Source organism: Mycobacterium sp. E3339 (assembly GCF_001666915.1).
GTDB lineage: Bacteria > Actinomycetota > Actinomycetes > Mycobacteriales > Mycobacteriaceae > Mycobacterium.
Map to the genome: position 1 here is coordinate 1 of NZ_LZIZ01000251.1, position 54,634 is coordinate 54,634.

Below are 54,634 nucleotides of genomic sequence, written 5' to 3' on the forward strand. Positions count from 1 at the left end.
TCATCGGTTGGCCGCGCGATCAACGCGATCACCTCATCGACTGGGGCGGCGCCACTTTCGATGTCCTCGGTCCGCTGAATTGGCAGGCGATCAAATCGACGCCTCGCGCGTTGCAAATGCTGCGGTTCGCGCGCCGCGTGGTGCGCCAGCGGGCCGTTCTCGAGGGCAGCATGGCACACGAGCTTCTGATCGCCGCCGACGAAGGCAAGCTGCCGCACCGCGAGTGTTCGCCGCTGATGGTCGACTACCTCGCGCCGTCGATCGACACCACGATGAGCGCCATCTCCAACGCGTTGCATTTGTTCGCGTGCCACCCCGAGCAATGGCGACTCCTGAAAGAGGACCCGGCCCTGATGACCAACGCCGTCAACGAGGTGGTCCGGTATGAACCCCCGCTGCGTGCATTCGCGCGCTGGGTGCCAAGGCAAACCGAAATAGCCGGCACCCCAATACTATCCGGTGCCCGAGTCCTCGTGATATACGCCTCAGCCAACCGCGACGAACGCGAGTGGGAGGAACCCGACCTCTTCGACATCCGCCGTGACGCCAGCCGTCAAATCGGATTCGGACAGGGTGCGCATGCCTGTGCCGGCCAGGGCCTGGCGCGTTTGGAAACGGCGGCCATGCTGCGCGCGCTGCTTGAACGCGTCGACCGCATCGAGGTCACCGGTGCACCAAAATGGGCTATTAACAACATCATCCGCCGTCACGAAGCGCTGCCGCTAAAGCTGGTTGCCGCATGAGACTCTTACCCTTGGCCGCCGAGCCGTTCACCCCTTCGGCCGACCGCGACATGCTCCCGTCGGAGCGCCGCGAATTCGTCCGCACGCACCGGACGTGTGTCTTCGGGTACCGCCGCCGCCATGACGGCCCGGCCATGTCGATCGTGTATTACGTCCCGACCGATGACGACGAGCTGCTGGTGTCCACCATGGCCGGCCGCGCGAAGGCGAACGCCGTGGCGCGGGACCCGAAAGTGAGCATTTGCGTGCTGGACGAGCGCTGGCCGTTCTCCTTCTTGCAGGTGTATGCCGACGCCGTCATCGATCGAGACCCTGACCTCGTTGTCGACGTCATGATGGCCGTCGGCTGGCGGATGTCCGGGCAGCTGGCAGGCGCGGACGCACGGCCCTTCGTCAGGGAAATGGCCGAGCGCGAAGACAGGCTGGTGATCCGCTGCCGTCCCTACGCGACGTTCGCCACGCCGCCGCGTCATCTATATGCGAACGAGGAAGCGACCGAGCTGACGCACTGGGGATCATCGTCGCTCCCGTGGGACGCCCCGGATCCCGTTGCGCGATAGGTAAATCAGGCCCCGTATACGGGAACCGGCGGCCGGGCCTTGGCGAGCAGGTCCGCGACGACGGGCCCCAATTCGGCGGGATCCCACCGCGCACCCTTGTCGATCTGCGGCCCGTGGGCCCAGCCCTCGGCGACCCGGATCTTGCCGCCCTCGACCTCGAACACCTTGCCGGTGACGTCCCGCGACTCGGCGCTGCCCAGCCAGACCACCAGCGGCGAGACGTTCTCCGGCGCCATGGCGTCGAAATCCTGGTCCTGCGTGGCCATCATCTCGGCGAAGACGGTCTCGGTCATGCGGGTCCGGGCCGACGGCGCGATGGCGTTGACCGTGACGCCGTAGCGGCCCATCTCCGCCGCACCGACGAGCGTCATCGCCGCGATGCCGGCCTTGGCCGCGCTGTAGTTGCCCTGCCCGACGCTGCCCTGCAGGCCGGCACCCGAACTGGTGTTGATGATCCGCGCGTCGACCGTCTTGCCCTCCTTGGACAGCCCGCGCCAGTACGACGCCGCGTGCCGCATCGTGGCGAAGTGGCCCTTGAGGTGCACGGCGATGACGGCGTCGAACTCCTCCTCGCTGGTGTTGGCCATCATCCTGTCGCGCACGATGCCGGCGTTGTTCACCAGAACGTCCAGCCCGCCGAAGGTGTCGACGGCGGTCTGGATCAGGCCGGCCGCTTCGTCCCAGTCGGCGACGTTGGATCCATTGGCTACGGCTTCCCCACCGGCCGCGGTGATTTCGTCGACCACGCCCTGCGCCGCGCTGCCGCCGCCCGCCGGGGAGCCATCCAGTCCCACGCCGATGTCGTTGACCACCACGCGCGCTCCCTCGGCCGCGAAGGCCAGCGCATGCGCGCGCCCGATACCGCCGCCCGCCCCGGTGACGATGACGACGCGGCCGTCAACCACTCCCATTGTTCGTGTCTCCTCTACTTGATCGCGTTGGCATTCGTGGTGGCCAGGTAGTGCGGCGGTTCGCCGCCACCGTGCACCTCCAGCGAGGCGCCGCTGATGTAGGAGGCCGTGTCCGACGCCAGAAATGCTGCGGCCCAACCGATGTCCTCGGGCTGGGCCAGCCGGCCCAGCGGCACGTTCTTGGAGATCGCGGCGATGGACTCGGCGTCGCCGTAAAACAGTTCGGATTGCTCGGTTTCCACCATGCCCACCACGCAGGCGTTCACCCGCACCTTCGGCCCCCACTCCACCGCAAGCGTCTGCGTGAGGCTTTCGAGTCCGGCCTTGGCCGCGCCGTAGGCGCCGGTGCCCGGTGACGGCCGTCGACCGGACAGACTGCAGATGTTGACGATCGACCCGCCGCGTTCCTGGCCTTGCATGTGGGCGTTGGCATGCTGCGAAACCGACAGCGCGCCAATCAGGTTCAACTCGATGATCTTGCGGTTGAACTTCGCGCTGGACTCCGCGGTCAGCACGTACGGCGAACCGCCGGCGTTGTTGACCACGACGTCGAGCCGGCCATGCGTGTCGACGATGGAATCGATCAGCGCCTTGACGGCGTCGTCGTCACGGACGTCGCAGGAGTGGAACTCATAGGGCAGGCCCTCGACGGCCCGCCGCGCGCAGGTGATGACGGTGGCGCCCTGCCCGGCGAAAACCGAGCTGATGCCGGCGCCCACCCCGCGAACCCCGCCGGTGACCAGAACCACCCGCCCGGCCAGCCCCAAGTTGATGGCGTCGGGTGCTTCGGCGCGAGTCACTGTGCTAGCGTACCAAGCAAGTGCTTGCTTAGGTAGTTACCCCACAAGGAAGTGGCACCTTGCCCATCACATCCGAAACCACCGAACCGGGCATCGTCGCGGTCACCGTCGACTTTCCCCCGGTCAACGCCATCCCGTCGCGCGGCTGGTTTGAACTGGCCGACGTCATCACGGCCGCCGGCCAGGATCCGCAGACGCATGTCGTGATCCTGCGGGCGGAGGGCCGCGGCTTCAACGCCGGGGTCGACATCAAGGAGATGCAGCGCACCGAGGGATTCACCGCGCTGATCGACGCCAACCGCGGCTGCTTCGCCGCCTTCCGCGCGGTCTACGAGTGCGCGGTGCCGGTCGTCGCCGCGGTGAACGGATTCTGCGTCGGCGGCGGCATCGGCCTGGTCGGCAACTCCGACGTCATCGTGGCCTCCGAGGACGCCACCTTCGCGTTGCCCGAGGTGGAACGCGGCGCGCTCGGGGCGGCCACCCACCTGTCGCGGCTGGTGCCCCAGCACCTGATGCGGCGGCTGTTCTTCACCGCCGCGACCGTCGACGCCGCCACCCTGCACCATTTCGGCTCGGTGCACGAGGTGGTGCCGCGCGACGAGCTGGACGAGGCCGCGCTACGGGTCGCCCGCGACATCGCCGCCAAGGACACCCGCGTCATCCGGGCCGCCAAGGAGGCGCTCAACCTGATCGACGTGCAGCGGGTCAACTCGAGTTACCGCATGGAACAAGGCTTTACGTTCGAGCTAAACCTGGCCGGGGTGGCCGACGAGCACCGCGACGCGTTCGCCGGGACGGCTAAGGGCAAGAAAGCATGAGCGACAAGAGAACCACGTTGGACGACGCCGTCGCGCAATTGCGCAGCGGCATGACGATCGGCATCGGCGGCTGGGGCTCGCGCCGCAAGCCGATGGCGTTCGTGCGGGCGATGCTGCGCACGGACCTGAAGGACCTGACCGTGGTCACCTATGGCGGGCCCGACCTCGGGCTGCTCTGCTCGGCGGGCAAGGTCAAGCGCGTCTACTACGGCTTCGTCTCGCTGGACTCCCCGCCCTTCTACGACCCCTGGTTCGCCAAGGCCCGCACGAGCGGCGCCATCGAGGCCCGCGAAATGGACGAGGGCATGTTGCGCTGCGGCCTGCAGGCCGCCGCCCAACGCCTGCCGTTCCTGCCGATTCGGGCCGGGCTGGGCAGCTCGGTCCCCGACTTCTGGGAGGGTGAGCTGAAGACGGTGGCCAGTCCGTACCCCGCGCCCGAGGGCGGCCACGAGACGCTGATCGCCATGCCGGCGTTGCGCCTGGATGCCGCCTTCGCGCACCTGAATCTCGGTGACTGCCAAGGCAATGCGGCCTACACCGGGATCGATCCCTACTTCGACGACCTGTTCCTGATGGCCGCCGAAAAGCGCTTCCTGTCGGTAGAGCGCGTCGTCTCCACCGAGGAGCTGGTCAAGGCCGTTCCCCCGCAGGCGCTGCTGGTGAACCGGATGATGGTCGACTCGGTGGTTGAGGCGCCGGGTGGGGCCCACTTCACCACCGCCGCACCGGATTACGGCCGTGACGAGAAATTCCAGCGGCACTATGCCGAGGCCGCCTCGACCGATGAAGGCTGGCAGCAGTTCGTCCAGACCTACCTGTCGGGTGACGAGGACGACTACCAGGCGGCGGTTCGCGCGTTCGCAGAGGAGGCGGCCAAGTGAGCAGCACCCGCGCCGAGGTGTGCGCAGTCGCCTGTGCCGACCTGTTCGAAGGAGCCGGCGAAATCATGGTCAGCCCCATGACAAACATGGCCTCGGTCGGCGCGCGGCTGGCGCGGTTGACGTGTTCCCCCGACATTCTGCTCACCGACGGCGAGGCGCAGCTGCTGGCCGACACCCCGGCTTTGGGCAAGACCGGGCCCGTCGAGGGCTGGATGCCGTTCGGCCGGGTGTTCGAGACGCTGGCCTGGGGCCGGCGGCACGTGGTGATGGGCGCGAATCAGGTTGACCGCTTTGGCAATCAGAACATTTCGGCGTTCGGCCCGCTGCAGCACCCGACCCGGCAGATGTTCGGCCTGCGCGGCGCGCCCGGCAACGCGATCAACCACGCGACCAGTTACTGGGTGGGCAACCACTCCAAGCGGGTGTTCTGCGAGGCCGTCGACGTGGTCTGCGGCATCGGCTGGGACAAGGTGGACCCCGACAACCCGGCTTTCCGCTTCGCCAACACCTACCGGGTGGTGTCCAACCTCGGGGTGTTCGACTTCGGCGGCCCGGACCGGACGATGCGCGCGCTGACACTGCACCCCGGGGTGTCGCCGGACGACGTCCGCGAGGCCACCTCGTTCGAGGTGCACGGCCTCGACGAGGCCGGCGAGACCAGGCTCCCGACCGATGAGGAGCTGCGGCTGATCCGCGAGGTGATCGACCCGAAGTCCCTGCGCGACAGGGAGATCCGTTAATGAAGCTGCGCACGCCGCTGACCGAGCTGGTCGGTGTCGAGCACCCCGTCGTCCAGACCGGGATGGGCTGGGTGGCCGGTGCCCGGCTGGTGGCCGCAACGGCCAACGCCGGCGGCCTGGGCATCCTGGCGTCGGCCACCATGACCCTGGACGAGTTGGCGACGGCCATCGGCAAGGTCAAGGCCGCCACCGACAAGCCGTTCGGGGTGAACATCCGCGCCGACGCCGCCGACGCCGGCGACCGCGTCGATTTGATGATCCGCGAGGGCGTGAAGGTGGCGTCGTTCGCCCTGGCGCCCAAGCAGGAGCTCATCGCCCGGCTGAAAGAGGCCGGCGCGGTGGTGATCCCGTCGATCGGCGCCGCCAAGCACGCCAAAAAGGTGGCCGCCTGGGGCGCCGACGCCATGATCGTGCAGGGCGGCGAGGGTGGCGGGCACACCGGGCCCGTGGCCACGACGCTGCTGCTGCCGTCGGTGCTGGACGCCGTGGCGGGCACCGGGATTCCGGTGATCGCGGCGGGCGGCTTCTTCGACGGGCGCGGGCTGGCGGCCGCCTTGAGCTACGGCGCCGCCGGCGTGGCGATGGGCACGCGCTTCCTGCTGACCTCCGACTCGACCGTGCCCGACGCGGTCAAGCGGCGCTACCTGGATGCCGCGCTGGACGGCACGGTGGTCACCACACGCGTCGACGGCATGCCGCACCGGGTGCTGCGCACCGGCCTGGTCGAGAGGCTGGAAAGCGGTTCGCCGGTAAGGGGTCTCACCGCGGCTGTGCGCAATGCCGCGAAGTTCAAGCACATGTCGCAGATGACCTGGGCCTCGATGGTCCGCGACGGCCTGGCCATGCGGCACGGCAAGGAGCTGACCTGGTCCCAGGTGGTGATGGCGGCCAACACCCCGATGCTGCTGAAGGCCGGGCTGGTCGAGGGAAACACCGAGGCCGGGGTGCTGGCCTCCGGGCAGGTGGCCGGGATCCTCGAGGACCTGCCGTCGTGCGCCGAGCTGATCGAGTCGATCGTGCGGGACGCGATCACGCACCTGCGGGCGGCGTCGGCACTGGTCGAAGGCGACGACTAAAGACCCTGGCTTGCGTTGCGACCCCGGGTCCATCGTGGGGTCATGAGTGCGCTGACACCCGAGGCGTGGCCCAAGCCATTACTGGGCGCGGTCCGTGTTTCCAACAGATACCTGCTCAACCCGCTGATGTTGCGCCTGGCCGGCCGCAAACACTGGTACGCATCGGCCATCCACCACACCGGGCGACGGTCGGGCAAGCAGTACACCACCCCGATCGTCGCGGACCGGATTGACGATGGGTTCGTCGTACCGCTGCCCTACGGCACCCGGGTCGACTGGTTGCAGAACGTCCTTGCGGCCGGAGGCGCAAGCATTTCCTCGGACGGCGAGAGCTACCAGGTGACGCGGCCCGAGGTCCTCGACGCGGCGGCCGCCATGCCCATGCTGTCGGCCGAGCGCCGACGCACGTTCGCCCGCGTCGGCATCCAGCACTACCTCAAAGTCCGGGACGCCGCACCGCCGAGTTGAGCGCGTCGTGAGTCTCGGCCACCGCGAGACTGAAACCACGCACACGTTCTACGGCGTGTCGTGTGCGAGGTTTCAGTGTCGCGCCTTAAGGGGAAGCCGCGCGCCGAAACACGAGACGGCGCAGGGACTTACAGTCGCTCGACGATGGTGACGTTCGCCGTGCCACCCCCCTCGCACATCGTCTGCAGGCCGTAGCGACCGCCGACGCGCTCGAGTTCGTTGAGCATGGTGGCGAACAACTTGGCGCCGGTGGCGCCCAGCGGATGCCCGAGCGCGATCGCGCCGCCGTTGGGGTTGACCTTCTCGGGGTCGGCCTTGATCTCCTTGAGCCAGGCCAGCACCACCGGCGCGAACGCCTCGTTGATCTCGACGGTGTCGATGTCGTCGATCGACAGCCCCGTCTTCTCCAGCGCGTAGCGGGTGGCCGGGATCGGGCCGGTCAGCATGAACACCGGGTCGGCCGCGCGGGCGCTGATGTGGTGGATGCGGGCCCGCGGCGTGAGCTTGTGGTCCTTGACGGCCTGCTCCGAGGCCAGCAGCACCGCGCTCGCCCCGTCGGAGATCTGGCTCGCCATCGCGGCCGTCAGCTTGCCGCCCTCGACCAGCGTCTTGAGGCCGGCCATCTTTTCCAGCGACGACTCCCTGGGACCCTCGTCCACCCGGAACGGCCCGGATTCCGTTTCCACGGTGATGATTTCGTTGTCGAAGTGACCGCTGCGGATCGCGGCGAACGCGCGCTCGTGGCTGGCCAGCGCGAACCGCTCCATCTCCTCGCGCGACAGGTTCCACTTTTCGGCGATCAGCTCCGAGCCGCGGAACTGCGAGATCTCCTGGTCGCCGTAGCGGTGCAGCCACTGCTTGGACTCGTTGGTCGGCGAGGTGAAACCGAATTGCTCGCCCACGGTCATGGCCGAGGAGATCGGGATCTGGCTCATGTTCTGCACCCCGCCGGCCACGATGAGGTCGGCCGTGCCGGCCATGATCGCCTGTGCGCCAAAGGAAATCGCCTGCTGGCTGGAACCGCACTGGCGGTCGACGGTGACGCCGGGCACCTCTTCGGGGTAACCCGCGGCCAGCCACGAAAGCCGCGCGATGTTGCCGGCCTGGGCACCGATGGCGTCGACGCAGCCGGCGATCACGTCGTCGACGGCGGCGGGATCGACGTCGACCCGGTCGAGCAGGCCGCGCCACGCATAAGCGCCCAGGTCGACGGGATGTACCCCGGCGAGCGATCCACCGCGCTTGCCGACCGCGGTGCGCACAGCGTCGATGACGTACGCCTCAGGCATTTTCGACTCCTTCTTTGGTGATTCCACCGAGAACGATGGCGAGGTATTGCTGGCCCACCTGCTGAGCGGTGAGGGGCCCTCCGGGTTGATACCAGCGCACCGACACCCAAGTGGTGTCACGAATGAAACGGTAGACGAGGTCGACGTTGAGGTCGGGCCGGAAGTACCCCTCGTCGATGCCCTGGTTGATGACCTCGACCCACATCTTGCGTTGCTGCCGGTTCATGTCCTCGATGTAGGAGAACCGGGGCTGCGCCAACAACCGTTGGGCTTCGTCCTGATAGATCACGACCTGGGCGTGCCGATGCTCGATCGCCTCGAACGACGCCATGAACAGCCCCTTGAGCCGCTCCAGCGGGTTGGCCTCGCTGTCGACGATCTCGCGGTAGCGGGCGAACAACCAGTCCAGGAAGCTGCGCAGCACCTCGTCGACCATCTCCTCCTTGGAGGAGAAGTGGTGATACAGGCTGCCGGACAGAATCCCGGCGCTGTCCGCGATGTCGCGCACGGTGGTGGCGCGCAGGCCGCGCTCGGCGAACATGGTCGCGGCGAGTTCCAACAACTCGTCGCGTCGGCTGTTCGCCTGACCGGCCACTCGGTCCACCCGGCCACCATATCAACCAAGCGCTTGCTTGGCCAGCGAGCCGGTCAGGGATGCTGGCTGGACACCGAGATGACCTCGCCGGTGAGGTAGCTGGAGTAGTCACTGGCCAGGAACGCGATGGTGGCCGCGATCTCCCAGGGCTCGGCGGCGCGGCCGAACGCTTCGCCCGCGGAGAGCCGGTCAAGCAGGTCGGCCGAGGTGGTCTTGTCGAGGAACTTGTGCCGCGCGATGCTCGGGGACACGGCGTTGATGCGCACCCCGTACTCGACGGCTTCGATTGCGCTGCAACGGGTCAACGCCATCACCCCGGCCTTGGCGGCCGCATAGTGCGCCTGGGAGTGCTGCGCCCGCCAGCCCAGAACGCTCGCGTTGTTGACGATCACCCCGCCGTGGTCCGCTTCGCGGAAGTATCCCAGCGCCGCCCGGGTCGCCCGGAACACCGAGGACAGCGTCACGTTCAGCACGCGGTCCCACTCGTCGTCGGTCATGTCCACCACCGGCGTCTGACCGCCCAGACCGGCGTTGTTCACCAACACGTCGAGCCGGCCCATCCGCGCGGTGGTCGAGGCGATCAGCGCCTCCACCTGCGCGGTGGAGGTCACGTCGCACAGCACGCTTTCGACCCGCCCCAACCCCAGCGCGGACAGCTCGTCGGCGGTCTCCCCCAGCCGTCGCTCGTGGTGATCGGACACCACCACATCGGCGCCCTCGGCCAGGGCCCGCCTCGCGGTCGCCGAACCGATGCCGGTGCCCGCCGCCGCCGTCACGACGACCACCTTGCCTTGCAAAAGCCCGTGCCCGGCAACCTCTTTCGGAGCTTCGGACAGGCTCATCCCTTTACCTCCCGCGGCAGGCCGAGCACCCGCTCGGCGATGATGTTGCGCTGGATCTCGTTGGATCCGCCGTAGATGGTGTCCGCGCGGGTGAACAGGAACAGCCGCTGCCATTCGTCGAACTCGCCATCGGACAGGGTCAGCCCCGGCTTGCCGATCACGTCCATCGCCAGCTCGCCCAGGGCGCGATGCCAGTTGGCCCACAACAGCTTCGACACGTTATCTTTCCCGGCGGCCTGGCCGCCTCCTTCAACGTCCATGGTGGCCAGCGCGTACGAACGCATGGCCCGCAGCCCGGTCCATGCCCGGGTCAGCCGCTCCCGGATGAACGGGTCGTCGGCGGCCCCGTTGCGCTGCGCGAGCTCGGCGAGGTTGGAAAGCTCACGGGCGTAGCGGATTTGCTGACCCAGGGTCGAGACTCCGCGCTCGAAGGTCAGCGTGCCCATCGCGACGCGCCAGCCGTCGCCGGGTTCGCCGACCACCAGTGCGGCCTCGGTGCGGGCGTCGTCGAAGAAGACCTCGTTGAATTCCGAGTCGCCGGTCAGCTGGATGATGGGGCGGATCTGCACGCCCGGCTGGTCCAGCGGCACCAGCAGATACGACAGCCCGGCGTGCCGCTTGGAGCCCTTCTCGGTGCGCGCGACCACGAAGCACCACTGCGCCCAGTGCGCCAGCGACGTCCACACCTTCTGGCCGTTGATCACCCACTCGTCGCCGTCGAGTTCGGCGGTGGTCGCCACGTTGGCCAGGTCGCTGCCGGCGCCGGGCTCCGAATACCCCTGGCACCACAGCTCGGTGACGTCGAGGATCTTGGGCAGGAAACGCTGCTGCTGCTCGGGCGTCCCGAAGGCGATCAGCGTCGGGCCCAGCAGCTCCTCGCCGAAGTGGTTGACCTTGTCGGGCGCGTCGGCCTTGGCGTACTCCTCGTAGAAGGCCACCCGGTGCGCGGTCGACAGCCCGCGACCGCCGTGCTCGACCGGCCAGCCCAGGCAGGTCAGTCCGGCCTTGGCGAGATGCTGGTTCCAGGCCCGGCGCTCTTCGAAGGCCTCGTGCTCGCGCCCCGGCCCGCCGAGCCCCTTGAGGGCCGCGAATTCGCCGACCAGATTGTCGGCGAGCCAACCGCGGACCTCCGCCCGGAACTCCTCGACGTCCTGCATGCCCTGTAGGCTAACCTACCAAGCACTTGCTTTGTTAGGAGCATCCCGATGACTGGCGACCGGCGCACCGTGCCCGCGGCGCTGGATCGTTTCGTGCACCAGTCGCCCGACCAGCCCGCGTTGGTCACCGACGAGCGTTCGTTCACCGCCGCCGAGCTGCGCGACGAAGTTCACCGCGCGGCCGCCGCGCTGATCGCGCTGGGCGTGCAGCGGGGCGACCGCGTCGCCATCTGGTCGCCGAACACCTGGCACTGGGTGATCGCGTGCCTGGCGATCCACCACGCCGGCGCCGCGATGGTGCCCCTGAACACCCGCTATACCGCCGAAGAGGCGGGCGACATCCTGGCCCGCACCGGCGCGCCCGTGCTGTTCGCGATGGGCAAGTTCCTGGGCAACGACCGCGTCGCCGACCTGGATCGCATGGGCCCTGGTGCCCTGCCCGCCCTGCGGCACGTCGTCCGAATCCCGGTCGATGACGATGACGGTAGCTGGGACGAGTTCATCGCCAACGGGACCGACACGGCACCGGTCGCCGCCCGCGCCGCCGCCGTGACGCCCGACGACGTCAGCGACATCCTGTTCACCTCGGGCACAACCGGTCGCAGCAAAGGCGTGCTGTGCGCGCACCGGCAGTCGTTGTCGGCCTCGGCGTCGTGGGCCGCGAACGGCAAGATCACCAGCGACGACCGTTACCTGTGCATCAACCCGTTCTTCCACAACTTCGGCTACAAGGCCGGCATCCTGGCCTGCCTGCAGACCGGCGCGACCCTGATCCCGCACCTGACCTTCGATCCCCTGCGCGCGCTGCAGGCGATCGAGCAACACCGCATCACCGTATTGCCCGGGCCGCCAACGATTTACCAGACGCTGCTGGATCACCCGGCGCGCGGGGACTACGACCTGAGCTCGCTGCGGTTCGCGGTGACCGGGGCGGCCACCGTGCCGGTCGTGTTGGTGGAACGCATGCAATCCGAGCTCGACATCGACATCGTGCTGACCGCCTACGGGCTCACTGAGGCCAACGGGATGGGCACCATGTGCCGCGCCGAGGACGACGCGGTCACCGTCGCGACCACCTGCGGGCGCCCCTTCGCCGACTTCGAATTGCGCATCGACGCAAGCACTCCCGGCGAGGCCGGCGAGGTGTTGCTGCGCGGTCCGAACGTGATGCTGGGTTACCTCGACGACCCGGACGCGACGGCCGCGGCGATCGACGCCGACGGCTGGCTGCACACCGGCGACATCGGCGCCGTCGACGCGGCCGGCAACCTGCGCATCACCGACCGCCTCAAGGACATGTACATCTGCGGCGGATTCAACGTGTACCCCGCCGAGGTCGAGCAGGTGCTGGCCCGCATGGACGGGGTGGCCGACGCGGCGGTGATCGGCGTCCCCGACGAACGGCTCGGCGAGGTGGGCCGGGCGTTCGTGGTGCCGCGACCGGGCGCCGAGCTCGACGAGCAATCCGTGATCGCTTACACCCGTGAACATCTGGCGAACTTCAAGGCACCGCGGTCGGTGCGGTTCGTCGACGCGTTGCCGCGCAATCCGGGCGGCAAGGTGGTCAAACCACAACTGCGGGAGCTGGCCTGATGGATCTGGACCTAGACGAAGAGACCCTCGCCTTCCAGGCCGAGGTGCGAGAGTTCTTGTCGGCCAACGCCGATGCGATCCCGGCGCAGTCCTACGACAATGCCGAAGGTTTCGCGCAGCACCGGCATTGGGACCGCGTGCTGTACGACGCCGGGCTGTCGGTGATCACCTGGCCGAAGAAGTACGGGGGCCGCGACGCGCCGCTGCTGCACTGGGTGGTGTTCGAGGAGGAGTACTTCCGCGCCGGCGCGCCGGGCCGGGCCAGCGCCAACGGCACTTCGATGCTGGCGCCGACGCTGTTCGCGCACGGCACCTCCGAGCAGCTCGACCGCATCCTGCCGAAAATGGCCAGCGGAGAACAGATCTGGGCGCAAGCGTGGTCCGAGCCGGAATCCGGCAGCGACCTGGCCTCGCTGCGATCCACCGCGACCAAGACCGACGGCGGCTGGCTGCTCAACGGGCAGAAGATCTGGAGCTCGCGCGCGCCGTTCGCCGAAATGGGTTTCGGGCTGTTCCGGTCGGACCCGGAAGCCGAGCGGCACCACGGCCTGACGTACTTCATGTTCGATCTCAAGGCCGGCGGCGTCACCGTGCGCCCCATCGTCCAACTGGGCGGCGACACCGGCTTCGGGGAGATCTTCCTCGACGACGTCTTCGTTCCCGACGAGGACGTGATCGGCACCCCGAACGAGGGCTGGCGCGCGGCCATGAGCACGTCGAGCAACGAGCGCGGCATGTCGCTGCGCAGTCCGGCCCGCTTCCTGGCCACCGCCGAACGGCTGGTGCGGCTGTGGAAGGAAAACGGGTCGCCGCCGGCGTTCGCCGACCGGGTCGCGGACGGCTGGATCAAGGCGCAGGCCTACCGGCTGCAGACCTTCGGCACGGTGACCAGGCTGGCCGCCGGCGGTGAGTTGGGCGCCGAATCGTCGGTGACCAAGGTGTTCTGGTCCGACCTCGACGTGGACCTGCACCAGACCGCGCTCGACATCCTCGCCGCCGACGGCGAGCTCGCGGGCGGCTGGACCGATGGTCTGCTCTTCGCGCTGGGCGGGCCGATCTACGCCGGCACCAACGAGATTCAGCGCAACATCATCTCCGAACGGCTGTTGGGCCTTCCCCGGGAGAAGCGGTAATGGACTTCGCACTAGACGAACAGCAGCGGGACTTCGCGGCCAGCATCGACGCCGCGCTCGGCGCGGCCGACCTTCCCGGCGCCGTCCGGGCGTGGTCCGCGGGCGACACCGCACCCGGCCGCAAGGTGTGGGGGCAGCTGGCCGACCTCGGCGTCACCGCGCTGGCGGTCCCGGAGAAGTTCGACGGCATCGAGGCGCACCCGGTCGACCTGGTGGTGGCGCTGGAACGCCTCGGACGCTGGTGTGTTCCCGGCCCGGTGGCCGAATCCGTTGCCGTGGCACCGGTTTTGCTCGCCGACGATGAGCGCTGCGCCGCCCTGGCCTCCGGCGAGCTGATCGCCACCGTCGCACTGCCGCCGCACGCCCCGCGCGCGGTCGACGCCGACACCGCCGGGCTGGTGCTGGTGGCCGCCGACGACGGCGTCAGCCAAGCGGAAGTCGGTGAGAGGCACGAGTCGGTGGATCCGAGCCGGCCGCTCTACGACGTGACCCCCACCGGACCAACCTGGCGCGCGGACCTGCAGCGCGCCTACGAGTTCGGGGCGCTGGCCACCGCGGCGCAGCTGGTCGGCGCGGCCGAGGCGCTGCTGCGGGACACCGTCGACTACGCCAAGCAGCGGTCGCAGTTCGGCCGGGTGATCGGTTCGTATCAGGCGATCAAGCACAAGCTCGCCGACGTGCACATCGCTATCGAGCTGGCCCGCCCGCTGCTGTACGGCGCGGCCCTGGCGCTGGCCGATCGCCCGAGCGACAGCGCGCGGGATGTCAGCGCCGCCAAGGCGGCCGCGTCCGAGGCGGGCCTGCTGGCGGCGCGGTCGGCGCTGCAGACCCACGGGGCGATCGGGTACACCCAGGAACACGACCTGTCGCTGTGGCTGCTGCGGGTGCAAGCATTGCGTTCGGCCTGGGGTACCCCCGAGGCGCATCGGCGGCGGGTGCTGGAGGCGCTGTGCTCATGACCGAAGAACGGGAGATGCTGCGGGATACCGTCGCGGCCCTGGTGGCCAAGCACGCGAGCCCGGCGGCGGTGCGCGCGGCGATCGAGTCCGAGCGCGGCTACGACGAGTCGCTGTGGCAGCTGCTGTGCGAGCAGGTGGGCGCCGCCGCGCTGGTCGTCCCCGAGGAGCTGGGCGGGGCCGGCGGCGAATTGGCCGACGCCGCAACGGTTTTACAAGAGCTAGGGCGGGGCCTGGTCCCCTCCCCGCTGCTCGGAACCACCCTGGCGGAGCTGGCCCTGCTGGCCGCCGCCGAGCCCGACGCCGAGACGCTCGCAGCGCTCGCGGAGGGCGCCTTGATCGGCGCGCTGGTCTTCGACGCCGACTACGTGGTCAACGGCGACACCGCCGACGTCGTCGTCGCCGCCACCGACGGCCAGCTCGCACGCTGGACGCGCTTCAGCGCTCAACCCGTCGTGACCATGGACCCGACCCGGCGGCTCGCCGCGGTCGCGCCCGAGGAGACCGAGACGATCGGCGCCGACCCCGGCATGGCCGACGCCGCGGCCATCCTGCTGGCCGCCGAGCAGATCGGCGCGGCCGAACGCTGCCTGGAACTGACGGTCGAATACGCCAAGAACAGAGTGCAATTCGGCCGGCCCATCGGCAGCTTCCAGGCACTCAAACACCGAATGGCCGACCTGTACGTGGCGATCGCCGCCGCGAAGGCCGTCGTGGCCGAGGCCTGCGACGAGCCCACCCCGACCAACGCGGCCACCGCACGGCTGGCGGCCACCGAGGCGCTGTGCGCCGCGGCCGCCGAGGGCATTCAACTGCACGGCGGGATCGCGATCACCTGGGAACACGACATGCATCTGTATTTCAAGCGCGCCCACGGCAGCGCGCACCTGCTCAGCCCGCCGCGAGAGCTGCTTGGCCGCCTGGAATCCGAGGTGCTCGAGACGCCGTGAACGACCATGTCGCGCTGCGTGGCGCCATCCCGCCGTTCCATGTGATGGACGTGTGGCTGGCGGCCGCCGAGCGCCAGCGCAGCCACGGCGACCTGGTGAACCTGTCCGCCGGCCAGCCCAGCGTCGGGGCGCCCGAGCCGGTGCGCGCCGCCGCGGCCGCCGCCCTGCACCACAACGAGCTGGGTTACACCGTGACCCTCGGCACCCCCGAGCTGCGCGCGGCGATCGCGGCCGATTACCAGCGCCAAGGGCTGCGCGTCGAACTCGACGACGTGGTGATCACCACTGGCTCCTCGGGCGGGTTCCTGCTCGCGTTCCTGGCGTGCTTCGACGCCGGCGACCGGGTGGCGCTGGCCAGTCCCGGATATCCGTGCTACCGAAACATATTGTCCGCGTTGGGATGTGAGGTGGTTGAGCTGCCGTGCGGGCCGGACACCCGCTTCCAGCCCACCGTGCAGATGCTCGCCGAACTCGACCCGCCGCCCCACGGCGTGATCGTCGCCAGCCCGGCCAACCCCACCGGAACCGTGATCGCTCCGGCCGAATTGGCGGCGATCGCGTCGTGGTGCGAGACCTCCGGGGTCCGGCTGATCAGCGACGAGGTCTACCACGGCCTGGTGTACGAGGGGGCGCCGCGGACCAGCTGCGCCTGGCAGACGTCACGAGAAGCCGTGGTGGTCAACAGCTTTTCGAAGTATTACGCGATGACGGGCTGGCGGCTGGGCTGGATGCTGGTGCCGCCCGTGCTGCTGCGGGCGGTGGACCGCTTGACCGGCAACTTCACCATCTGTCCACCGGTGCTCTCGCAGCTCGCCGGGGTTGCGGCCTTTACCCCGGAGGCGACCGCCGAAGCCGAGGGCAACCTGCACCACTACGCCACCAACCGCACGCTGCTGCTGGACGGCCTGCGCGGCATCGGCATCGACCGGCTGGCCCCCACCGACGGCGCGTTCTACGTCTACGCGGACGTGTCGCAGCACACCAACGACTCGATGGCGTTCTGTTCAAAGCTGTTGAACGACACCGGCGTTGCGATCGCACCCGGAATCGACTTCGACACCACGCACGGCAATTCGTTCGTCCGGCTGTCGTTCGCCGGACCGACGGGCGACATCGAAGAGGCCCTGCGACGGATCGGCGCCTGGCTCTAGGCGTCCAGGACCTTGTCCAGGCGCGCCTCGAGCGCGCCGCGGTCGCCGACGTCGGACACGTCGATGCCGAACCGGTCTCTGAGCGTGTCGACCACCGCCGCCGCGTCGTCGAGGCGGATCTTCTCGCTGGCGTCGGCGCGGTGGATGGACAGGTTCCGCCCGGCCAGGTTCAGCCGGGCGTCGTCGGTGACGCACGCGGCCATCAGCCCGGTCACGAAGTGCGACGACGGGTGCGTCGAAACGAACCAGCTGCCCACCACCAAGTCGATGTCCGGTGCGGTCCGGGTGCCGAATTCGTAGAGGGGTTGCCACTCGCCGCGCACCTGCGCCTGCAGGATCAGGCCGTCGCCGCGGTCGTCGAGCCGGTACGGCTCGTGCGTCGTCTGCTGCACGGTGCCGGTCTCGATGCGCAGGGGCGACGTCGGGGTCTGCCCGCCGAAGCCCACATCGACGAGGTAGGAACCGTGCGAGCCGGGAAACGTCACCGCCAGCACGGTGTGCGTCTGCGGCGGCGAGGGGGCGTCGGGCGGGCGCATCCACACCACCCGGCCGGCCAGGCGGCGCACCCGAAAGCCGAGATCGGCCAGCACGTAGCCCATCAAGCCGTTGTTCTCGTAGCAATAGCCCCCGCGGCGCCGACGAACGAGCTTGCCGGCGAGCGCCTCCGGGCTCAGGTCGTCGACCGGCACGCCCATCACCGGATCGAGGTTCTCGAAGGGAATCGCCCTGGTGTGGGCGCTCACCAACGCGCGCAGGACCTCGAGGTTGGGCGCCGTCGCGCCGCCATAGCCGATCCGATCGAAGTACTCGCCCAGGTTCAGCGTCATGACGCCATTCTGCTGCCAAGGCCATCGGCAGGCGTGCGCCGGCCGGTAGCGGGTATGCGTCGCAATAGTTCGGTTCCCGACGCGAAGGAGGATCCCGTGGCCGACGTCGACCTCTACCTCGACCCCGTCTGTCCTTTCTCCTGGGTGACGGCGCGCTGGCTGCTCGACGCCGCGCCATCGACGCACACCCGGGTCACCCTGCGGCAAATGAACCTGGCCATCCTCAACGAGGGCGAGGAAACCGACGAGAAACACCAGCGGATGATGGAGCGGTCGACGCGGCTGGGCAGGTTGTTCGCCGCGGCCGTCGGCGAGCGCGGACCCGACGCGTTCGCCGGCCTGTATGACTCCATCGGCCGCCGCATCCATGTGCGACAGGAAGACTTGACCGCGGCCACGATCCGCGCAGCCCTGGCCGAAAACGGCCTCGGGGAACGCCTTGCCGAAGCGCTCGACGACAGCGGCTACGACCAACCGGTCAAGCAGGCGCACCAAGCCAGCCAGGACGCGCTGGGCGAAGAGGCCGGCAGCCCGATCATCGCGGTCGACGGCCGGGCGTTCTCCGGACCGGTGCTGACCCGAACACCGAAGGCGCAGGACGGGGTTCGGTTGCTGGAGGCCGTGCTGACGATGGCCGGCGCTCCCGAATTCGCCGCGCTGCAACGGCCGTATCAGGGTCCGCCGACCATCGACGCCTGAGCGCGGCCGCCTACTCGGATCCCGACCGGGCGAACGAAGGTTGCCGGAAAAGCACATCCGTGAGGTTCTGGGCGCTACTCTTGACCTCGCCAATCACACACTTCGCGGAGGGTTGAGCGCCAGCAAATGCCTGAAGAGCCACGGCCCGACAGTGTCGCACCGGTACCGGCTGGCATCGCCGCGGAGCTGGCGGCCGCCGGGTTCGAAGACGCGCGACAGGTAGCTCGGGGCGGGGCGGGCGTCATCTACTGCTGCTACGAGACCGCCCTCGGGCGAAACGTCGCGGTGAAGGTGCTGCCGTCGCACATCGACGATGACAGCCGCGAACGCTTCCTGCGCGAGGGCTACGCGATGGGCGGGCTGTCCGGGCATCCGAACATCGTCAACATCCTGCGGGTGGGCGTCACCGGGAGCGGCAAGCCGTACATCGTGATGCCCTACCACTCGGCGGATTCGCTGGCGGTCCGGCTGCGCCGGGAGGGGCCGGTGCCCTGGCCCGAAGCCTTGCACATCGGCGTAAAGCTTTGCGGCGCACTGGAAACCGCGCACCGGACCGGGACCTTGCACCGCGACATCAAGCCCGCGAACATACTCGTCAACGATTACGGCGAGCCGCAATTGAGTGACTTCGGTATCGCCCACATCGAAGGCGGGTACGAGACGGCGACCGGATTCTTCTCCGGCACCATCGACTTCACCGCGCCCGAGGTGATGACGGGCAATCCCGCCACGGTGGCCTCCGACATGTACTCGCTGGGCGCCACGCTCTACGCCCTCATCGCGGGCAATGCCGCGCACGAGCGCAAGAAGGGCGAGGACCTGATCGCGCAATACCTGCGGATCAGTACCGCCGGGATCCCGGATATGCGTCCCGACGGCATCCCGGACGCGGTGTGCTCGGCGATCGAGAAGGCGATGTCGATCGACCCGGCCGAGCGGCCCGCCTCGGCCGAGGAGTTCGGCCGCGAGTTGCAGGCCGCCCAGCGCCGCAACGGTCTGAAACCCGACGCGATGGCCATCACGGGGCGCGCCTCTGCCGTGGCGACCGAGGTACCGCACGCCGCCCCGGTCCCGCCCGGGCCGCACAGCGAGGTGGCGCGCCCAACGGGCCTCAACACGTCGAGCATGCCGCCCCCACCGCGGTTGCCGACCGGGCACGACGACCCGACGTCGGCGATCAGCGCCCAGATCGACCAGCAACACGCGCGGGAGACCGCGCCATTTCCGCATGCCGGGCCCGCCGAGGTGCCGGACGCGGCCAGCCTGCTGCGCGCCGCACAAGCGTCGTCGACGCAGCCCACGGCGCGGCCTCCGCAAGCCGCCGCGCCGCCGGGCCGGGGCGGCGCCCAGGGCCCGCCGCAGGGTCCCCGGGCCCGGGCGGCCGCATGGTTCGCCGAGCCGGGCAAGAAGCGGAACCGCATCGCGTTGGTGGCCGGTGCCCTCGCCGCGGTCCTGCTGTTGGTCATCGGCGGCGTCTTCTTCGCGCTTTCGCCCGACAACAAGCGCGGTTCGAAGGGCGGGTCCGGGCAGCCGACGGCGCAGCCCCCCATGCAGTGGAAGCCGATCACGAACGCGCGCATCTCCCGCGACGCCGCGGCCACCACGCAGGCCGACGGGACCATCTGGATCTTCGGCGGAATCCGCAGCGACGGCGCCCACACCGGACTGCAGGAGGGCTACGACCCCGTCATCGACAGCTGGAAGGGCGGCGACGATCTACCGGTCGCCGTCTCCCACGCGATGGCGGTCACCTGGCAGGGAAACCCCGTCGTGCTCGGTGGCTGGAAATCCGAAGGTGGCAAAAACGTTGCCACCGACCAGGTTTGGCGCGTCGTCAACAGTCGCTGGGTGGAGCTTCCGCACCTGCTGCAGCCCCGGGCCGCCGCGGCGGCCGCCGTGGTGGGCGACCGCCTTATCGTCACCGGCGGCGTCGACGCCGGCGGCGCGCTGCTGAACACCACCGAGGTGTTCGACGGCAACACCTGGACCCTCGGCGCGCCCATTCCGACCCCGCGCCAGCTGCTGGGCGCGGCGTCGGACGGCAAGCTGGTGTACGCGGTGGGCGGCACCAACGGCAGCGCGGACCTGGCGGCGGTCGAGGCCTACGATCCGGCCGCGAAGACCTGGACGCCGCTGCCCGCGCTGAGCCAGCCGCGCAGCGACCTCGGCGTGGCGATCGTCGACGGGCGGCTGGTCGCGGTCGGGGGCATGTCCGCGGGCCAACCGCTCAAGAGCGTCGCCGCGTTCGACCTGATGACGAAGGTCTGGTCCGCCCTGCCCGACATGGCGACCCCACGGCACGGCATGGCCGTCGACGCGGTGGAGAAGTCCGTGTACGCGATCGGCGGGTCGACCGCGCCCGGCGACGGCCAGCTCACCTCGTCGGCCGAAGCGCTGAAGCTGCCGGCCCGCCGGATCCAGCCGGCGTCGCAGTGGCGCTCGCTCCCGGACGCACCGACCCCCCGGCTGATGATGGCGTGGGCCGTCCAGGGCGACAAGATCTGGGTTCTGGGCGGCCTGCGCAACGGGGTCGCGCTGCAGACCGTCGAGAGCTACGACCCGCACACCGGCGTTTGGCAGACCGGTCCGCCGTTGCCCATCCCGCTGCATCACGCCGCGGCGGCGACCTACCGCGACGAAGTGGTGGTGCTCGGCGGTGCGAGCGATCAACTTGCCGACGCGTCGGACAAGGTGTTCGCGCTGCGTGGTGGGAATTGGGTTGAGCTGCCGCATCTCACGCACGCCCGTGCGGCGCCGGCCGCGGCCGTGGTGGGTGACAAGCTCGTCGTGGTGGGCGGGCAGAACGCCAAGCAGCTCGTTCCGCAGACCGAGGTCTTCGACGGCAATTCGTGGACCGACGCAGCCGACATGCCCACCCCGCGCGAGCATCTGGCCGCGGTGTCGGACGGGACCTACGTGTACGCGATCGGCGGTCGGTTCCTTTCCGCCGACAAGAACTCCGCCGCGAACGAACGCTTCGACCCGCAATCGGGCGCCTGGACCAAGCTGGTCGGCATGCCCACGCCGCGCGGGTCCTACGGGGCGACCTACATCGACGGCCGCATCGTGGTGGTCGGCGGCGAGGAACCGACGATGGTGCTGAACGTGGTCGAGATGTACGACATCGCCGACGCGAAGTGGAGCACGTTGGCGCCGATGCCCACCGCGCGCCACGCCGAAGTGGTGGCGACGGTCGGCAACACCGTCTACTGCATCGGCGGTGCGAACCGGCCGACCCACGAGGGCCCGATCGCGACGGTCGAGGCGCTGGACTTCATGTAGCGACCGAGCAGCGCTCGACGAGATAATTCGAAGGGTCTTGCGGCTCGGATCACCCGCGACGATTCGTTTCACCGGCAAGAGCACGAGCGCGCCGGTAGGCGCTGAGGAACAGCACGGTCAAGCCCAGCTGCACCACGAGGATCGGCGCCATGTAGCCCGCCCGTACCAGGCCACTGCCGATCGCATAAGCACCCGCGGCGCCGAGGCCCGCAAGCACCGGGAACACGGTGAGCAGCAGCACCCCCCGCCGGTCGACGGGTGCGCGGCTCGCCCATACGAGGAGCGCGGCCCACCCGGCCATCAAGGCCGCACTTAATGCGGCGGCGTAGCGGTAGTCGGGGGCCGGGGCGAACCCGTGCAGACCCAGCATCGCGGCGGCCAGGCCCGGCACCAGCAGCGGCACCACCATCGCGGCGTCCACCACGGCGCCGGCCAGGTACGCGAGACGCAACTTGCCCTGGCTTTCCGTCATCGGTCCCACCTATCTGCCTTCGATCAGGCGATCTCATGATTTCGACGACCGCCGCGATGGGGAAGGGACCAAGGTCGCCGGCCGACCCCCGGTCAATCCGGTGCGTTGTTTTACTTACGCCGGATAGGGGGATCCCACTATGAGTCAGCGCCGCGCGCCAGGCGAAACCGATCTGATGGGAGCCCACAATGAATAGCCACACGATCTGGATCGTGGTCGCCGTCATCGCGGCAGTTCTGGTGATCGCCCTGCTGCTGCTGGCAGTCAACAAGACGAGAAGCCGGCAGCGGCAACGCCAGGCGGAGGAGATTCGGGAGCAGGCCAAGCTGGAGACCGCCAAGGTCGAACGGCGCGAGGCCCTCGCCCAGGAAACCGCCGCTAAGGCCCGCGCCGCCCAGGCCGAGGCGGAGGCCAAAGCGGCCGAAGCCGCGCGGCTGCAGGAGCGGGCCGCCAACCACCAGAGCGAGGTCGCGGCTTCGCGCGAACAACTCGAGGAGCAGCTCAAGCGCGCCGACGAACTGCACCCACGAGCCGCCGAAAAGCCGGCGGGCGAGCACGACGATGCCGATGTGGCGCGTTCAGCGGAGTCGCACGATCCCACGACGGAGGGCGAGGGCGTCCGGCACGAGACCTCCCGCGGGACGCGCTAGAGCCAGGTGTCCTGGGTGGTGGCGGTGAGGAACGCTTCCAGGTCGTCGCGCCACTGCGCCGGGGTGGTCTTGTCCGGTTCGATCCCGGTGTACTCGCCGCGATAGAACAGCAGCGGTCGCGGCTTGATCTTCGGTGCCTCCGACAACGATTGGACCGCGCCGAACACCACGAAGTGGTCGCCGCCGTCGTGGACGGACGCGACCGTGCAGTCGATGTAGGCCAGCGATCCGTCGATGATCGGCGAGCCGAGTTCGGAGGCGTGCCAGTCGATTCCGGCGAACTTATCGGGTTCCTTCGATCCGAATCGCGCGGACACGTGCTTCTGCTTCTCGGTCAGCACGTTGACGCAGAACCGGCCGCTGGCCTCGATGGCCTGCCAGGACCGCGAGACCTTGGTCGGGCAGAACAACACCAACGGCGGGTCCAGCGAAAGCGCCGCGAAGGACTGGCAGGCGAAGCCGATCGGGACCTCATCGTGCACGGTGGTGATGATCGTGATGCCGGTGCAGAACTGGCCCAGCACCTGTCGAAAGGCGCGCGGATCGATCGGCGCGGCAGTCATCAGCCCTTGAAGCCGACGCTGAAGTCGTGGCCCCACAGGCTGATCGCGGTGCTCTCCCGAGCGATCCAGTCGTCGTCTTCGACTTGCCTTCCCTCGCAACCGAATTCGACGTCGAATCCACTCGGTGTCTTCATGTAGAAGGACAGCATCAGGTCGTTGACGTGGCGGCCCAGGGTCGCCGACATCGGCACCTTCTTGCGCAGCGCCCGGTCCAGGCACAGCCCGACATCATCGGCATTCTCGACCTCGACCATCAGGTGGACGATCCCGCTGGGGGTCTGTCCGGGCATGAAGGCCAGGCTGTGGTGGCGCGGGTTGCAGCCCAGGAACCGCAGCCAGGCCGGCGGTCCGTCGGCGGGACGGCCGACCACCTGGGGCGGCAGCCGCATCGAGTCGCGCAGCTTGAAGCCCAGCACGTCCCGGTAGAAGTGCAGGGTCTCTTCGTCGTCGCGGGTGGTCAGCACCACGTGTCCCAGGCCCTGTTCCTCCGTGACGAACTTGTGCCCGTACGGGCTCACCACCCGACGGTGTTCGAGGGCCGCGCCGTGGAAGACCTCCAGGCAGTTGCCGGACGGGTCGGAGAAACGGATCATCTCGTCGACCCGTCGATCCGCCAGTTCGGCCGCGGTGGCTTCCTTGTAAGGCGTGCCCTCGACGTCGAGGCGGTTCCGGATCTCTTGCAGGCCAGCGGCATTCGCGCATTCCCAGCCGGCTTCGATGAGCCGGTCCTGCTCGCCCGGAACGATCACCAGCCGGGCCGGGAAATCGTCCATCCGCAGATACAGGGCGCCTTCGGTGCTGCCCTTACCCTCGACCATGCCGAGCACCTTGAGGCCGTACTCGCGCCAGGCCGCCATGTCGGTGGCCTCGATGCGCAGGTAGCCCAGCGACCGGATGCTCATCACGCACCTCCCAGGAAATCAACGGTCAACTTGTTGAACTCGTCGAACTTCTCCACCTGCGCCCAGTGTCCACATTGCCCGAAAACGTGAAGCTGCGCACGCGGGATGGTCTTCAGCGCGACCAGCGCGCCGTCCAGCGGGTTGACCCGGTCCTCGCGACCCCAGATCAGCAACACGGGCTGGCGCAGCCGGTGCACCTCGCGCCACATCATGCCCAGCTCGAAATCGGCCCCCGCGAACGACATTCCCATCGCCCGGGTCGCGGTCAGGGATTCCGGCGTGCTGGCCAGCGCGAACCGCTCGTCGATCAGCTCGGGCGTGATCAGCTTCTGGTCGTAGACCATGACCCGCAGGAACGCCTCGAGGTTCTCCCGAGTGGGTTCGACGGAGAACTTTCCCAGCCGCTTGACGCCCTCGGTGGGGTCGGGGGCGAACAGGTTGATGCTCAGCCCGCCGGGACCCATCAACACCAGCCGGCCGGCCCGGTCGGGGTAGTCCAGGGCGAACCGGACCGCGGTGCCGCCGCCCAACGAATTGCCCACCAGCGGAACGCGTCCCAGCCCCAGCTGATCGAACAGACCCTTGAGCGCCCGCGCGGCGTAGTGGTTGAACTGCCCGTGCTCGGCGCGCTTGTCGGAAAGCCCGTAGCCGGGCTGGTCGACGGCCAACACGTGAAATCGTTGCGCCAGCACGGGAATGTTGCGCGAGAAGTTCGTCCAGCTGGCCGCGCCCGGACCGCCACCGTGCAGCAGCACCACGGTCTGGTCGTTGCCGACCCCGGCCTCGTGGTAGTGCAGCTTCAGCGGTCCGTCGACGTCGACCTCCGCGAACCGCGAGGTGGACTCGAAAGTCAGCTCTTCGGTCGCGGTCATACCATTGTGTCGCCGGGCGGCAACCCAAATTCGTTGTTTCCGAAGATCTGGTAGGCCCGCTCGGGGTCGTTGGCCGCGTGCACCCGGCCGGCGTGCGCATCGCGCCAAAAACGTTGCACCGGTTGGTCGTTGCCCAACGCGGTGGCGCCGGAGGCCTCGAACAGCCGGTCGATGGAAGCGATCGCGCGGCCGGTGGCGCGCACCTGGTCGCGGCGGGCGCGGGCGCGCAGCTCGAACGGGATCTCCTTGCCGGCACTCAACAACGCGTACTCGTCGGCGACGTTGCCGCTCAGCTGGCGCCACGCGGCGTCGATGTCGCTGGCCGCCTCGGCGATGCGCACCTTGGCGAACGGGTCGTCCTTGGCCTTCTCCCCGGCGAACGCCGCGCGCACCCGCTTGCCCTGGTGCTCCACGTGCGCGTCGTACGCGCCGTAGGCCATGCCGACGATCGGGGCGGAGATGGTGGTGGGGTGCATTGTGCCCCAAGGCATCTTGTAGACCGGCGCGGTGTTGGTCTCGTACCCGCCGGCGGTGCCGTCGTTCATCGCCTTGTAGGACAGGAAGCGGTGCCGGGGCACGAAAACGTCCTTGACGACCACGGTGTTACTACCGGTGCCGCGCAGGCCGACGACGTGCCACACGTCGTCGATGCGGTATTCGCTGCGCGGGATCAGGAAGCTGCCGAAGTCGACCGGGCGGCCGTCCTTGATCACCGGACCGCCGAGGAAGGCCCACGTGGCGTGGTCACATCCCGAAGACCAGTTCCAGGAACCGTTGACCAGATACCCGCCGTCGGTCACCACGCCCGCGCCCATGGGCGCGTACGACGACGACACCCGCACGTTCGGGTCGTCGCCCCAGACCTCTTCCTGGGCCTGCTGGTCGAACAACGCCAGGTGCCAGTTGTGCACCCCGATGATGGAGCTGACCCAGCCGGTGGAACCGCACGCGCTGGCCAGCCGCCGCACCGCCTCGTAGAACAGGGTCGGATCGCATTGCAATCCACCCCACTGTTCGGGCTGCAGCAGGGTGAAGAAGCCGATGTCCTGCAGGTCCTGAACGGTCTCGTCGGGCAGCCGGCGCAAATCCTCCGTCGCCTGTGCGCGCTCGCGAATCCGCGGCAGCAGGTCATCGATACCGGCTAAAACCGACTGCGCGTCGCGCTGTTGAATGGACGTCACTAGGTTTGCCTCCTGGGCCAAACTTAATCAGTGGACTTACACCAGAGACTAGAACACGTTCCGATTTGTGTCGAGCAGGGTATTCCTGCGGCTGGTAGCGATAGGAATCGGCTTTTCTGTAACATGTTCTAGTTGTGACGAGAGGGAGGATGGGTCGTGGCCGAGGCCAATCTCGACGAGCCGCTCGGTGACCACGTCCTGGAGCTGCAGATCGCCGAGGTAGTCGCGGAAACCGACGACGCGCGATCCCTGGTGTTCGCGGTGCCCGACGAGCCGGGCGACCCAGAGATCCCGCCCGAGCGGCTGCGCTACGCGCCCGGCCAATTCCTGACGCTGCGCGTTCCCAGCGAACGCACCGGCTCGGTGGCCCGCTGCTACTCGCTGTGCAGCTCGCCGTTCACGGACGACGCGCTGACGGTCACGGTCAAGCGGACCGCGGACGGATACGCGTCGAACTGGCTGTGTGAGCACGCGCGGGCGGGCATGCGGATCCACGTGCTGGCGCCGTCGGGCAACTTCGTGCCCAAGACGCTCGACGACGACTTCCTGCTGATGGCCGCGGGCAGCGGGATCACCCCGATCATGTCGATCGCCAAGTCGGCGCTCGCCGAGGGCAGCGGCCAGGTGACGCTGCTGTACGCCAACCGCGACGACCGCTCGGTGATCTTCGCCGAAGCGCTGCGCGAGCTGTCGGCCAAGTATCCCGACCGGCTGACGGTGGTGCACTGGCTGGAATCGCTGCAGGGGATGCCGAGCGTGCCCGCGCTGGCGAAGCTCGCCGCCCCCTTCACCGATCGGCCCGTGTACATCTGCGGGCCCGGCCCCTTCATGGATGCGGCCCGCGAAGCGCTGGACTCGCTGAAAGTGCCTGCGCCGCAAGTGCATATCGAGGTGTTCAAGTCTCTGGACTCCGACCCGTTCGCGGCGGTCAAGGTCGACGACACCGCCGCGGGCGACCAGCCGCCGGCCACCGCGGTGGTGGAGCTGGACGGCGAAACCCACACGGTGTCGTGGCCGCGTCACGCCAAGTTGCTCGACGTGTTGCTCGCGAAAGGTTTGGATGCGCCGTTCTCGTGCCGCGAGGGCCACTGCGGCGCGTGCGCCTGCACCCTGAAGGGCGGCAAGGTGAGCATGGAGGTCAATGACGTGCTCGAGCAGCAAGACCTCGACGACGGCCTCATCCTGGCCTGTCAATCTCACCCGGAATCTGATTCGGTAGAAGTCACCTACGACGAGTAGTCGCGGGGTTAGGTTCACCCTTAGGGTTGGCGAACCGAGAGGGGAGCGGCATGAAGCGGCTGATCACCGGGTTTGCGGTGGCCACAACGGCCTTGGCGTTGCTGCCCGGACCGGCCGCCGGCGCGGCCAGCAACACCGCCACCACGTTGTTCCCGCTGGACGGACCCAACCAGCTGGAGACGCGCACCGTCCTCAATTGCTTCAAGGCCGACGGGCACTGTGACTTCACCGCCGGGGCCGACATGCTGACGCCCGACGGGGTGACCGGCTTCCCGCACGAGCTTTGGGCCCGGCAGACCACCGAGATCCGGTCGTCGAACCGGCTGGCCTATCTCGACGCGCACGCCACCGGTCAGTACGAGCGGGTGATGAAGTCGATGGGATCCGACGAGATCACCACGGTCTACTTCGGCGAGGGGCCGCCGGACAAGTACCAGACGACCGGGCGCATCGACTCCACCGATTGGCAGACGGGTCAGCCCAAGACGGACAACAACGTCATCGTCTGCACACACATCCAGGTGGTCTACCCCGGGGTCAACATCACCTCGCCCAGCACCTGCGCGGTCACGACGTTCTCGTAAGCCCCTGTGGCGCGCCGAGATTGCACCCGGGGTTGTGATTCCGCGAAATCCACGACCGTGGCAGCAATCTCGACGCAGATCCCGTCAGCGCGGCAGCCCGAGCAGCCGCTCGGCGGCCACGGTGAGCAGGATCTGCTCGGTGCCGCCGGCGATGGTGAGGCAGCGGGTGTTCAGGAAGTCGTACACCGCGTGGTTGCGGACCAGCCCGCCGCCCTCGGCGACGTCCATCATGAACTCGGCCAGCGCCTGCCGGTAGCGCACCCCGATGAGCTTGCGGACGCTGGACTGCGCCCCCGGGTCCTGCCCGCCCACCGCGAGCTGGGCGATCCGCTGGTCCAGCAGCGCGCCGGTTTGGGCGATCACGATCAACCGGCCGAGCCGGTCCTGCTGCGCGGCGTCGAGGTCGAGCTTCTGAAGCACCTTGAGCAGCTCCTCCATCGGGTTGCCCAGCGCAGTGCCGGTGGCCATCGCGACCCGCTCGTTGGCCAGCGTGGTGCGCGCCAGCCGCCAACCGTCGTTGACGTGCCCGACCACCAGCTCGTCGGGAACGAACACGTTGTCCAGGAAGACCTCGTTGAACAGCGAGTCACCGGTGATCTCGCGCAGCGGGCGGATCTCGATGCCCGGCGAGCGCATGTCAACCAGGAAGTAGGTGATGCCCTTGTGCTTCGGCGCGTCGGGGTCGGTCCGCGCCAGGCACACGCCCCACCGCGCTTTGTGCGCGGCCGACGTCCACACCTTTTGCCCGGTGAGCAGCCAGCCGCCCTCACCGCGCACGGCTTTTGTGCGCAGCGACGCCAGGTCCGACCCGGCTCCCGGCTCGGAAAACAGCTGGCACCAGAGGAATTCGCCGCGCAGCGTGCCCGGGACGAAGCGCTCGATCTGTTCGGGCGTGCCGTGTTCGAGGATCGTCGGCGCCGCCCACCAGCCGATCACCAGGTCCGGACGGGCCACGCCGGCGGCCGCGAGCTCCTGATCGATCAGCAGCTGTTCGGCCGGTGACGCGCCCCGCCCGTGCGGCGCCGGCCAGTGCGGCGCCTGCAACCCCGCCTCGGCGAGCGCCGCCTGCCGCTTCTCGGCGGGCAGCGCGGCGATCTCGGCGACGGCCGCGGCGATCTCCGCGCGCTGGCCCTCGACCTCGGTGAGGTCGATCCCCAGGCGCCGCCGCACCCCGCCCTGGGTCAGTTCGGTGACCCGGCGCAACCAGCGTTCGGCGCCGCCCAGGAACCGGCCGATGGCGTGCGCCCGGCGCAGGTACAGGTGGGCGTCGTGTTCCCAGGTGCAGCCGATGCCGCCGAGGACCTGGATGCAGTCCTTTACGTTGGCCTTCACTGCGGCGATGCCGGCGCTGGCCGCCAACGCGGCCGCGATCGAAAACTGGTCGGCGTCGCTGTCGGCGGCGGCACGCGCGGCGTCGGCGGCGGCCACCTCGGCCTGCTCGGCGCGGCACAGCATCTCCGCGCAGAGGTGCTTGACGGCCTGGAAGCTGCCGATCGGCTTGCCGAACTGCTCACGGACCTTCGCGTAGTCGACGGCGGTGTCCAGCGACCACCGGGTCACCCCGGCCGCCTCGGCCGCGAGCACGGTCGCCGTCAATTCCTCGACGCGCCGGCGCGACGCCGTGATCACGGTGGCCGGCGCGGACGTCAGCACCACCCGGGCCAACGGTCGGGAGAAGTCGGTGGCCTCCAGGGCCTCGACCTGCACGCCGTCGCTGTCGGTGTCCACCAGCAGCCAGTCGTCGCCGGCCGGGAGCAACAGGACGCCGCCGTCGGCGGCGCCCAGGACCAACGGCAGGACCCCCGACGCCCGCGAGGTCTCGCCGTCGAACTGGGCGTCACCCTCGAGCGCCAGCCCGGCGAAGCGCTCGCCCGCCGCCAACTGCGCCAACAGATCGGGGTCGGTGACGACGAGCGTCGCCAGCGCGGTGGTGGCGACCGGCCCGGGAACCAGCGCCTTGGCCGCCTCCTCGACCATCGCGCACAGGTCCTCGACGCTGCCGCCCGCGCCACCATGCTCCTCGGGGATTGCCACGCCGAAGATGCCCAGCTCGGCCAGGCCTGCGAACACCGGGCGCCACGCGTCGGCATCGCCCTGCTCGACCTCGCGGATCGCCGTGGTCCCGCCGGGGCCCGACGCCGAATTGCGGGCCCAGTCGCGCACCAGGGCGCGCGCGGCGAACTGCTCGTCTGTGACGGTCGCTACCACCGTTGGGACCTCCGCGTCCTTCGCGTCGACGTGACGTGGGGCCTACGACCCCTAGCTCTCGATTCTCCTGCGTGCATCGGGTCGCTGCGCAACCCTCCTCTTCGCAGACTAGAACGTGTTCTAATAGTGCCAGCGATCGACCGTCAAGTCGAACGCCATCACAGCAGCACACGCCGCTGTCCCGGCGGTACGGAGGTGGGAAATTCACACTCAGCATGCGTATCGTTTGCAAGCGAGCCGCCAGGAACAGGAGCAACCCGTCACATGCCAGCCAGTGCCAACTCGAGCCGCGCTTCCGACTCGCAGCCGCGCGAGGTGATGAACGTGGCGGTATTGGCAGAGTCCGAACTGGGCTCGGAGGCCCAGCGGGAACGCCGCAAGCGGATCCTGGACGCCACCATGGCCATCGCGTCGAAGGGCGGCTACGAGGCGGTGCAGATGCGCGCCGTCGCCGATCGCGCCGACGTGGCGGTGGGCACGCTGTACCGCTACTTCCCGTCCAAGGTGCACCTGCTGGTGTCGGCGCTGGGCCGGGAATTCAGCCGCATCGACGCCAAGACCGACCGCTCCTCGATGACCGGGGGCACGCCGTTCCAGCGGCTGAACTTCATGGTCGGCAAGCTCAACCGGGCGATGCAGCGCAACCCCCTGCTCACCGAGGCCATGACGCGCGCCTACGTTTTCGCCGACGCCTCCGCGGCCAGCGAGGTCGACCAGGTCGAGAAGCTCATCGATTCGATGTTCGCCCGCGCGATGGCCGACGGCGAACCGACCGAGGACCAGTACCACATCGCCCGGGTCATCTCCGACGTCTGGCTGTCCAACCTGCTCGCCTGGCTCACCCGGCGCGCCTCGGCGACCGACGTCAGCAAGCGACTGGATCTGGCGGTGCGGCTGTTGATCGGGGACACCGAAAGCAGCTAGCTGGCGATTGTCACGCGGGCGGCCCCGCCGTGCGGCCCCGGATGAGCTCGGTGCCCAACACCTCGACGACCGGCAGGCCCGACCGCGGCGGACGCAACAACAACTCGCCCGCCCGGCGGCCCTTCTGCAGGCTCGGCTGCGCCACCGTGGTCAACCCGCGGCCGATCGCGTCCGGTACGCCGTCGAAACCGGTCACGGTCATCTGCCCCGGCACGTAAATGCCATGTGCGCGTAGGTAATCCATGGCCGACAGAGCCAGGATGTCCGCCGTGCACATCAGCGCGGTGATCCGCGGATTGGCCTCCAGCGCGGCCTTGGCGGCGGTGCCGCCGGAGTCCGGCTCGTGCTCGTAGCTCTCCACCACGGTCAGCGCGTCGGGGTCGATGCCGGCGGCCGTCATCGCCTCCCACACGCCGACGATGCGTTCGCGCTGCACGTCGAAGGCCGGCGATCGCAACCGGTCGGCGTCCACCAGTCCCTGCCGGCGGTCGCGGCCCAGCCGCATGGTCAGCAGCCCGATCTCGCGATGCCCCAGCCCCAGCACGTACTCCGCCAGCCCACGCATCGCCGCCCGGTCGTCGATGGCGACCCGGGACACACCGGCGAGCCCCTTCGGTTGGTCGACGACCACCACCGGCAACCGGCGCTGCAAGACGACCTGGAGGTACGGGTCCTCTTCGCAGACCGAATACACCACGAAGCCGTCCACCCCGGCGCCGAGCACCGCGCCCGTCCCGTCTTCGATGCTGCGGCCGGGGCCGACGGCCACCAACAGCAGGCCCTGCCCCAGCTCCTCGCAGGACTGCGCGACCCCGGCGACGAAATCCCGCGCCGCCGGGTCGCTGAAGAAGTAGGTCAGCGGCTCGGCCATCACCAGCCCGACCGCGCCGGCCTTGCGGGTGCGCAACGACCGCGCCACCGGGTCGGGACCCGGGTAACCCAACCGCTTGGCCGTCGCGAGCACCCGTTCACGGAGATCGGCGGAGAGCTGATCCGGCCGGTTGAAGGCGTTCGAGATCGTGGTGCGTGAAACCTTCAGTTCGTCCGCCAACGACGCCAGCGTCGCACGCCGGCGCGATGCGGGACTCACAGTCGGTGACGCTACAGCGAATCCGCATGCGCGCGTGCGCGGCGTACACCAGTCACTTTGTAATGGAAACGATTTTCATTAGTATTGTGGGTCGGCCGACCGGCCGGCGAGAGGACATCGAACGTGCGCATGGCGCTGAGGCGGGGGCGGATCGCGATGGCCGGGCTGCGTTGGCTGCCCGCCGCGCTGGCCTTGCTGGCCGCCGTCGGCTGTGGCGGCGTCGCGCACCCGCGGGCGGCCACCGTCGTCGCCTCCACCGGCGTATGGGGCAGCGTGGCCAGCGCCGTCACCGGCCGTCACATCGCGGTCAGGTCGATCCTGACCGGGGGCGACACCGACCCGCACTCCTACCAAGCCAGCCCTTCGGACGCGGCCGCCATCACCGACGCCACCCTGATCGTCTACAACGGCGGCGGCTACGACCCCTGGGTGGAGCAGGTGCTGGCCAGTCACCCCGGCGTGAAGTCCATCGGCGCCTACTCGTTCCTGAAGGCAACCGCCACCGGGGAGCAACCGGCCAACGAGCACGTCTTCTACGACCTCGACGTCGCCAAATCGGTGGCGTTCGCCATCGCGGACCGCGTGGCCGCCATCGACCCGGCGCACGCCGCCGACTACCGTGCCAACGCGGCCGAGTTCTGCCGCGGCGCGGACGCGATCGCCATCTCCGAACACGCCATCGCCAGCGCCTACCCGGGCACCGCGGTCATCGCGACCGAACCCGTCGGGTACTACCTGCTTTCGGCGTCCGGCTTGATCAACCGCACGCCGCCCGCCTTCACCGCGGCCAACGAGAACGAGACGGATCCCTCGCCGTCCGACATGGCGTTCGTCCTCGACCTGATCAACCACCGTCAGGTGGCGGCGCTTCTGGTCAACCCGCAGACATCCACCGCCGCGATCAACGGCGTGCGCGACGCCGCGCGGCGCGCGGGCGTGCCGGTGACCGAGGTCAGCGAGACCCTCCCCGAGGGCACGGATTACCTGACGTGGCAACGCAATACGGTCAAACAGTTGCTGGCCGCGCTGCAATCACGCCGGTCAGTGCAGCCGTGACGCTCGACGCGGTCCACGCCGTCGACCGCCACCCGGACACCGTCTCGCTGCGCGGCGCCCGTCTGGCTTTCGGTGACCGGGTGCTGTGGGACCATCTCGACCTGACGGTGTCGCGCGGCGAGTTCATCGCCGTCCTCGGCCCGAACGGCAGCGGCAAAACGTCGTTGCTCAAGGTGCTGCTCGGTCAGCTGCCGCTGTCCGCGGGAACCGCGCTGGTGGACGGGAAGCCGATGACCTCGGGCAGCGGGCGCGTCGGCTACGTGCCGCAGCACCGACCGATGGACCACGAGGTGATGCTGCGGGGTCGCGACCTGGTGCGGCTGGGTGTCGACGGGCATCGCTGGGGCGCCATGCCCCTGCGATCCGCCGACCGGGCCCGCCGGCGGGCGGCCGTGGCCGAGGCGCTGCGGCAGGTCAACGCCGAACACCTGGCGGATGTCCGGGTGGGCGTGATGTCGGGTGGCGAGCTGCAGCGGATGCGCGTCGCGCAGGCGCTGGTCAGCGACCCGATGCTGCTGCTGTGCGACGAGCCGCTGCTGGCGCTTGACCCGGCGAACGCGAAGCTGGTGTCCGCCCTGATCGACCGGCGCCGCCGGGACGCCGCGACCACCGTCATCGTCGTCACCCACGACGTCAACGCGATCCTGCCGTACGTCGACCGGCTGATCTACCTGGTCGACGGGCGGTTCCGGATCGGCACGGTGGAGGAAGTGATGACCACCCAGACCCTGTCGATGCTGTATCGGGCCGACATCCAGGTGGTCAAGGTCAAGGACCGCTACGTGGTGGTGGGCGATACGACCGACGGGGCCCACCCGTGAATCACCGGCTCACCGACGTCCTGGCCCACCTGCTCGACTTCGACATCACAGCCCATCTGCTCGGCCACGACTTCGTCCAGCAGGCGCTGATCGCGGCCGTGCTGCTGGGGCTGGTGGCCGGGCTGATCGGGCCGTTCATCGTCATGCGCCAGATGTCGTTCGCCGTGCACGGTTCCAGCGAATTGTCCTTGACCGGAGCGGCTTTCGCGTTACTGGTGGGCATCGAAGTGGGGGTGGGCGCCCTGGTCGGCAGCGCCCTGGCCGCGGCGCTGTTCGGCGTCCTGGGCCGGCGGGCCCGCGAGCGTGATTCGGTCATCGGGGTGGTGCTGGCCTTCGGGCTGGGCCTGGCGGTGCTGTTCCTCTACCTCTACCCGGGCCGGACCGCGACCAGCTTCGCGTTGCTCACCGGACAGATCGTCGGCGTCGGCTACACGGGGCTGGCCATGCTGGCGCTGGTGTGCCTGCTCGTGATCGCCGTCATCGCGACGTGCTATCGCCCGCTGCTGTTCGCGACCGTCGATCCCGACGTCGCCGCGGCCCGCGGCGTGCCCGTTCGCGCGCTCGGCATCGTGTTCGCCGCGCTGGTAGGCGTGGTGGCCGCTCAGGCCGTCCAGGTGGTCGGGGCGCTGCTGGTGATGTCGCTGCTGATCACGCCGGCGGCCGCGGCCGCCCGGGTGGTGGCCTCCCCGGCGGCCGCGCTGGTGGCCTCGGTGATCTTCGCCGAGGTTTCCGCGGTCGGGGGCATCGTGCTGTCGCTGGCGCCGGGCGTCCCGGTGTCGGTGTTCGTGGCGGGTATTTCGTTCCTGATCTACCTGGCCTGCTGGTTGCTGGGGCGCCGGCAGGAGTTCGCCGCCTAAGCTTGTCGACACCGATCAGCCCGCGTCCGAAAGGCTCTGGTGCGTAGGCAATTCGCAAGCGTCCTGCAGGCGGCGGTGTGTGCCCTGACGGCGGGCTGCACCACCACCGTCGCCGGCAGCGCCGCGCCCGCGGACAACCACGGTCCGCTCTCTCAGGCCCCGGTGGCCGTCACCGCCCTGGACGGGCTGCTGCTCGACGACAGGAAAATCTACGACATCCTGGGTGCGGCACTGCGGATCCGGTACCGCACGCAGGACATGTGGGACTCCAGCGGCACGTTCAGCGACAAGAGTTGCCTGGCCATGGCCGGGCCCGCCCAGCAGGCCGTGTACGCGGACACCGGCTGGACCGCGGTGCGCGGCGAGCGACTGGACGACAGCTACGACAACCCCATGGTGCGCAACTATTCCGTCGACCAGGCCGTGATCGCCTACCCCACCGCCCGGCAAGCCAACGCGTTCTACGAGGCATCAGTGCGCAGGTGGTCCGCCTGCGCCAACCGCCGGTTCGTCGACCATCCCCCGGGGCAGCCCGAGGTCGCGTGGGCGGTGGCCGATTCCCACGCGGTCGGCGGCACGCTCAGCACGTCCGAAGAGCAGCAAGGCAGCGAAGACGGCTGGCGGTGCCAGCGCGCGCTGACCGCGCGCAACAACGTCGTCATCGACGTGGCCACCTGCGGCTCGTTCCTGCCGGGAGGGTCCGCGGTGGACATCGCCCAACAAGTCGCGGCGGCGGTCGTCACCCGGTAGCGACGGCCGCCCCATAAGCTGGGCGGGTGGCCCGCATCGACCTCAACGCCGACCTCGGCGAGGGCTTCGGCGTCTGGCGCCTGGGCGATGACGACGCCATGCTGCGGATCGTCACCAGCGCCAACGTCGCGTGCGGATTCCATGCCGGGGACCCGGCCGGCCTCTTGCGCGTCTGCCGGTCGGCCGCCGAGCGCGGCGTCCGCATCGGCGCGCAGGTGAGCTATCGAGACCTGGCCGGGTTCGGCAGGCGCTTCATCGACGTCTCCGCCGACGACCTCGCCGCCGACGTCGTCTATCAGATCGGCGCGCTGCAGGCGATCGCGCGCGCATCCGGCTCCGCGGTTTCCTACGTCAAACCCCATGGGGCGCTGTATAACTCGATCATCACCAACCGCGATCAGGCGGCCGCGGTCGCGGAGGCGGTGCGGATGGTGGACCCGGGGCTGCCGGTGTTGGGCATGGCCGGTTCGGTGTTCTTCGACGAGGCCTCGACCCGTGGCTTGCGCACCGTGGCCGAAGCCTTCGCCGATCGCGCCTACCGGCCGGACGGCCGGCTGGTGTCCCGCCGGGAGCCCGGCGCCGTGCTGCACGACGCGGCCGCGATCGCCGACCGCGTGCTGGGCATGGTGACCAGCGGCCGGGTCACCGCCGTCGACGGCACATCGGTCACGGTCACGGCGGAATCGGTTTGCGTGCATGGCGATTCGCCCGGTGCGGTGCAGATCGCGACCGCCGTGCGGGACCGGCTCACGGCGGCCGGCGTCGAGATCGGGGCGTTTCGCTGATGCGGCTCAAGCCCGGTCGACCCGACATCGCGCGGTACGCGGACCGGTTCGACGCGCCCGCCGCCGAACCCGGATCCCTGTCGGTGACGTGGATGGGCGTGGCGACGCTGCTCGTCGACGACGGCTCGTCGGCGCTGCTCACCGACGGCTACTTCTCCCGGCCCGGCCTGGCGCGGGTGGCCGCCGGCAAAGTGGCGCCGTCACCGGCCCGCGTGGACGGTAGCCTGGCCCGGGCCAAGGTGTCCCGGCTGCAGGCCGTGATCCCGGTGCACACCCATATCGATCACGCGCTGGACTCCGCGCTGGTGGCCGACCGCACCGGCGCGCGGCTGGTGGGCGGCCGGTCGGCGGCCAACGTCGGGCGCGGATACGGGCTGCCCGAGGACCGCATCGTGATCGCCGCCAGCGGAGAGCCGATCGCGTTGGGGGCCTACGACGTGACGCTCGTGGAGTCCCATCACTGCCCCCCGGACCGGTTCCCCGGCACGATCGACGAGCCGCTGACGCCGCCGGTCAAGGCGTCGGCCTACCGTTGCGGCGAGTCATGGTCGACGCTGGTGCACCACCGGCCCTCGGGCCGCCGGCTGTTGATCCAGGGCAGCGCCGGGTTCGTCGAGGGCGCGCTTGCCGGGCGGCGCGCCGACGCCGTCTACCTGTCCGTGGGGCAGCTCGGGCTGCAACCGCGGTCCTACCTGGCCGACTACTGGAACGAGACCGTGCGCGCGGTGGGCGCGCGCCGGGTGATCCTCATCCATTGGGACGACTTCTTCCGGCCGCTGTCAAAACCGCTGCGGGCCTTGCCGTATGCGGGTGACGACCTGGACACCTCGATCGAAGTCCTCGACGAGTTGGCCACGTCCGACGGCGTCTCGCTGCACCTGCCTACGGTGTGGCGACGCGAGAACCCTTGGGCCTGAAGCGGTTACATTGACCCTGACCCTTGCGCTGGTGCTGCTCGCTGCCGTGCTGGCCTTCGCCGTGGTGCGCCCGCGGGGCTGGCCCGAGGCGGTGGCGGCGGTTCCGGCGGCCCTGATCCTGATCGCGGTCGGCGCGATATCGGTGCATCAGGCGGTCGAGGAGGTGGCCGGGCTTGCGGGGGTGGTCGGGTTCCTCGGTGCCGTGCTGGTGCTGGCCAAGCTGTGCGACGACGAGGGCCTGTTCGAGGCGGCGGGTGCGGCGATCACCCGCGGGCGCGTCGGATCGGGCGGCCTGTTGCGCCGGGTGTTCGTCATCGCCTCCCTGATCACCGCCGCGCTGAGCCTGGACACCGCGGTGGTGTTGCTGACCCCGGTGGTGCTGGCGGCCGTCCGCCGGCTGCGAACCCCGGTGCGGCCGTACGCCTATGCCACCGCACACCTGGCCAACGGCGCCTCCCTGCTGCTGCCGGTGTCGAATCTGACCAACCTGCTGGCGTTCCACGCCGCCCACCTTTCGTTCACGCGGTTCACCCTGCTGATGGCGTTGCCGTGGCTCGGCGTGGTGGTCACGCTGTACGCGGTGTTCCGTTGGTTCTTCGCGCGCGACCTGCGGGTGCAGCCGCGGCCGGAGCAGCCGGGACCGGCGCCGCGGCCGCCGGTGTTCGTGTTGGTGGTGGTGGGGCTGACGCTCGCGGGGTTCGCGGTGGCACAATCCATCGGGGTGGCGCCGGCCTGGGTGGCGCTCGCCGGGGCGGTCGTGCTGGCCGTGCGCAGCCTGAGCAGGGGACACACCTCGGTGGTCGACATCGCCCGTTCGGTGCACGTGTCGTTCCTGGTGTTCGTGCTCGCCCTCGGTGTGGTGGTGCGGGCGGTCATGGTCAACGGCATGGACAGGGCGATGTCGGCGGTGCTGCCCTCCGGCTCGACGCTGCCCGCCCTGCTGGCCATCGCCGCGGTGGCCGCCGTGCTGGCGAACGTCGTGAACAACCTGCCCGCCACCCTGGTGTTGCTGCCATTGGTCGCGCCGAGCGGACCGGTCGCCATCCTGGCCGTCCTGCTCGGCGTCAACATCGGCCCCAACCTGACCTACGTCGGATCGCTGTCGAACCTGTTGTGGCGGCGCGTGCTTCGCCAGCACGACGTCGACGCCGGCGTCGGCGAATACAGCCGCCTCGGATTGTGCACCGTGCCCGTCTCCCTGGTGATCGCGGTGCTCGCCCTGTGGGCTTCGGTGCGGCTGCTCGGCGCCTAGCCGATCGCCTCCCGGAATTCGACTCCCTGCTGCAGCGCCCGCGCCGCTTCGGCGATGTCGACGACGGGATAGATCCGGTAATCCAGGACGGTGGCGAATTGGCTTGTGGTCTCGACCAAATCGGCCGGATCGTCGGATTCCAGCACCGCGAATCCACCGCCGCCGTCGATGCGGCCGACGAACTGGTGATACGTCGTGGTCTGTGGTTGCGACCACTTCGAGTACGCGGCCAGGCCGCGGCGCAAGCTTTCGTCGTTCTCGGCCGCCGTTCCGTTCAGGCGATATGTCCAAGCCACCACGTATTTCATCGCGATCTCCTTTTCTCGTCGGGATCGCAACGCTAGGGCCGGATTACGTTCGGCGCATGCGTAGCCGCCTACTCGAAACGGCGTCAACCGGACCCGGCGCCCGGCCCCGACCGGATGATGGTCGCCAGTTCCTCGCGTGACTGAGCGCCCACCCGCTGGCAGGCCCGGTAGATGTGGCCCTCCACCGTGCGCACCGACATCACCAACTTCTCGGCGATCTGGCGGTTGGACAGACCGGCCACGGCGAGTTCGATGACGTCGCGCTGGCGACCCGACAGCTTGAGGCCCGCGGGCGTCCGCAACGCCGGTGTGCACAGGCCGCCACATTCCTCGGCCAATTCGCCGGCCAGCGCCGCGGCGTAAAGGCCGCGCTTGTGCTGTTGGCCGTCGATGAACGCCGCGGACGCCTGCGCCGCCGCGTCGGCGGCCGCGGCCCGGTCACCGATCGCCCGATAGGCGGCCGAAACCGCCAGTAGACCCTCGCCATTCCCGGCCAGCAGGGCCTCCGCGTGCGACGCGATGGCGTCGGCCAGCGGCAGCGACAACGCCCCGGCCAGCTCCCGGGCCCGCGGCGCCCCCGACGCGTCCCCCCATTGCGCCGAGGCCTGAATGCAGGCCAGTTCGTGGGTCGGCTGCCCGCGCTCGCGCGCGAGCCGCGCGGCGCTCTGCGCGGTCGCGACCGCCTCGCCGCGGCGACCGCTTGCCGCGAGCGCCCACCCGTTGGCCAGCGAAAGGCCCGTGTGCATGAACAAGTAGTCGGCCGGCACGCAGGACCGCGCCCCGGCGACCGCGTCGTTCGCTTCGGCCGGGTGCCCGAGCTTGCCGTGCGCCTCGGCCAGGGCGAAATAGCTCGCCGGTCGCAGACCGCTTGTGGTGGCGTGTATTTGCGCACCGGCGAGGGCTTCGTGGACCAGCCGGGCCGCTTCGGCGACTGCGCCGCGGGCCAGGTCGGCGTTGCCGAGCAGCAGGGCCAGGTTCGCGTAGGCCAGACCCGGGACGTCGCGCGCCGCGTCGGCCATTGTCTTTGCCAGACTGACGAATTCGTCGATGCGGCCCGTCAACCGGCAAGCCCGCCCGTAGACGGCGCCGAACCAGAACCGCATGTGCGAGGCCTCGAAGGATGTGGTCGCCCGGCGCAGCGCCTGCTCGGCCTCGGCGGCCAGGCCGTCGACCCGTCCCAACGCCCCCATCGCCATGATCAAGGCCAACGACGCCATCATCGCGTGGAAATCCGGCAGCCCATCCGAATCCAGTGCGGCCCTGGACCTTTCGGCCGCGAGCTGACAGCGCGCGGCCACCGCATCCAGGCAAGCCTGCACCGCCAACCGCGCGGCCACCTGGGCCGGCGTCTCGGACGCCTCGGCAAGGCCGTCGAGGATCACCGCGGCGTCCGCCGGCCTGCCTAGCATCCACACCAGGTTGGCGGCACGCAGGGTCGCCCAGTAATGGCCGTCCGGCGCGTCGCCGGTGGGGCCCTCGGTGATCGCGCGCAAGGCCTCCTCGGCCTGCTCGCCGCGACCGAGCAGCACCAGGTTCGTCGCGCGCACCCCCGCCGCCCCAGGCGCCCCGGCCTGCGCGGCGGCGTTGGCAAGCCGGTCGGCCAGCTCCAGGTCCAACAGCGACATCGCGTGCCGGGCCGATTCCAGATACAGCTCCGGTTGCGGGTCCAGATCCGACTCCAGGCTCAGCAGCGCTCGGCGCACCGTGGCCTGCATGTCGGCGTCGCCGTCCCGCGCCAGCCGCGTCGCCAGCCTGCCCCGGATCTTCGACAGATACATCTCGCCGGCGCCGGCGCGGCGAAGCTCCCCGTACAGCGGGTGCGCGAGCCTGGCCACCAAACCGCCGGCGGTGCGTTCGACGTTCACCAGGCCCATCGCTTCGGCGGCCACCAAGTCCTCGCGAGAAACCAAGTCGCACAACAGGTCCACCGGCAGCGGCTCGCACTGCGACAGGGTGTCGACGACCAGCGCGAGCGGCGGGGTCAGGCGGCCGAGCTGGCGCCCCACCGTTTCGGACAGGCTGGCCGAAACCGCGACGTCACCGTCCCACATCCACACCCCGGCCACCCGCCGGACCCGTCCGGCCGCCATCTGATCGCTCAGCAGCTGCCGAAGGAACAGGGTGTTGCCGCCGGTGAGCCGCCGGAACCGGGCCGCGCATCGCGCGTCGACCGGACCGCCCAGCGTCCGCTCGATCACCTCGCGCGTCGCCGCGGCGGAGAGCGGCTCCAGGTCGAGGCGACTCAGCAGGCCGTCCTTCCACAACGCCGTCACCGCGTCGGGCTCTTCGCCGCCGGTGCGCACCGTGACCACCAGCCGGGCCCCGCCGGACTGTGCCAGCTGGTGAATCACCAGCGCCGACAACCCATCCAGCAGGTGCGCGTCGTCGACCCCGATGACCACGCGGCCCCGATGCTGGCGCGCCACGAACGACTCGATCACGCGTCGAACGTTGGTCAGCGGATCGGACATCGCGTCGCCGAGGAGGCCGATGAAGGCTCCGAGTGGCAGCGCGCGGGCCGACTGGGTGCCGACAATCCATTTGATGCGCTCACCCGACGCCCCGGCGCGCCGCAGCGCTTCGCGGGCCAGCCGGGTTTTGCCCACCCCGGCGGCGCCCGCGATCAGCACCCCGGAGTGCTGGTCAGCCCCGCTCAGGGCGCGTCGAATGGTTGCTAACTCGTTGTCGCGCCCAATCAGCAGATCACCGCTGATCACGCGGCGACTATAACCGCGCGGCGGCAGCGGCGTGGCCGATTGTCGGCGTTTCGGCGCGCCGTGCCCGGTCCGCTCACCCAAGTCGCGTAGCGGACTACGCTATCGGCCCCCAGCGCGCGCTGTGAGCATGGCTTTCGTCAGCTTGCGGGTCAGAAAGGCGGCGGGTCATGTCCGACATGAGGGCCAGGATCGGTAATCACGCGGTGGTGTTGGGAGCGAGCATGGCCGGTTTGCTGGCCGCGCGGTCGCTCGCCGACTTCTTCGACACGGTCACCGTCGTGGAGCGCGACCCGCTCCCCGACGCCGACACCGCCCGCCGGGGCGTGCCGCAGGGCCGGCACCTGCACGCGCTGTTGGCCCGGGGCGCCCAGGTGATCGAGGGGATGTTCCCCGGCGTCCTCGACGAGATGATCCTCGACGGCGCACAGTACTTCGACGGCCAGGACCTGTCCGGGCTGTACTACAACGTGGGCGGCCACCTGATGGCGCGGCGCGGCAGCGCCACCGGGTTGACCGCCTACAGCGCGACCCGGCCCTTCCTCGAGGACCACGTCCGCATCCGGCTGCGTGAGATCCCCAACGTCACGGTGCTCGACGACCACAGCATCTTGGGCCTGATCTCAACGGCGGACCATCACCGCGTCACCGGGGTGCGGGTCGTCGGTCAACACAGCGGCGAACCCGTCACGCTGCACGCGGACCTGGTCGTCGACGCCACCGGGCGCGCCGCCCGCACCCCCACGTGGCTGGAAAGCCTGGGATACGAGCGCCCGCGCGAGGATCGCGTCGTCGTCCAGCTGACGTACGCCAGCCAGGCGCTGCGGATCACGTCGGACGCGCCGCGGGAGCTCGGGTTCCTCGTCGGGATCGTGCCGGGCCGGCCGAGGGGTTGCGGCCTGTTGCACTGCGAGAACGACACCTGGCTGCTCACGGTGATGGGGGTGGCCGGCGAGGAGCCGAAGACGCTCGATCTTGCGACGTTGTGTGATTTCGTGGCGGACTGCGCGCCGGCCCATCTGCTGGCCGCGGTGCGCGCGGCCGAACCCATCGGGGAGCCGGTGCGGCACCGGGTGCCGTGCAGCCGGTGGCGGCGCTACGACAGGATGCGGCGCTTCCCCGAGGGCCTGCTGGTCACCGGCGACGCGATCTGCAGCTTCAACCCGATCTATGGCCAGGGCATGACGGTGGCCGCGCTCGAGGCGTTGGCGCTGCGCGACTGCCTCTCCGCCGGCGGCGACGACCTGGCGCGGCGCTTCTTCCGCGCCGCGGCGGCGCCGATTCGCCAGGCGTGGCAGCTGTCGACCAACCCCGACCTCGCCCTGCCCGAAATCGAGGGCACCGCACCGCTGGTCGCGCGATTGTTCAACAAGTACGTCGATCGCGTGCTCGCGGCGGCCGAAAGCGACACCGTCGCGTTCAATCAGTTCATCAAGGTGACCTCGCTCGTCGACCCCGCGACGAAACTGTTGCGCCCGAACATGATCTGGCGCGCCGCCCGCGGGCGCCGGCACGGTGTCGAGCAAACTGACGCGCCCGCCGACGTTCTGGTGAAGGCGGTGCCCTGACCTACCGGTGGTAGGCCGGCGGCAGCGGCATCCCGAGTTCGCCCAGCACGCCGCGCAGCAGGGTCGGGAAGTCGGTGATGATGCCGTCGACGCCGTAACCGATCTGCTCGCGCATGGCGCCGGCGTCGTTGACGGTCCATGGAATGACCTTGAGCCCCAACGCGTGCGCGTGGTCGACATAGGCCGCCCCGGCGACCAGCGCGTAACGGGGCGAGACGACGTTGGCGCCCACCAGCAGCGCGCCGAGCATCGGATCGCCGACGGCGCCGGCGTCGACGCCGGCCAGCCACGGCGAGCCCGGGGACCACGTCTGCTCGTTGTACAACGCGACCAACGGAATCGACGGCTCGGCACGGTGAACCAGCGGCAGCGTCCGCCAGTCGAAGCTTTCGATCTCCACCCGGTCGAGCTTGCCCGCCGATCTGACCGCCGCCAGGATCACGTCGACGAACTGCTGGGGGTCGGCCGACGTGCCGGGCCGGTCGGCCGCCACCTTGGTCTCGATGTCGTAGCGCACGGCGGCGTGGTAGGAGTCGGCGAGCGCGAACACCTCCGGCAGGACGGCTATCTTGTTGCCCCGCACCACTTCGGCGCCGGGGAACTCGGCCAGCCGCCGCCCGCAGTCGAGCGTGCGGATCTGGGCCACGGTCAGCTCGTGGACCAGCTTGCCGACGTAGGGGTACTGCGGGTCGCCGGTGAACGCGGGTCCGGTGTCGGCGCATTTCTCGGCGTCGATCGTCGGGTCGTGCCACACCAGCGGTTGCCCGTCCCTGGTGATGTTGACGTCGAGTTCGAGTGTGTCGACGCCCAATTCGAGCGCCTTCGCAAACGCGCGCAACGATTCCTCGGTGGTCTCCCCGCGCCCGCCGCGGTGGGCCTGCAGGTCGAAGCCGGCGGGTTGCGCCGAGGCGGTCGACGCACAGAGCAGGCCCAGCCCCAGCAGCGCGGCGACGAGGCGTGCTAACAATTAATGCCTGCGCTGACGGGCGATTTCGGCGAGCACCACCCCGGCGGCCACCGAGGCGTTCAGCGATTCGGCCTGCCCGGCCATCGGGATGGACACCACCTCGTCGCAGTTCTGCCGCACCAGTCGCGACAGCCCTTTGCCTTCCGACCCGACGACCACCACCAGCGGGTCGGCGCCGTCCACGTCGTCGACCATGGTGTCGCCGTCGGCGTCCAGGCCGATCACCCGGATGCCGCGGTCGGCCCAATCCTTAAGCGTCCCGGTGAGATTGGTGGCCCGGGCCACCGGGACGCGGGCCGCGGCGCCGGCGCTGGTGCGCCAGGCCACCGCGGTCACCGACGCCGAACGCCGCTGCGGGATCAGCACGCCGTGACCGCCGAACGCCGCGACCGACCGCACGATCGCGCCCAGGTTGCGGGGATCGGAGATGTTGTCCAACGCGACCAACAGCGCGGGCGGGGCGCTGAGCGCGGCCGTCAACAGATCGTCGGGGTGGGCGTAGTTGTACGGAGGCACCTGCAGGGCGATGCCCTGATGCAGGTGGTTGCTGGTCATCCGGTCCAGGTCGGTGCGCGGCACCTCGAGGATCGAGATGCCCGAATCCGCGGCGCGGGCAACGCTTTCGGTGACCCGTTCGTCGGCGTCGATGCCCACGGCCACGTACAGGGCGGTCGCCGGGACACCGGCACGCAGGCATTCCAGCACCGGGTTGCGGCCGAGCACGGTTTCCGTCTCGTCGGTCGGCCGCTTGGCGGGCCGGCGCGACTGGGACTGGGCGCGCTTGGCGGCGGGGTGGTTGGGGCGCAGGTGCGCCGGCGGGGTGGGTCCGCGGCCCTCCAGGCCCCGGCGGCGCTGGCCGCCCGAGCCGACGGTGGGCCCCTTCTTGCTGCCCGCTTTGCGGATCGCCCCGCGGCGCCGCGAATTGCCGGCCATCTAGTCGGTGCGCTTTTCTTCGCCGGCCTGTAGCGACCACTGCGGCCCGTCGGCGGTGTCGGTGACCTCGATGCCGGCGATCTTCAGCCGATCCCGGATCTCGTCGGCGAGTGCCCAATTGCGTTGCTCGCGCGCCTTTTCCCGGTTTTCCAACTCGGCCCGCACCAGCACCTCGACGGCGGCCAGGGCGGCCGACGTCTCGTCGCGGGTCTCCCAGCGCTCGTCGAGGGGGTCGCAGCCCAGGATGCCCATCATGGCGCGGATCGCGCGGGCATGCCGCAGCGCGCCCTCGTGATCGCCGCTGTCGAGGGCCCGGTTGCCCTCCGCGCGGGCGTGGTGCACCTCGGCCAGCGCGGCCGGGACGGCCAAGTCGTCGTCGAGCGCCTCGGCGAAGTGCGGGGTCCATTCGCCGGGCTCGACGGCGCCGACGCGAACGCGGACGCGGTGCAGGAATTCCTCAACGCCCACATAGGCTTTCACCGCGTCCTGCAGGGCGGTGTCGGAGAATTCCAGCATCGACCGGTAATGCGCGCTGCCCAGGTAGTAGCGCAGCTCCGCCGGTCGCACCCTCTCCAGCAGCGCCGGGATGGCCAGCACGTTGCCCAGCGACTTGCTCATCTTCTCGCCGCCCATGGTGACCCAGCCGTTGTGCAGCCAGTAGCGGGCGAACCCGTCGCCAGCGGCGCGACTCTGCGCGATCTCGTTCTCGTGGTGCGGGAACACCAAATCCATTCCGCCGCAATGGATGTCGAATTCTGGGCCCAGGTAGGTGCGGGCCATCGCCGAGCACTCCAGGTGCCAGCCCGGACGGCCGCGGCCCCACGGCGAGGGCCACGACGGTTCTCCGGGCTTTTCGCCCTTCCACAGCGTGAAGTCGCGCTGGTCGCGCTTGCCGGTGGCCACGCCCTCGCCCTGATGGACGTCGTCGATCTTGTGCCCGGACAGCTGGCCGTAGTCCGGGTAGCTGCGCACGTCGAAGTAGACGTCGCCGGCGGCCGCGTAGGCGTGTCCGGTTTCGATCAGGCGGTCCATCAATTCGACCATCTGGGTGATGTGCCCGGTGGCTCGCGGTTCGGCCGATGGCGGCATGACGTCCAAAGCGTCGTAGGCGGCGCTGAAGGCGCGCTCGTAGGTGGCCGCCCACTCCCACCACGGGCGGCCGGCCGCGGCGGCCTTGGCCAGGATCTTGTCCTCGATGTCGGTGACGTTGCGGATGAACGCGACGTCGCAACCGCGCGCCATCAGCCACCGGCGCAGGATGTCGAAGGCCACGCCGCTGCGGACATGCCCGATGTGCGGCAGGCCCTGCACGGTGGCGCCACACAGGTAGATGGAGACGTGGCCCTCGCGCAGCGGGACGAAGTCACGCACGGCACCGGCCGCCGTGTCGTGTAGCCGCAGACGGGCGCGATCGGTCACGACGTGCCAGCTTACCGGGCCAATTGTCGTGACCGGCGACCGCGATCCCGGCGGCGCCCCTCGAGTGTCACGCCAGCGCGGCTGTCGGCGCCCGACGCCACGCTGGCGTGACGCTCGGGCGAGCGCGCCTCAGCCGGCGGGAACCACCAGTGCGGTGGCGATGGCGGCGCGTCCCTCGCCGCGGCCGGTCAGCCCCAAACCGTCGGTCGTCGTCGCCGAAACCGACACCGGCGCGCCCAGCAACTCGGTGAGCACCCGCTGCGCCTCGTCACGGCGGGGACCGACCCTGGGCTGGTTGCCGATCAGCTGCACCGCGGCGTTTCCGAGTCGAAAGCCCGCGCGCGCCACCAGGTCGGCGACGTGGCGCAGCATGTCGGCGCCGCTGACGCCCCGCCAGCACGGCTCGTCGACCCCGAAGACGGCGCCGAGATCGCCCAGCCCCGCGGCCGACAACAGCGCGTCGCACAGCGCGTGCGCCCCCACGTCGCCGTCGGAGTGGCCGGCGCAGCCGTCGGCCCCGTCGAACAGCAACCCCACCAGCCAGCACGGCCGCCCGGGCTCGATCGGATGCACGTCGACGCCGAGGCCGACCCGCGGCAGCTCGCTCACCCGCGCACGATCGCTTCGGCCAGCAGGAGATCGAGCCGGGTGGTGATCTTGAAGGCCAGCGGGTCGCCGTCGACCACCTGAACCTGGCCCCCGACGTGCTCGACTAGCGATGCGTCGTCGGTGAATTCGGCGGTGCCGGCGCGCTGGTAGGCCCGCAGCAGCAGCTCGCGGGCGAACCCTTGCGGGGTCTGCACGGCGCGCAGGCCGGCCCGCTCGGGCGTGCCCAGGACCACTCCGTTGGCGTCCACGGCCTTGATGGTGTCATGCAGCGGCAGCGCGGGCACGACCGCGCCGTGCCCGGCCCGCAGCGCCTCCACCACCCGCACGATCAGCGCGGGGGGCGTCAGGGCGCGGGCGGCGTCGTGGACGAGCACGAACTCGGGGTCACCGGGCAGCGCCGCCAGCGCCAGGCTCACGGATGTGGTGCGGTCGGCCCCGCCGGCGACGACGGTCGCCCGCCCGCCCAGGGCCCGCTTGGCCTCGTCGACCCGGGCCGCCGGAACGGCGACCACCACGTGGTCGACGACGGAAGAAGCCAGCAAACCGGCGACGGCGCGGTCCAGCAGGGTGCGCCCATCGACCTCGCAGAATGCCTTGGGAATGCCAGCGCCCAATCGCTCCCCCGACCCTGCGGCCGGGACCACCGCGACGACCGTGCCCGTGACCACCGGTGCGTCAGGGCCTTCAGGAAGCGGCGGCGAGAACCTCGTCGAGGATGGTTTCCGCTTTGGCGTCGTCGGTGCTCTCGGCCAGGGCCAATTCTCCGACCAGGATCTGGCGGGCCTTGGCCAGCATGCGCTTCTCACCGGCGGACAAACCGCGTTCCTGGTCGCGACGCCACAGGTCGCGCACTACCTCGGCCACCTTGTTGACGTCGCCGGAGGCCAGCTTTTCCAGGTTGGCCTTGTAGCGGCGCGACCAGTTCGTCGGCTCCTCGGTGTGCGGGGCCCGCAACACCTGGAACACCTTGTCGAGGCCTTCCTGGCCCACGACGTCGCGGACACCGACGTATTCGGCGTTGTCAGCGGGCACTCGAACGGTCAGGTCTCCCTGCGCCACCTTCAAGACGAGATATTCCTTTTGTTCCCCTTTGATGGTGCGGGTTTCAATCGCCTCGACTAACGCAGCACCGTGATGCGGGTAAACAACGGTGTCGCCGACCTTGAAGATCATCTGATTCGAGCCCCTTTCGTTACGTCAATCCTAACACGGCCGCCCAATCGCGTGCGGAGCAACGATGCAGGTCAGGGGCACAACACGCGCAGATTAGGGGTTGACAGGGCGAGCAGAACGTGCAGTGACGCACATTACCAACGTCGTCATTCGGCCCCGAGGGCGGCCCCAACGGACCCCGCCGAAGGGCTTCCGGGCTGGTCTTACGCCCCGCGCTATCGCACGGGAAACCTTCCTACTACTGTGCATAGTTGCATCCGTCGAACCGGCCCAGCAGGAGGCATTGAGTGAACCGCTTCGAGATGAGCCTCCCCGTCCGCCCCGCGCTGACCGTGCTCGCCGGCCTGTTGCTCGCGCTCGTGCTCAGCGGCTGCGGGGCCGGCCAGGTCTCGCAGATGGCCGTTCAGGAGCCCGCGATCAACGGCAACAAGGTCACGTTCAACAACGTGGCGCTGCGCGACATCCGCATGCAGGCCCAGCAGACCGGCGCCGCCATCCAGCCCGGACAGGCGGTGGAGCTGGTGCTGGTGGCCGTCAACCAGTCGCCGAGCGTGCCGGACAGGTTGGTGAGCATCACCAGCGACGTCGGCTCGGTGACCGTGAGCGGAGACGGTCGGCTGCCCGCCGGCGGCATGTTGTTGATCGGGACCCCGGAGGGCCAGAAGGTGGCGCCCGGGCCGATGGGCTCGAGCAACGCGGCCAGGGCGACCGTCAACCTGGCAAAGCCGATCAGCAACGGGCTGCTGTACAACTTCACCTTCAACTTCGAGAAGGCCGGTCAGGCGACCGTGCTGGTGCCGGTTTCGGCCGGGCTGGACCAGCCGCAGCAAAGCTAGCGGGGCGTAACCGCCTGTCATAGCCGGGATTTGTCGTACCGGCTCGATACCGTCATGGCGTGGCAAATCCGCGCTCCCAGTACCGCTGCTCCGAATGCCAGCACGTCACCGCCAAGTGGGTGGGCCGCTGCCTGGAGTGCGGCACCTGGGGCACCGTCGACCAGGCGCCGGTGCTGAGCGCGGTCGGCGGCCGCCGGGCGGGGCCGGCGTCGGCCACGGCTTCGCGACCCGTCCCGATCACGTCCGTCGAGCCCAACGCCAGCCAGCACCGCTCGACGGGCGTCGGGGAGCTCGACCGGGTGCTCGGGGGCGGTGTGGTACCCGGTTCGGTCACGCTGCTGGCGGGCGATCCGGGCGTGGGCAAGTCGACGCTGCTGCTCAAGGTGGCCCATCGCTGGGCGCTTTCGGGCCGGCGCGCGCTGTACATCTCCGGCGAGGAGTCCGCCGGGCAGATCCGGCTGCGCGCGGACCGCATCGGCTGCGGCTCCGACGAGGTGTACCTGGCCGCCGAATCCGACGTGCACACGGTGCTGGACCACATCGCGACCGTGCGGCCCGCGCTGGTGATCGTCGATTCGGTGCAAACCATGTCCACGACGGAGGCCGACGGCGTCGCCGGTGGGGTGACGCAGGTGCGCGCGGTCACCGCGGCGCTGACGGCGGCCGCCAAGGCCAACGGCGTCGCGCTGATCCTGGTCGGCCACGTCACCAAGGACGGCGCCATCGCCGGGCCGCGGTCGCTCGAGCACCTGGTGGACGTGGTCTTGCATTTCGAGGGCGACCGCAACGGGTCGCTGCGGATGGTTCGCGGGGTCAAGAACCGGTTCGGCGCGGCCGACGAGGTCGGTTGTTTCCTGTTGCACGACAACGGAATCGAGGACGTGTCCGACCCGTCGAACCTCTTTCTGGATCAGCGGCCCGCGCCGGTCGCGGGCACCGCGATCACCGTGACCCTGGACGGCAAGCGGCCGTTGATCGGCGAGGTCCAGGCGCTGCTGGCCATGCCCGGCGGCGGGTCGCCGCGCCGCGCGGTCAGCGGCATCGACCACTCCCGGGCCGCGATGATCAGCGCCGTGCTGGAAAAGCACGGCAAGCTGACCGTCGGTGTCCACGACATCTACCTGTCCACCGTGGGCGGCATGCGGTTGACCGATCCGTCCTCGGATCTGGCCGTCGCGATGGCGCTGGCGTCGGCGTACTCCGACCTGCCGTTGCCGACGACGGCGGTGATGATCGGCGAGGTCGGGCTGGCCGGTGACCTGCGCCGGGTCAGCGGCATGGAGCGCCGGCTGGGCGAGGCTGCACGCCAGGGATTCACCATCGCCCTCATCCCCGACGGCGACGATCCTCGGCGCGAGATCGTGCCGAGCGGGATGCGGGCGCTCAGGGCGCCGACGATCGTGGCCGCACTGCAGCACATGAAAGCGATCGCCGGTCCCCGCAACGGCTGGACGCGTAACGCGCTGGGGCCGCACAATGACACGCTGTGACCCGTCCGACACTGCGTGAGACCATCGCCCGCCTGGCGCCGGGCACCGGGCTGCGCGACGGTTTGGAGCGCATCCTGCGCGGCCGCACCGGCGCGCTGATCGTCCTGGGCAACGACGAGAACGTCGAGGCCATCTGCGACGGCGGCTTCGCCCTCGACGTCCGTTACGCGCCGACCCGGCTGCGCGAGCTGGCGAAGATGGACGGCGCCGTGGTGCTGTCCACCGACGGCAGCCGCATCGTGCGGGCCAACGTCCAGCTGGTGCCGGACCCGTCGATCCCCACCGACGAATCGGGCACCCGCCACCGCTCGGCCGAGCGGGCGGCGATCCAGACGGGTTACCCGGTGATCTCGGTGAGCCACTCGATGAACATCGTGACCGTCTACGTCGGCGGGGACCGCCACGTGGTGGCCGATTCCGCGACCATCCTGTCCCGGGCCAACCAGGCGATCGCGACCCTGGAGCGCTACAAGACCAGGCTCGACGAGGTCAGCAGGCAACTGTCCCTCGCCGAGATCGAGGACTTCGTGACGCTGCGCGATGTGATGACGGTGGTGCAGCGGCTCGAGCTGGTCCGGCGGATCGGCCTGGTGATCGACGACGACGTCGTCGAGCTGGGAACCGACGGGCGCCAGCTGCGGTTGCAGCTCGACGAGCTGCTGGGCGGCAACGACATCGCGCGGGAACTGACCGTGCGGGACTATCACGCCAGCCCGGAGCCGCTGTCGAAGGCGCAGATGACCGCCACCCTCGACGAGCTGGACGCCCTCTCGGACACCGAGCTACTCGAATTGACCGCGCTGGCAAAGGTTTTCGGCTATCCGACGACGGCGGAGGCGCAGGATTCGGCGGTCAGCCCGCGCGGTTACCGCGCGCTGGCCAGCATCCCGAGGCTGCAGTTCGCGCACTCCGACCTACTGGTCCGGTCCTTCGGGACGCTGCAGGGCCTGCTGGCGGCCAGCGCAGGCGACCTGCAATCGGTCGAGGGCATCGGCGCGATGTGGGCCCGCCACGTGCGGGAGGGGCTCTCGCAACTGGCGGAGTCGACTATCGCCGACCCGCTGAGCTAACCCGTGGGAACCGGGGCCGGCGGCGCCTCCGGCGGGGGCGCGGCGGCCGGCTGGCCCGGCCCGGGCACCGGTCCCGGCGGCGGTGGCGGCTGGTTCAGGATGAACGGAACCGGCTGGGAACGCAGGTTGCCCAGCTGGACGACGAGGTTGTAGGTGCCCGGCCCGATCGCCGGCCGCGGCAGCGGGCAGTGCGGCGCCGACCCCATCCCCGTCCACGTCACCGCGGTCGTCACCTGCTCACCCGGGGTGAAGGTCTTGATCAGCGTCTCGTTGGACGGCGCGCAGTCCAGGTTCGACCACAGCCGCTTGTTGTCCAGCGAGTACACGTAGGCGGCCAGCACCGCGGCCCCCACGTCCCGCTTGCACGACACCAGGCCGATGTTGGTGACGACCATGGTGAACTTCGGCTGATCCCCGATGAAGTACTGCGGCGCATTGGTCAGGCCCTTGACGGCCAGCGTCGCATCGGGGCAGTCGTCGCCCTCCTTGAGCACCGGTGGCGGCTGCACCGCGGCGGTCGGGGTGGGCATCTCGGGGTTCTGCCCCTGTTGCGGCGCCACCGCGGTGGGCTGCTCGCCGGGCGCGGCCGTCGGCGGCGCCTGCGGCGCGGGCGAACCGGGCTTGCCCTGAGCGGAATTGGACTTGTCGGCACTGGCGGGCTTGGCGCCCCCGGTGTGCCCCATGAAGGCGATGACCGCGGCGACCGCGATCCCGACGACGACGACCGCGACGCCCACGGCCAGGCCACGGCGCCGCCAATAGATCTCGGTGGGTAGCGGGCCACGCGGTTCCAGATCCAGCACGTTTGCAGCGTAGGTCCAGGTCACGCCGAGTTGCCTGACCCGCCCCGGCGTGTCGCGGGGTTTGCTGGCTGACCGCCGTGTTAGTGCCGGCCGCTATTCGCCCGCTATTCGCCCGCTATTCGCCAATGTCACCGACGTGATCGACCAGCGCGGCCCGCCCGTCCGCGAGGTGATAGGTCGCGCCCGCCAGCGCCAAGGTGCCCGCGGACACCCGCTCGGCGATGGTGGACGAACGCGACATGAGCTGGGCGATCGTTTCGCGCACGTGCCGTTCCTCGAACTCGTCGACGCGGCTGAGGCCGTCGCGGCGGCCCATCAGGATCGACGGCGCGACCCGCTCGACCACGTCGCGCACGAAGCCACCGGGGATCGCGCCGTCGTTGATGGCGGCGAGGGCGGCCTTGACGGCACCGCAACTGTCATGGCCCAGGACGACGATCAGCGGCACGTCGAGGACCGCCACCGCGAACTCGATGGAGCCCAGCACCGCCGAGTCGATGGCCTGCCCGGCGGTGCGCACCACGAACATGTCGCCCAGACCCTGGTCGAAAATGAGCTCCGCCGCCACCCGGCTGTCGGCGCAGCCGAACACGACCGCGGTGGGCTTTTGACCGCCGGCCAGGCTGGCCCTATGTTCCACACTCTGGCTGGGATGCTGGGGCTTCCCGGCGACGAATCGCTCGTTACCCTCTTTGAGTGCTTTCCACGCGGTTACCGGACTGGTGTTAGGCATGGCTGACATCATGCCGCATCCGCCGGTTAACGGGCGGCCAAATATTTCGGCCGATGAGTTACTCGAGTGGTACGAACGGTCCCGCCGCGACCTGCCCTGGCGCGAACCCGACGTCAGCGCCTGGCAGATCCTGGTCAGCGAGTTCATGCTGCAGCAGACGCCGGTCTCGCGGGTGTTGCCGATCTGGAAAGACTGGGTGCGGCGCTGGCCCACCCCGTCGGCGACCGCGGCCGCCAGCGCCGCCGACGTGCTGCGCGCGTGGGGCAAGCTCGGTTATCCCCGACGCGCCAAGCGCCTGCACGAATGCGCGACCGTCATCGCGCGCGACCACGACGACGTGGTGCCCGACGACGTCGACACCCTGCTGACGCTGCCCGGCGTCGGCAGCTACACCGCGCGCGCTATCGCCTGTTTCGCCTACCGGCAACCGGTCCCGGTGGTCGACACCAACGTGCGCCGGGTGGTGGCGCGCGCCGTGCGGGGGCTGGCGGACGGCGGTTCGGCGTCGGCGGTGCGGGACATGGCCGAGGTCTCCGCGCTGCTGCCGAAAAATGGCACCGCCCCGACGTTTTCGGTTGCCCTGATGGAACTCGGTGCCACGGTGTGCACGGCGCGATCCCCGCGCTGCGGGTTGTGTCCGCTCACCCGGTGCGCGTGGCGGGACACCGGCTACGCCCCGGCGCAGGGTCCGGCGCGGCGGGTGCAGACCTACGCCGGAACCGATCGGCAGGTGCGCGGACGCCTGCTGGATGTGTTGCGCGGCAGCGATTCCCCGGTCACCCGGGCGGCGCTGGACGTGGCGTGGCTGACCGATACCGCCCAGCGCGACCGCGCCCTGTACTCGCTGCTGGCCGACGGCCTGGTCGCGCAGACGGCCGACGGCCGGTTCGCCCTTGCGGGCGAAGAGTAGTCGCTGGCGATCAAAGGTCGTTGCCGGCATAGGACTGGTTGAAGCTTTTGTTGGCCAGTGGAAAGTCGGGAACGATGGTGTCGGCCATCGCGACGGGCAGTGCGGGCCAGTTGAACCACGACGGGTCGACGATCTTCGCGCGAGTGATCCGATTGGCGGCGTCGATTTCGACGCGGTGGACGATGGTGCCGCGCCAACCCTCGACGATGCCGATGCCACTGCGGGGCCGAGGATGCGCCGGCACGGACTCCGTGTATTCGGTTGGGCCGCGGTGTGATTCGATCAGGTGGCCGGCGAGCTCGGTGGCAGCCGCGAATTCGTCGCGGCGCGCGGTGTAGCGGGCCAGCACGTCGCCCGCGGTGGCGTCGATCTCGGTGACCGGCAGTGCGGCGGTGGGGTGTTCGAGTCGGGCGTCGGTGCGTATGCCGCTCGCGCGCGCGACATAGCCCAGGCACCCGAGCGCGTGAGCGTCTTCTCGATGCAGGACCGCGGTCCCTGCGAACCGGT

At 69.8% G+C, this 54,634-nt stretch carries 54 protein-coding genes and 1 pseudogene; 30 read left to right on the plus strand and 25 right to left on the minus strand.

Annotated features, from left to right (window positions below; translation table 11 throughout):
* Nucleotides 1-743, plus strand: a 743-nt coding sequence (locus A5702_RS24085; protein WP_156669732.1) for a cytochrome P450, incomplete at its 5' end; no start/stop codon positions are given.
* The gene (locus tag A5702_RS24090; protein ID WP_082956186.1) at nt 740-1,303 is read left to right on the plus strand and encodes a pyridoxamine 5'-phosphate oxidase family protein; all 564 of its coding nucleotides are present in this window, start codon (nt 740-742) and stop codon (nt 1,301-1,303) included. The genes A5702_RS24085 and A5702_RS24090, both read left to right, overlap by 4 nt.
* A gap of 5 nt (nt 1,304-1,308) precedes the next feature.
* Here A5702_RS24090 and A5702_RS24095 read toward each other — a convergent pair whose 3' ends face one another.
* Nucleotides 1,309-2,214 carry an SDR family oxidoreductase gene (locus A5702_RS24095; protein WP_067818230.1) on the minus strand — a complete coding sequence of 302 codons (906 nt, stop codon included), beginning with the start codon at nt 2,212-2,214 and terminating at the stop codon, nt 1,309-1,311.
* Between the two features lie 14 nt (nt 2,215-2,228).
* Nucleotides 2,229-3,014 (minus strand): SDR family oxidoreductase, encoded by a 786-nt coding sequence (locus tag A5702_RS24100; protein WP_197499746.1) that lies wholly within the window; start codon nt 3,012-3,014, stop codon nt 2,229-2,231.
* Between the two features lie 59 nt (nt 3,015-3,073).
* On the opposite strand from A5702_RS24100, the gene echA20 reads away from it, so the two are divergent.
* From echA20 to A5702_RS24125, 5 genes are read left to right on the plus strand one after another with little or no spacing between them, the layout of a single operon-like run.
* The gene (gene echA20, locus A5702_RS24105; RefSeq protein WP_068224457.1) at nt 3,074-3,832 is read left to right on the plus strand and encodes a (7aS)-7a-methyl-1,5-dioxo-2,3,5,6,7,7a-hexahydro-1H-indene-carboxyl-CoA hydrolase; all 759 of its coding nucleotides are present in this window, start codon (nt 3,074-3,076) and stop codon (nt 3,830-3,832) included.
* Nucleotides 3,829-4,713: a cholesterol ring-cleaving hydrolase subunit IpdA gene (gene ipdA, locus A5702_RS24110; RefSeq protein ID WP_055399704.1), complete on the plus strand. Its 885-nt coding sequence runs from the start codon at nt 3,829-3,831 to the stop codon at nt 4,711-4,713. Before echA20 ends, ipdA begins: the two co-directional genes overlap by 4 nt.
* Nucleotides 4,710-5,453, plus strand: a complete 744-nt coding sequence (gene ipdB / locus A5702_RS24115) for a cholesterol ring-cleaving hydrolase subunit IpdB (protein ID WP_068224464.1) — start codon at nt 4,710-4,712, stop codon at nt 5,451-5,453. The genes ipdA and ipdB overlap by 4 nt, the downstream gene beginning before the upstream one ends.
* Entirely contained in the window at nt 5,453-6,529 is a 1,077-nt protein-coding gene (ipdC, locus tag A5702_RS24120; protein ID WP_068224468.1) for a (3aS,4S,5R,7aS)-5-hydroxy-7a-methyl-1-oxo-octahydro-1H-indene-4-carboxyl-CoA dehydrogenase, read from the plus strand. The genes ipdB and ipdC overlap by 1 nt, the downstream gene beginning before the upstream one ends.
* A 42-nt stretch (nt 6,530-6,571) precedes the next feature.
* Nucleotides 6,572-6,997 carry a nitroreductase gene (locus tag A5702_RS24125; protein WP_068224471.1) on the plus strand — a complete coding sequence of 142 codons (426 nt, stop codon included), beginning with the start codon at nt 6,572-6,574 and terminating at the stop codon, nt 6,995-6,997.
* Nucleotides 6,998-7,125: 128 nt separating this feature from the next.
* Here A5702_RS24125 and fadA6 read toward each other — a convergent pair whose 3' ends face one another.
* Genes fadA6 through ipdE1 form a run of 4 tightly spaced genes read right to left on the minus strand, consistent with a single transcriptional unit; the run spans nt 7,126 to nt 10,880 of the window.
* Nucleotides 7,126-8,286, minus strand: coding sequence for a steroid 3-ketoacyl-CoA thiolase FadA6 (gene fadA6, locus A5702_RS24130; protein ID WP_068224473.1), 1,161 nt, complete (start codon nt 8,284-8,286; stop codon nt 7,126-7,128).
* Nucleotides 8,279-8,890 (minus strand): TetR family transcriptional regulator KstR2, encoded by a 612-nt coding sequence (gene kstR2 / locus A5702_RS24135; RefSeq protein ID WP_156669733.1) that lies wholly within the window; start codon nt 8,888-8,890, stop codon nt 8,279-8,281. Before kstR2 ends, fadA6 begins: the two co-directional genes overlap by 8 nt.
* A 44-nt stretch (nt 8,891-8,934) precedes the next feature.
* Complete coding sequence (ipdF, locus tag A5702_RS24140; RefSeq protein ID WP_055399717.1) at nt 8,935-9,723, minus strand: (5R,7aS)-5-hydroxy-7a-methyl-1-oxo-2,3,5,6,7,7a-hexahydro-1H-indene-carboxyl-CoA reductase; 789 nt, start codon at nt 9,721-9,723, stop codon at nt 8,935-8,937.
* Entirely contained in the window at nt 9,720-10,880 is a 1,161-nt protein-coding gene (gene ipdE1, locus A5702_RS24145; protein WP_055399719.1) for an acyl-CoA dehydrogenase IpdE1, read from the minus strand. Before ipdE1 ends, ipdF begins: the two co-directional genes overlap by 4 nt.
* A gap of 48 nt (nt 10,881-10,928) precedes the next feature.
* Between ipdE1 and fadD3 the strand changes: the two genes are divergently transcribed.
* From fadD3 to A5702_RS24170, 5 genes are read left to right on the plus strand one after another with little or no spacing between them, the layout of a single operon-like run.
* The gene (gene fadD3 / locus A5702_RS24150; RefSeq protein WP_068224483.1) at nt 10,929-12,473 is read left to right on the plus strand and encodes a 3-((3aS,4S,7aS)-7a-methyl-1,5-dioxo-octahydro-1H-inden-4-yl)propanoate--CoA ligase FadD3; all 1,545 of its coding nucleotides are present in this window, start codon (nt 10,929-10,931) and stop codon (nt 12,471-12,473) included.
* Nucleotides 12,473-13,606, plus strand: coding sequence for an acyl-CoA dehydrogenase family protein (locus A5702_RS24155; protein WP_068224486.1), 1,134 nt, complete (start codon nt 12,473-12,475; stop codon nt 13,604-13,606). The genes fadD3 and A5702_RS24155 overlap by 1 nt, the downstream gene beginning before the upstream one ends.
* Entirely contained in the window at nt 13,606-14,565 is a 960-nt protein-coding gene (locus A5702_RS24160) for an acyl-CoA dehydrogenase family protein (RefSeq protein WP_068224490.1), read from the plus strand. Before A5702_RS24155 ends, A5702_RS24160 begins: the two co-directional genes overlap by 1 nt.
* Nucleotides 14,562-15,512: an acyl-CoA dehydrogenase family protein gene (locus tag A5702_RS24165; RefSeq protein WP_068224492.1), complete on the plus strand. Its 951-nt coding sequence runs from the start codon at nt 14,562-14,564 to the stop codon at nt 15,510-15,512. Before A5702_RS24160 ends, A5702_RS24165 begins: the two co-directional genes overlap by 4 nt.
* Nucleotides 15,509-16,663: a pyridoxal phosphate-dependent aminotransferase gene (locus A5702_RS24170; protein ID WP_068224495.1), complete on the plus strand. Its 1,155-nt coding sequence runs from the start codon at nt 15,509-15,511 to the stop codon at nt 16,661-16,663. Before A5702_RS24165 ends, A5702_RS24170 begins: the two co-directional genes overlap by 4 nt.
* Here A5702_RS24170 and A5702_RS24175 read toward each other — a convergent pair.
* Nucleotides 16,660-17,490, minus strand: a complete 831-nt coding sequence (locus tag A5702_RS24175; protein WP_068224502.1) for an arylamine N-acetyltransferase — start codon at nt 17,488-17,490, stop codon at nt 16,660-16,662. The two genes, A5702_RS24170 and A5702_RS24175, sit on opposite strands and share 4 nt — an antisense overlap.
* 96 nt (nt 17,491-17,586) lie before the next feature.
* Between A5702_RS24175 and A5702_RS24180 the strand changes: the two genes are divergently transcribed.
* Together A5702_RS24180 and A5702_RS24185 are read left to right on the plus strand one after the other, a co-directional pair.
* Nucleotides 17,587-18,189 carry a DsbA family protein gene (locus A5702_RS24180; protein ID WP_068224561.1) on the plus strand — a complete coding sequence of 201 codons (603 nt, stop codon included), beginning with the start codon at nt 17,587-17,589 and terminating at the stop codon, nt 18,187-18,189.
* Between the two features lie 126 nt (nt 18,190-18,315).
* Nucleotides 18,316-21,471: a serine/threonine-protein kinase gene (locus A5702_RS24185; protein ID WP_068224506.1), complete on the plus strand. Its 3,156-nt coding sequence runs from the start codon at nt 18,316-18,318 to the stop codon at nt 21,469-21,471.
* A 49-nt stretch (nt 21,472-21,520) separates the two neighbouring features.
* Here the strand turns inward: A5702_RS24185 and A5702_RS24190 are convergent, their stop codons facing one another.
* Entirely contained in the window at nt 21,521-21,943 is a 423-nt protein-coding gene (locus A5702_RS24190) for a hypothetical protein (protein ID WP_068224509.1), read from the minus strand.
* 188 nt (nt 21,944-22,131) lie between these two features.
* Between A5702_RS24190 and A5702_RS24195 the strand changes: the two genes are divergently transcribed.
* The gene (locus A5702_RS24195) at nt 22,132-22,593 is read left to right on the plus strand and encodes a hypothetical protein (protein ID WP_068224511.1); all 462 of its coding nucleotides are present in this window, start codon (nt 22,132-22,134) and stop codon (nt 22,591-22,593) included.
* On the opposite strand, the gene hsaB is transcribed toward A5702_RS24195, so the two are convergent.
* The 4 genes from hsaB to hsaA are packed head-to-tail and all read right to left on the minus strand — an operon-like array spanning nt 22,590 to nt 26,111.
* Complete coding sequence (hsaB, locus tag A5702_RS24200; protein ID WP_055399736.1) at nt 22,590-23,156, minus strand: 3-hydroxy-9,10-secoandrosta-1,3,5(10)-triene-9,17-dione monooxygenase reductase subunit; 567 nt, start codon at nt 23,154-23,156, stop codon at nt 22,590-22,592. The two genes, A5702_RS24195 and hsaB, sit on opposite strands and share 4 nt — an antisense overlap.
* The gene (gene hsaC, locus A5702_RS24205) at nt 23,156-24,058 is read right to left on the minus strand and encodes an iron-dependent extradiol dioxygenase HsaC (protein WP_055399739.1); all 903 of its coding nucleotides are present in this window, start codon (nt 24,056-24,058) and stop codon (nt 23,156-23,158) included. The genes hsaB and hsaC overlap by 1 nt, the downstream gene beginning before the upstream one ends.
* Complete coding sequence (hsaD, locus tag A5702_RS24210) at nt 24,058-24,930, minus strand: 4,5:9,10-diseco-3-hydroxy-5,9,17-trioxoandrosta-1(10),2-diene-4-oate hydrolase (RefSeq protein WP_067902299.1); 873 nt, start codon at nt 24,928-24,930, stop codon at nt 24,058-24,060. The genes hsaC and hsaD overlap by 1 nt, the downstream gene beginning before the upstream one ends.
* Nucleotides 24,927-26,111, minus strand: a complete 1,185-nt coding sequence (hsaA, locus tag A5702_RS24215; protein WP_067821495.1) for a 3-hydroxy-9,10-secoandrosta-1,3,5(10)-triene-9,17-dione monooxygenase oxygenase subunit — start codon at nt 26,109-26,111, stop codon at nt 24,927-24,929. The genes hsaD and hsaA overlap by 4 nt, the downstream gene beginning before the upstream one ends.
* A 156-nt stretch (nt 26,112-26,267) precedes the next feature.
* Here hsaA and A5702_RS24220 point away from each other — a divergent pair, with 156 nt between their 5' ends.
* Both A5702_RS24220 and A5702_RS24225 read left to right on the plus strand, forming a co-directional pair.
* On the plus strand, nt 26,268-27,350 hold the full coding sequence (locus tag A5702_RS24220) for a ferredoxin--NADP reductase (RefSeq protein ID WP_068224512.1): 1,083 nt from the start codon (nt 26,268-26,270) through the stop codon (nt 27,348-27,350).
* Between the two features lie 50 nt (nt 27,351-27,400).
* Complete coding sequence (locus A5702_RS24225) at nt 27,401-27,934, plus strand: hypothetical protein (RefSeq protein ID WP_055399747.1); 534 nt, start codon at nt 27,401-27,403, stop codon at nt 27,932-27,934.
* Nucleotides 27,935-28,018: 84 nt separating this feature from the next.
* On the opposite strand, the gene A5702_RS24230 is transcribed toward A5702_RS24225, so the two are convergent.
* The gene (locus tag A5702_RS24230) at nt 28,019-30,142 is read right to left on the minus strand and encodes an acyl-CoA dehydrogenase (RefSeq protein ID WP_068224513.1); all 2,124 of its coding nucleotides are present in this window, start codon (nt 30,140-30,142) and stop codon (nt 28,019-28,021) included.
* Nucleotides 30,143-30,466: 324 nt separating this feature from the next.
* Here A5702_RS24230 and kstR point away from each other — a divergent pair, with 324 nt between their 5' ends.
* Nucleotides 30,467-31,066, plus strand: a complete 600-nt coding sequence (gene kstR / locus A5702_RS24235; protein ID WP_197281082.1) for a cholesterol catabolism transcriptional regulator KstR — start codon at nt 30,467-30,469, stop codon at nt 31,064-31,066.
* A 10-nt stretch (nt 31,067-31,076) separates the two neighbouring features.
* Here kstR and A5702_RS24240 read toward each other — a convergent pair whose 3' ends face one another.
* Nucleotides 31,077-32,156, minus strand: a complete 1,080-nt coding sequence (locus tag A5702_RS24240; RefSeq protein ID WP_055399751.1) for a LacI family DNA-binding transcriptional regulator — start codon at nt 32,154-32,156, stop codon at nt 31,077-31,079.
* A 156-nt stretch (nt 32,157-32,312) separates the two neighbouring features.
* Here A5702_RS24240 and A5702_RS24245 point away from each other — a divergent pair, with 156 nt between their 5' ends.
* The 7 genes from A5702_RS24245 to A5702_RS24275 are packed head-to-tail and all read left to right on the plus strand — an operon-like array spanning nt 32,313 to nt 38,594.
* Nucleotides 32,313-33,212, plus strand: coding sequence for a metal ABC transporter solute-binding protein, Zn/Mn family (locus tag A5702_RS24245; RefSeq protein ID WP_068224564.1), 900 nt, complete (start codon nt 32,313-32,315; stop codon nt 33,210-33,212).
* Nucleotides 33,209-34,033, plus strand: coding sequence for a metal ABC transporter ATP-binding protein (locus A5702_RS24250; RefSeq protein WP_068224516.1), 825 nt, complete (start codon nt 33,209-33,211; stop codon nt 34,031-34,033). Before A5702_RS24245 ends, A5702_RS24250 begins: the two co-directional genes overlap by 4 nt.
* Complete coding sequence (locus A5702_RS24255; RefSeq protein ID WP_068224520.1) at nt 34,030-34,890, plus strand: metal ABC transporter permease; 861 nt, start codon at nt 34,030-34,032, stop codon at nt 34,888-34,890. Before A5702_RS24250 ends, A5702_RS24255 begins: the two co-directional genes overlap by 4 nt.
* Before the next feature lie 36 nt (nt 34,891-34,926).
* On the plus strand, nt 34,927-35,640 hold the full coding sequence (locus tag A5702_RS24260; RefSeq protein WP_068224523.1) for a sensor domain-containing protein: 714 nt from the start codon (nt 34,927-34,929) through the stop codon (nt 35,638-35,640).
* A gap of 26 nt (nt 35,641-35,666) precedes the next feature.
* Nucleotides 35,667-36,425, plus strand: a complete 759-nt coding sequence (locus A5702_RS24265; RefSeq protein ID WP_068224526.1) for a LamB/YcsF family protein — start codon at nt 35,667-35,669, stop codon at nt 36,423-36,425.
* Entirely contained in the window at nt 36,425-37,342 is a 918-nt protein-coding gene (locus A5702_RS24270) for an MBL fold metallo-hydrolase (protein ID WP_068224530.1), read from the plus strand. Before A5702_RS24265 ends, A5702_RS24270 begins: the two co-directional genes overlap by 1 nt.
* A 10-nt stretch (nt 37,343-37,352) precedes the next feature.
* Nucleotides 37,353-38,594: an SLC13 family permease gene (locus A5702_RS24275; RefSeq protein WP_068224532.1), complete on the plus strand. Its 1,242-nt coding sequence runs from the start codon at nt 37,353-37,355 to the stop codon at nt 38,592-38,594.
* On the opposite strand, the gene A5702_RS24280 is transcribed toward A5702_RS24275, so the two are convergent.
* On the minus strand, nt 38,591-38,902 hold the full coding sequence (locus tag A5702_RS24280; RefSeq protein WP_068224535.1) for a DUF3303 domain-containing protein: 312 nt from the start codon (nt 38,900-38,902) through the stop codon (nt 38,591-38,593). The two genes, A5702_RS24275 and A5702_RS24280, sit on opposite strands and share 4 nt — an antisense overlap.
* 83 nt (nt 38,903-38,985) lie before the next feature.
* A complete protein-coding gene (locus tag A5702_RS24285; protein WP_068224538.1) occupies nt 38,986-41,619 on the minus strand; it encodes an AAA family ATPase in 2,634 nt (877 codons plus the stop codon).
* A gap of 176 nt (nt 41,620-41,795) precedes the next feature.
* Between A5702_RS24285 and A5702_RS24290 the strand changes: the two genes are divergently transcribed.
* A complete protein-coding gene (locus tag A5702_RS24290) occupies nt 41,796-43,184 on the plus strand; it encodes an NAD(P)/FAD-dependent oxidoreductase (RefSeq protein WP_068224567.1) in 1,389 nt (462 codons plus the stop codon).
* Between the two features lies 1 nt (nt 43,185).
* Here A5702_RS24290 and A5702_RS24295 read toward each other — a convergent pair whose 3' ends face one another.
* From A5702_RS24295 to carD, 6 genes are all read right to left on the minus strand, one after another.
* Nucleotides 43,186-44,151, minus strand: coding sequence for a glycerophosphodiester phosphodiesterase (locus A5702_RS24295; protein WP_068224541.1), 966 nt, complete (start codon nt 44,149-44,151; stop codon nt 43,186-43,188).
* The gene (rlmB, locus tag A5702_RS24300) at nt 44,152-45,084 is read right to left on the minus strand and encodes a 23S rRNA (guanosine(2251)-2'-O)-methyltransferase RlmB (protein ID WP_068224543.1); all 933 of its coding nucleotides are present in this window, start codon (nt 45,082-45,084) and stop codon (nt 44,152-44,154) included.
* A complete protein-coding gene (cysS, locus tag A5702_RS24305) occupies nt 45,085-46,503 on the minus strand; it encodes a cysteine--tRNA ligase (protein ID WP_068224547.1) in 1,419 nt (472 codons plus the stop codon).
* Between the two features lie 129 nt (nt 46,504-46,632).
* The gene (gene ispF, locus A5702_RS24310) at nt 46,633-47,112 is read right to left on the minus strand and encodes a 2-C-methyl-D-erythritol 2,4-cyclodiphosphate synthase (protein ID WP_068224548.1); all 480 of its coding nucleotides are present in this window, start codon (nt 47,110-47,112) and stop codon (nt 46,633-46,635) included.
* A complete protein-coding gene (gene ispD, locus A5702_RS24315; RefSeq protein WP_068224550.1) occupies nt 47,109-47,780 on the minus strand; it encodes a 2-C-methyl-D-erythritol 4-phosphate cytidylyltransferase in 672 nt (223 codons plus the stop codon). Before ispD ends, ispF begins: the two co-directional genes overlap by 4 nt.
* Before the next feature lie 16 nt (nt 47,781-47,796).
* Complete coding sequence (gene carD / locus A5702_RS24320) at nt 47,797-48,285, minus strand: RNA polymerase-binding transcription factor CarD (protein WP_007166539.1); 489 nt, start codon at nt 48,283-48,285, stop codon at nt 47,797-47,799.
* A 287-nt stretch (nt 48,286-48,572) separates the two neighbouring features.
* On the opposite strand from carD, the gene A5702_RS24325 reads away from it, so the two are divergent.
* From A5702_RS24325 to disA, 3 genes are read left to right on the plus strand one after another with little or no spacing between them, the layout of a single operon-like run.
* Nucleotides 48,573-49,121, plus strand: coding sequence for a hypothetical protein (locus A5702_RS24325; RefSeq protein WP_055399783.1), 549 nt, complete (start codon nt 48,573-48,575; stop codon nt 49,119-49,121).
* 59 nt (nt 49,122-49,180) lie between these two features.
* On the plus strand, nt 49,181-50,611 hold the full coding sequence (radA, locus tag A5702_RS24330) for a DNA repair protein RadA (RefSeq protein ID WP_068224551.1): 1,431 nt from the start codon (nt 49,181-49,183) through the stop codon (nt 50,609-50,611).
* Entirely contained in the window at nt 50,608-51,681 is a 1,074-nt protein-coding gene (gene disA / locus A5702_RS24335) for a DNA integrity scanning diadenylate cyclase DisA (RefSeq protein WP_055399785.1), read from the plus strand. The genes radA and disA overlap by 4 nt, the downstream gene beginning before the upstream one ends.
* Here disA and A5702_RS24340 read toward each other — a convergent pair.
* Nucleotides 51,678-52,484 carry a hypothetical protein gene (locus tag A5702_RS24340; protein WP_156669735.1) on the minus strand — a complete coding sequence of 269 codons (807 nt, stop codon included), beginning with the start codon at nt 52,482-52,484 and terminating at the stop codon, nt 51,678-51,680. The two genes, disA and A5702_RS24340, sit on opposite strands and share 4 nt — an antisense overlap.
* 115 nt (nt 52,485-52,599) lie before the next feature.
* A complete protein-coding gene (locus tag A5702_RS24345; protein ID WP_055399787.1) occupies nt 52,600-53,217 on the minus strand; it encodes a carbonic anhydrase in 618 nt (205 codons plus the stop codon).
* Between A5702_RS24345 and A5702_RS24350 the strand changes: the two genes are divergently transcribed.
* Nucleotides 53,216-54,127, plus strand: coding sequence for an A/G-specific adenine glycosylase (locus A5702_RS24350; protein WP_068224558.1), 912 nt, complete (start codon nt 53,216-53,218; stop codon nt 54,125-54,127). The genes A5702_RS24345 and A5702_RS24350 overlap by 2 nt on opposite strands.
* A 10-nt stretch (nt 54,128-54,137) precedes the next feature.
* Here A5702_RS24350 and A5702_RS24355 read toward each other — a convergent pair.
* Nucleotides 54,138-54,634, minus strand: a pseudogene (locus A5702_RS24355) (formate hydrogenase); the annotation flags it as partial.

Coding starts and splice junctions, on each gene's coding strand:
- A5702_RS24090 (WP_082956186.1), top strand. CDS start 740: ATGAGACTCTTACCCTTGGCCGCCGAGCCGTTCACCCCTTCGGCCGAC.
- A5702_RS24095 (WP_067818230.1), bottom strand. CDS start 2,214: ATGGGAGTGGTTGACGGCCGCGTCGTCATCGTCACCGGGGCGGGCGGC.
- ipdA (WP_055399704.1), top strand. CDS start 3,829: ATGAGCGACAAGAGAACCACGTTGGACGACGCCGTCGCGCAATTGCGC.
- ipdC (WP_068224468.1), top strand. CDS start 5,453: ATGAAGCTGCGCACGCCGCTGACCGAGCTGGTCGGTGTCGAGCACCCC.
- A5702_RS24125 (WP_068224471.1), top strand. CDS start 6,572: ATGAGTGCGCTGACACCCGAGGCGTGGCCCAAGCCATTACTGGGCGCG.
- fadA6 (WP_068224473.1), bottom strand. CDS start 8,286: ATGCCTGAGGCGTACGTCATCGACGCTGTGCGCACCGCGGTCGGCAAG.
- ipdF (WP_055399717.1), bottom strand. CDS start 9,723: ATGAGCCTGTCCGAAGCTCCGAAAGAGGTTGCCGGGCACGGGCTTTTG.
- ipdE1 (WP_055399719.1), bottom strand. CDS start 10,880: ATGCAGGACGTCGAGGAGTTCCGGGCGGAGGTCCGCGGTTGGCTCGCC.
- fadD3 (WP_068224483.1), top strand. CDS start 10,929: ATGACTGGCGACCGGCGCACCGTGCCCGCGGCGCTGGATCGTTTCGTG.
- A5702_RS24155 (WP_068224486.1), top strand. CDS start 12,473: ATGGATCTGGACCTAGACGAAGAGACCCTCGCCTTCCAGGCCGAGGTG.
- A5702_RS24160 (WP_068224490.1), top strand. CDS start 13,606: ATGGACTTCGCACTAGACGAACAGCAGCGGGACTTCGCGGCCAGCATC.
- A5702_RS24165 (WP_068224492.1), top strand. CDS start 14,562: ATGACCGAAGAACGGGAGATGCTGCGGGATACCGTCGCGGCCCTGGTG.
- A5702_RS24175 (WP_068224502.1), bottom strand. CDS start 17,490: ATGACGCTGAACCTGGGCGAGTACTTCGATCGGATCGGCTATGGCGGC.
- A5702_RS24185 (WP_068224506.1), top strand. CDS start 18,316: ATGCCTGAAGAGCCACGGCCCGACAGTGTCGCACCGGTACCGGCTGGC.
- A5702_RS24190 (WP_068224509.1), bottom strand. CDS start 21,943: ATGACGGAAAGCCAGGGCAAGTTGCGTCTCGCGTACCTGGCCGGCGCC.
- A5702_RS24195 (WP_068224511.1), top strand. CDS start 22,132: ATGAATAGCCACACGATCTGGATCGTGGTCGCCGTCATCGCGGCAGTT.
- hsaB (WP_055399736.1), bottom strand. CDS start 23,156: ATGACTGCCGCGCCGATCGATCCGCGCGCCTTTCGACAGGTGCTGGGC.
- hsaC (WP_055399739.1), bottom strand. CDS start 24,058: ATGAGCATCCGGTCGCTGGGCTACCTGCGCATCGAGGCCACCGACATG.
- hsaD (WP_067902299.1), bottom strand. CDS start 24,930: ATGACCGCGACCGAAGAGCTGACTTTCGAGTCCACCTCGCGGTTCGCG.
- A5702_RS24225 (WP_055399747.1), top strand. CDS start 27,401: ATGAAGCGGCTGATCACCGGGTTTGCGGTGGCCACAACGGCCTTGGCG.
- A5702_RS24245 (WP_068224564.1), top strand. CDS start 32,313: ATGGCCGGGCTGCGTTGGCTGCCCGCCGCGCTGGCCTTGCTGGCCGCC.
- A5702_RS24270 (WP_068224530.1), top strand. CDS start 36,425: ATGCGGCTCAAGCCCGGTCGACCCGACATCGCGCGGTACGCGGACCGG.
- A5702_RS24280 (WP_068224535.1), bottom strand. CDS start 38,902: ATGAAATACGTGGTGGCTTGGACATATCGCCTGAACGGAACGGCGGCC.
- A5702_RS24290 (WP_068224567.1), top strand. CDS start 41,796: ATGAGGGCCAGGATCGGTAATCACGCGGTGGTGTTGGGAGCGAGCATG.
- rlmB (WP_068224543.1), bottom strand. CDS start 45,084: ATGGCCGGCAATTCGCGGCGCCGCGGGGCGATCCGCAAAGCGGGCAGC.
- carD (WP_007166539.1), bottom strand. CDS start 48,285: ATGATCTTCAAGGTCGGCGACACCGTTGTTTACCCGCATCACGGTGCT.
- A5702_RS24350 (WP_068224558.1), top strand. CDS start 53,216: ATGGCTGACATCATGCCGCATCCGCCGGTTAACGGGCGGCCAAATATT.
- A5702_RS24345 (WP_055399787.1), bottom strand. CDS start 53,217: ATGCCTAACACCAGTCCGGTAACCGCGTGGAAAGCACTCAAAGAGGGT.